64 protein-coding genes and 4 tRNA genes (1 of these 68 cut by a window edge) are annotated in these 54,648 nt (G+C 57.0%); 63 read left to right on the top strand and 5 right to left on the bottom strand.

What is annotated here, in order from left to right:
• The first annotated feature begins 92 nt into the window (after positions 1-92).
• From ACYVIA_RS11325 to ACYVIA_RS11340, 4 genes are all read left to right on the top strand, one after another.
• Positions 93-290 (top strand): DUF2905 domain-containing protein, encoded by a 198-nt coding sequence (locus ACYVIA_RS11325; RefSeq protein WP_460840820.1) that lies wholly within the window; start codon positions 93-95, stop codon positions 288-290.
• A 62-nt stretch (positions 291-352) separates the two neighbouring features.
• Positions 353-568 (top strand): DUF2905 domain-containing protein, encoded by a 216-nt coding sequence (locus ACYVIA_RS11330; protein ID WP_460840821.1) that lies wholly within the window; start codon positions 353-355, stop codon positions 566-568.
• Between the two features lie 25 nt (positions 569-593).
• The gene (locus ACYVIA_RS11335) at positions 594-2,018 is read left to right on the top strand and encodes a DHA2 family efflux MFS transporter permease subunit (protein WP_460840822.1); all 1,425 of its coding nucleotides are present in this window, start codon (positions 594-596) and stop codon (positions 2,016-2,018) included.
• Between the two features lie 80 nt (positions 2,019-2,098).
• Positions 2,099-3,724 (top strand): tetratricopeptide repeat protein, encoded by a 1,626-nt coding sequence (locus tag ACYVIA_RS11340; RefSeq protein WP_460840824.1) that lies wholly within the window; start codon positions 2,099-2,101, stop codon positions 3,722-3,724.
• Between the two features lie 16 nt (positions 3,725-3,740).
• On the opposite strand, the gene ACYVIA_RS11345 is transcribed toward ACYVIA_RS11340, so the two are convergent.
• Entirely contained in the window at positions 3,741-4,115 is a 375-nt protein-coding gene (locus ACYVIA_RS11345) for an ArsC/Spx/MgsR family protein (RefSeq protein ID WP_460840825.1), read from the bottom strand.
• A gap of 150 nt (positions 4,116-4,265) precedes the next feature.
• Here ACYVIA_RS11345 and ACYVIA_RS11350 point away from each other — a divergent pair, with 150 nt between their 5' ends.
• The 51 genes from ACYVIA_RS11350 to dsbD all read left to right on the top strand — a co-directional run bounded on the left by ACYVIA_RS11350 (position 4,266) and on the right by dsbD (position 43,166).
• Complete coding sequence (locus ACYVIA_RS11350; RefSeq protein ID WP_460840827.1) at positions 4,266-5,327, top strand: gamma-glutamyl-gamma-aminobutyrate hydrolase family protein; 1,062 nt, start codon at positions 4,266-4,268, stop codon at positions 5,325-5,327.
• Positions 5,328-5,466: 139 nt separating this feature from the next.
• A tRNA-Tyr gene (locus ACYVIA_RS11355) sits at positions 5,467-5,552 on the top strand.
• A gap of 41 nt (positions 5,553-5,593) precedes the next feature.
• Positions 5,594-5,667 (top strand) — tRNA-Gly (locus ACYVIA_RS11360).
• Between the two features lie 33 nt (positions 5,668-5,700).
• Positions 5,701-5,775: transfer RNA gene (locus ACYVIA_RS11365), tRNA-Thr, on the top strand.
• A gap of 76 nt (positions 5,776-5,851) precedes the next feature.
• Complete coding sequence (tuf, locus tag ACYVIA_RS11370; RefSeq protein ID WP_460840828.1) at positions 5,852-7,042, top strand: elongation factor Tu; 1,191 nt, start codon at positions 5,852-5,854, stop codon at positions 7,040-7,042.
• A gap of 79 nt (positions 7,043-7,121) precedes the next feature.
• Positions 7,122-7,197: transfer RNA gene (locus tag ACYVIA_RS11375), tRNA-Trp, on the top strand.
• Between the two features lie 33 nt (positions 7,198-7,230).
• Positions 7,231-7,614, top strand: a complete 384-nt coding sequence (gene secE, locus ACYVIA_RS11380) for a preprotein translocase subunit SecE (RefSeq protein ID WP_460840830.1) — start codon at positions 7,231-7,233, stop codon at positions 7,612-7,614.
• The gene (gene nusG, locus ACYVIA_RS11385; protein ID WP_460840832.1) at positions 7,614-8,189 is read left to right on the top strand and encodes a transcription termination/antitermination protein NusG; all 576 of its coding nucleotides are present in this window, start codon (positions 7,614-7,616) and stop codon (positions 8,187-8,189) included. Before secE ends, nusG begins: the two co-directional genes overlap by 1 nt.
• Before the next feature lie 149 nt (positions 8,190-8,338).
• The gene (gene rplK, locus ACYVIA_RS11390; protein ID WP_119740714.1) at positions 8,339-8,770 is read left to right on the top strand and encodes a 50S ribosomal protein L11; all 432 of its coding nucleotides are present in this window, start codon (positions 8,339-8,341) and stop codon (positions 8,768-8,770) included.
• Positions 8,770-9,465, top strand: coding sequence for a 50S ribosomal protein L1 (rplA, locus tag ACYVIA_RS11395; RefSeq protein ID WP_460840834.1), 696 nt, complete (start codon positions 8,770-8,772; stop codon positions 9,463-9,465). Before rplK ends, rplA begins: the two co-directional genes overlap by 1 nt.
• A gap of 289 nt (positions 9,466-9,754) precedes the next feature.
• Positions 9,755-10,258 (top strand): 50S ribosomal protein L10, encoded by a 504-nt coding sequence (gene rplJ / locus ACYVIA_RS11400; protein ID WP_460840836.1) that lies wholly within the window; start codon positions 9,755-9,757, stop codon positions 10,256-10,258.
• A 68-nt stretch (positions 10,259-10,326) separates the two neighbouring features.
• On the top strand, positions 10,327-10,704 hold the full coding sequence (rplL, locus tag ACYVIA_RS11405) for a 50S ribosomal protein L7/L12 (protein WP_460840838.1): 378 nt from the start codon (positions 10,327-10,329) through the stop codon (positions 10,702-10,704).
• Positions 10,705-11,007: 303 nt separating this feature from the next.
• Entirely contained in the window at positions 11,008-15,114 is a 4,107-nt protein-coding gene (gene rpoB / locus ACYVIA_RS11410; RefSeq protein WP_460840840.1) for a DNA-directed RNA polymerase subunit beta, read from the top strand.
• A 204-nt stretch (positions 15,115-15,318) separates the two neighbouring features.
• Entirely contained in the window at positions 15,319-19,560 is a 4,242-nt protein-coding gene (gene rpoC / locus ACYVIA_RS11415; RefSeq protein ID WP_460840842.1) for a DNA-directed RNA polymerase subunit beta', read from the top strand.
• 469 nt (positions 19,561-20,029) lie between these two features.
• Positions 20,030-20,413 carry a 30S ribosomal protein S12 gene (rpsL, locus tag ACYVIA_RS11420; RefSeq protein ID WP_460840843.1) on the top strand — a complete coding sequence of 128 codons (384 nt, stop codon included), beginning with the start codon at positions 20,030-20,032 and terminating at the stop codon, positions 20,411-20,413.
• 161 nt (positions 20,414-20,574) lie between these two features.
• Positions 20,575-21,045 carry a 30S ribosomal protein S7 gene (rpsG, locus tag ACYVIA_RS11425; protein WP_460840846.1) on the top strand — a complete coding sequence of 157 codons (471 nt, stop codon included), beginning with the start codon at positions 20,575-20,577 and terminating at the stop codon, positions 21,043-21,045.
• A gap of 124 nt (positions 21,046-21,169) precedes the next feature.
• Positions 21,170-23,272, top strand: coding sequence for an elongation factor G (fusA, locus tag ACYVIA_RS11430; protein WP_460840848.1), 2,103 nt, complete (start codon positions 21,170-21,172; stop codon positions 23,270-23,272).
• 96 nt (positions 23,273-23,368) lie between these two features.
• On the top strand, positions 23,369-24,559 hold the full coding sequence (tuf, locus tag ACYVIA_RS11435) for an elongation factor Tu (protein ID WP_460840828.1): 1,191 nt from the start codon (positions 23,369-23,371) through the stop codon (positions 24,557-24,559).
• 83 nt (positions 24,560-24,642) lie between these two features.
• Positions 24,643-24,954: a 30S ribosomal protein S10 gene (gene rpsJ / locus ACYVIA_RS11440; protein WP_089400500.1), complete on the top strand. Its 312-nt coding sequence runs from the start codon at positions 24,643-24,645 to the stop codon at positions 24,952-24,954.
• 168 nt (positions 24,955-25,122) lie between these two features.
• Positions 25,123-25,779 (top strand): 50S ribosomal protein L3, encoded by a 657-nt coding sequence (rplC, locus tag ACYVIA_RS11445; RefSeq protein WP_460840850.1) that lies wholly within the window; start codon positions 25,123-25,125, stop codon positions 25,777-25,779.
• A 3-nt stretch (positions 25,780-25,782) separates the two neighbouring features.
• The gene (gene rplD / locus ACYVIA_RS11450; protein ID WP_460840852.1) at positions 25,783-26,403 is read left to right on the top strand and encodes a 50S ribosomal protein L4; all 621 of its coding nucleotides are present in this window, start codon (positions 25,783-25,785) and stop codon (positions 26,401-26,403) included.
• Entirely contained in the window at positions 26,400-26,717 is a 318-nt protein-coding gene (gene rplW / locus ACYVIA_RS11455; protein WP_324104599.1) for a 50S ribosomal protein L23, read from the top strand. The genes rplD and rplW overlap by 4 nt, the downstream gene beginning before the upstream one ends.
• On the top strand, positions 26,717-27,544 hold the full coding sequence (gene rplB / locus ACYVIA_RS11460; RefSeq protein ID WP_460840854.1) for a 50S ribosomal protein L2: 828 nt from the start codon (positions 26,717-26,719) through the stop codon (positions 27,542-27,544). Before rplW ends, rplB begins: the two co-directional genes overlap by 1 nt.
• Before the next feature lie 10 nt (positions 27,545-27,554).
• A complete protein-coding gene (gene rpsS / locus ACYVIA_RS11465; RefSeq protein ID WP_088710709.1) occupies positions 27,555-27,830 on the top strand; it encodes a 30S ribosomal protein S19 in 276 nt (91 codons plus the stop codon).
• 8 nt (positions 27,831-27,838) lie between these two features.
• Positions 27,839-28,168, top strand: coding sequence for a 50S ribosomal protein L22 (gene rplV, locus ACYVIA_RS11470; protein WP_460840858.1), 330 nt, complete (start codon positions 27,839-27,841; stop codon positions 28,166-28,168).
• 9 nt (positions 28,169-28,177) lie between these two features.
• Complete coding sequence (gene rpsC, locus ACYVIA_RS11475; protein ID WP_460840859.1) at positions 28,178-29,014, top strand: 30S ribosomal protein S3; 837 nt, start codon at positions 28,178-28,180, stop codon at positions 29,012-29,014.
• Between the two features lie 2 nt (positions 29,015-29,016).
• Entirely contained in the window at positions 29,017-29,436 is a 420-nt protein-coding gene (gene rplP, locus ACYVIA_RS11480; protein ID WP_460840861.1) for a 50S ribosomal protein L16, read from the top strand.
• Between the two features lie 12 nt (positions 29,437-29,448).
• Entirely contained in the window at positions 29,449-29,640 is a 192-nt protein-coding gene (rpmC, locus tag ACYVIA_RS11485) for a 50S ribosomal protein L29 (RefSeq protein WP_460840863.1), read from the top strand.
• Complete coding sequence (gene rpsQ / locus ACYVIA_RS11490) at positions 29,640-29,912, top strand: 30S ribosomal protein S17 (protein WP_460840866.1); 273 nt, start codon at positions 29,640-29,642, stop codon at positions 29,910-29,912. Before rpmC ends, rpsQ begins: the two co-directional genes overlap by 1 nt.
• Positions 29,913-30,155: 243 nt before the next feature.
• Positions 30,156-30,524: a 50S ribosomal protein L14 gene (gene rplN / locus ACYVIA_RS11495; protein WP_460840868.1), complete on the top strand. Its 369-nt coding sequence runs from the start codon at positions 30,156-30,158 to the stop codon at positions 30,522-30,524.
• A gap of 9 nt (positions 30,525-30,533) precedes the next feature.
• A complete protein-coding gene (rplX, locus tag ACYVIA_RS11500) occupies positions 30,534-30,848 on the top strand; it encodes a 50S ribosomal protein L24 (protein ID WP_460840870.1) in 315 nt (104 codons plus the stop codon).
• A gap of 6 nt (positions 30,849-30,854) precedes the next feature.
• On the top strand, positions 30,855-31,394 hold the full coding sequence (gene rplE / locus ACYVIA_RS11505) for a 50S ribosomal protein L5 (RefSeq protein WP_460840872.1): 540 nt from the start codon (positions 30,855-30,857) through the stop codon (positions 31,392-31,394).
• A gap of 7 nt (positions 31,395-31,401) precedes the next feature.
• Positions 31,402-31,707: a 30S ribosomal protein S14 gene (rpsN, locus tag ACYVIA_RS11510; RefSeq protein WP_460840873.1), complete on the top strand. Its 306-nt coding sequence runs from the start codon at positions 31,402-31,404 to the stop codon at positions 31,705-31,707.
• Positions 31,708-31,721: 14 nt separating this feature from the next.
• Entirely contained in the window at positions 31,722-32,117 is a 396-nt protein-coding gene (gene rpsH, locus ACYVIA_RS11515) for a 30S ribosomal protein S8 (protein ID WP_460840875.1), read from the top strand.
• Positions 32,118-32,127: 10 nt separating this feature from the next.
• Positions 32,128-32,661 carry a 50S ribosomal protein L6 gene (rplF, locus tag ACYVIA_RS11520; RefSeq protein WP_460840878.1) on the top strand — a complete coding sequence of 178 codons (534 nt, stop codon included), beginning with the start codon at positions 32,128-32,130 and terminating at the stop codon, positions 32,659-32,661.
• Positions 32,662-32,673: 12 nt separating this feature from the next.
• Positions 32,674-33,036 carry a 50S ribosomal protein L18 gene (gene rplR / locus ACYVIA_RS11525; RefSeq protein WP_460840880.1) on the top strand — a complete coding sequence of 121 codons (363 nt, stop codon included), beginning with the start codon at positions 32,674-32,676 and terminating at the stop codon, positions 33,034-33,036.
• Between the two features lie 12 nt (positions 33,037-33,048).
• On the top strand, positions 33,049-33,570 hold the full coding sequence (gene rpsE / locus ACYVIA_RS11530; protein ID WP_460840882.1) for a 30S ribosomal protein S5: 522 nt from the start codon (positions 33,049-33,051) through the stop codon (positions 33,568-33,570).
• A gap of 10 nt (positions 33,571-33,580) precedes the next feature.
• Positions 33,581-33,760, top strand: coding sequence for a 50S ribosomal protein L30 (gene rpmD, locus ACYVIA_RS11535; protein WP_040039196.1), 180 nt, complete (start codon positions 33,581-33,583; stop codon positions 33,758-33,760).
• A gap of 27 nt (positions 33,761-33,787) precedes the next feature.
• On the top strand, positions 33,788-34,219 hold the full coding sequence (gene rplO / locus ACYVIA_RS11540) for a 50S ribosomal protein L15 (protein WP_460840885.1): 432 nt from the start codon (positions 33,788-33,790) through the stop codon (positions 34,217-34,219).
• Positions 34,220-34,244: 25 nt separating this feature from the next.
• On the top strand, positions 34,245-35,576 hold the full coding sequence (gene secY / locus ACYVIA_RS11545; RefSeq protein ID WP_460840887.1) for a preprotein translocase subunit SecY: 1,332 nt from the start codon (positions 34,245-34,247) through the stop codon (positions 35,574-35,576).
• Between the two features lie 26 nt (positions 35,577-35,602).
• Positions 35,603-35,821 carry a translation initiation factor IF-1 gene (gene infA, locus ACYVIA_RS11550; RefSeq protein ID WP_005663428.1) on the top strand — a complete coding sequence of 73 codons (219 nt, stop codon included), beginning with the start codon at positions 35,603-35,605 and terminating at the stop codon, positions 35,819-35,821.
• A 38-nt stretch (positions 35,822-35,859) separates the two neighbouring features.
• On the top strand, positions 35,860-35,973 hold the full coding sequence (gene rpmJ / locus ACYVIA_RS11555) for a 50S ribosomal protein L36 (RefSeq protein ID WP_460840889.1): 114 nt from the start codon (positions 35,860-35,862) through the stop codon (positions 35,971-35,973).
• A 27-nt stretch (positions 35,974-36,000) separates the two neighbouring features.
• Positions 36,001-36,366 (top strand): 30S ribosomal protein S13, encoded by a 366-nt coding sequence (gene rpsM / locus ACYVIA_RS11560; RefSeq protein ID WP_460840890.1) that lies wholly within the window; start codon positions 36,001-36,003, stop codon positions 36,364-36,366.
• Positions 36,367-36,408: 42 nt separating this feature from the next.
• Positions 36,409-36,813: a 30S ribosomal protein S11 gene (gene rpsK, locus ACYVIA_RS11565; protein ID WP_460840892.1), complete on the top strand. Its 405-nt coding sequence runs from the start codon at positions 36,409-36,411 to the stop codon at positions 36,811-36,813.
• Positions 36,814-36,973: 160 nt separating this feature from the next.
• Complete coding sequence (rpsD, locus tag ACYVIA_RS11570) at positions 36,974-37,597, top strand: 30S ribosomal protein S4 (protein WP_460840894.1); 624 nt, start codon at positions 36,974-36,976, stop codon at positions 37,595-37,597.
• Between the two features lie 101 nt (positions 37,598-37,698).
• Complete coding sequence (locus ACYVIA_RS11575; protein WP_460840895.1) at positions 37,699-38,676, top strand: DNA-directed RNA polymerase subunit alpha; 978 nt, start codon at positions 37,699-37,701, stop codon at positions 38,674-38,676.
• Between the two features lie 138 nt (positions 38,677-38,814).
• A complete protein-coding gene (gene rplQ, locus ACYVIA_RS11580; RefSeq protein ID WP_460840897.1) occupies positions 38,815-39,210 on the top strand; it encodes a 50S ribosomal protein L17 in 396 nt (131 codons plus the stop codon).
• Between the two features lie 116 nt (positions 39,211-39,326).
• Positions 39,327-40,259, top strand: a complete 933-nt coding sequence (locus ACYVIA_RS11585; RefSeq protein WP_460840899.1) for an ATP-binding cassette domain-containing protein — start codon at positions 39,327-39,329, stop codon at positions 40,257-40,259.
• Between the two features lies 1 nt (position 40,260).
• Entirely contained in the window at positions 40,261-41,046 is a 786-nt protein-coding gene (locus ACYVIA_RS11590) for an ABC transporter permease (protein WP_460840900.1), read from the top strand.
• A gap of 22 nt (positions 41,047-41,068) precedes the next feature.
• The gene (gene cutA, locus ACYVIA_RS11595) at positions 41,069-41,401 is read left to right on the top strand and encodes a divalent-cation tolerance protein CutA (RefSeq protein WP_460841081.1); all 333 of its coding nucleotides are present in this window, start codon (positions 41,069-41,071) and stop codon (positions 41,399-41,401) included.
• On the top strand, positions 41,394-43,166 hold the full coding sequence (dsbD, locus tag ACYVIA_RS11600) for a protein-disulfide reductase DsbD (protein WP_460840902.1): 1,773 nt from the start codon (positions 41,394-41,396) through the stop codon (positions 43,164-43,166). Before cutA ends, dsbD begins: the two co-directional genes overlap by 8 nt.
• A 94-nt stretch (positions 43,167-43,260) precedes the next feature.
• Here the strand turns inward: dsbD and ACYVIA_RS11605 are convergent, their stop codons facing one another.
• From ACYVIA_RS11605 to yihA, 3 genes are all read right to left on the bottom strand, one after another.
• Complete coding sequence (locus tag ACYVIA_RS11605) at positions 43,261-44,373, bottom strand: magnesium transporter CorA family protein (protein ID WP_460840904.1); 1,113 nt, start codon at positions 44,371-44,373, stop codon at positions 43,261-43,263.
• A 138-nt stretch (positions 44,374-44,511) separates the two neighbouring features.
• On the bottom strand, positions 44,512-45,525 hold the full coding sequence (gene hemB / locus ACYVIA_RS11610; protein ID WP_460840906.1) for a porphobilinogen synthase: 1,014 nt from the start codon (positions 45,523-45,525) through the stop codon (positions 44,512-44,514).
• A gap of 206 nt (positions 45,526-45,731) precedes the next feature.
• Positions 45,732-46,433: a ribosome biogenesis GTP-binding protein YihA/YsxC gene (gene yihA, locus ACYVIA_RS11615; RefSeq protein WP_460841083.1), complete on the bottom strand. Its 702-nt coding sequence runs from the start codon at positions 46,431-46,433 to the stop codon at positions 45,732-45,734.
• A 167-nt stretch (positions 46,434-46,600) separates the two neighbouring features.
• Between yihA and ACYVIA_RS11620 the strand changes: the two genes are divergently transcribed.
• The 8 genes from ACYVIA_RS11620 to ACYVIA_RS11655 all read left to right on the top strand — a co-directional run bounded on the left by ACYVIA_RS11620 (position 46,601) and on the right by ACYVIA_RS11655 (position 54,122).
• The gene (locus tag ACYVIA_RS11620) at positions 46,601-47,260 is read left to right on the top strand and encodes a c-type cytochrome (RefSeq protein ID WP_460840908.1); all 660 of its coding nucleotides are present in this window, start codon (positions 46,601-46,603) and stop codon (positions 47,258-47,260) included.
• A 69-nt stretch (positions 47,261-47,329) separates the two neighbouring features.
• On the top strand, positions 47,330-49,432 hold the full coding sequence (locus ACYVIA_RS11625; protein ID WP_460840910.1) for a cytochrome c biogenesis protein ResB: 2,103 nt from the start codon (positions 47,330-47,332) through the stop codon (positions 49,430-49,432).
• A 76-nt stretch (positions 49,433-49,508) separates the two neighbouring features.
• Positions 49,509-50,660: a c-type cytochrome biogenesis protein CcsB gene (gene ccsB, locus ACYVIA_RS11630; protein ID WP_460841084.1), complete on the top strand. Its 1,152-nt coding sequence runs from the start codon at positions 49,509-49,511 to the stop codon at positions 50,658-50,660.
• 97 nt (positions 50,661-50,757) lie between these two features.
• Entirely contained in the window at positions 50,758-51,141 is a 384-nt protein-coding gene (locus ACYVIA_RS11635; RefSeq protein WP_460840912.1) for a COG4315 family predicted lipoprotein, read from the top strand.
• Positions 51,142-51,156: 15 nt separating this feature from the next.
• Positions 51,157-51,660, top strand: a complete 504-nt coding sequence (locus tag ACYVIA_RS11640; RefSeq protein ID WP_460840914.1) for a sigma-70 family RNA polymerase sigma factor — start codon at positions 51,157-51,159, stop codon at positions 51,658-51,660.
• Position 51,661: 1 nt separating this feature from the next.
• Positions 51,662-52,429 (top strand): anti-sigma factor family protein, encoded by a 768-nt coding sequence (locus ACYVIA_RS11645; protein WP_460840916.1) that lies wholly within the window; start codon positions 51,662-51,664, stop codon positions 52,427-52,429.
• 65 nt (positions 52,430-52,494) lie between these two features.
• Positions 52,495-53,475, top strand: a complete 981-nt coding sequence (gene msrP / locus ACYVIA_RS11650; RefSeq protein ID WP_460840918.1) for a protein-methionine-sulfoxide reductase catalytic subunit MsrP — start codon at positions 52,495-52,497, stop codon at positions 53,473-53,475.
• Between the two features lie 5 nt (positions 53,476-53,480).
• Positions 53,481-54,122 carry a protein-methionine-sulfoxide reductase heme-binding subunit MsrQ gene (locus ACYVIA_RS11655; protein WP_460840919.1) on the top strand — a complete coding sequence of 214 codons (642 nt, stop codon included), beginning with the start codon at positions 53,481-53,483 and terminating at the stop codon, positions 54,120-54,122.
• Positions 54,123-54,144: 22 nt separating this feature from the next.
• On the opposite strand, the gene lysA is transcribed toward ACYVIA_RS11655, so the two are convergent.
• A protein-coding gene (lysA, locus tag ACYVIA_RS11660) for a diaminopimelate decarboxylase (protein WP_460840921.1) crosses the window boundary here: on the bottom strand, positions 54,145-54,648 show its end. The gene runs 780 nt beyond the window's last position; the window shows 504 of its 1,284 coding nt (coding positions 781-1,284); its start codon lies off the right edge, out of view — the gene reads right to left on this strand; the stop codon is at positions 54,145-54,147.

A 54,648-nucleotide genomic window follows, 5' to 3' on the forward strand; every position in this document is an offset into this window, starting at 1 on the left:
GTAACAAACGAACGTAACAAACGAACATAACAAACAGACGTAACGAACGAGCATAACTGACCAACACCGGAAAGACTTTTTCAAGGCAGCGCATGATACGTTGGGTCCTCACTATTTTTATTGCCCTCGTGGTTTTCTCGGCGGCGCTACCGTGGCTGGAGAAGCTGGGTGTCGGGCGCCTGCCCGGTGACGTGCGCTTCACGCTGTTCGGCAAGAAGTTTTTCCTGCCGTTTGCGTCGACCGTGCTTTTGTCGCTGATTGTCGTCGCCCTCGGCCGCCTGCTTCCATAAATCCGTCGATACATGCATCTGTTCCCGCCTTCCGATGCATGCCTGAACAACAAGAGGAATCCATGATCCGCTGGGTTGCCGTCATTTTCATCGGGTTGATCGTTTTCTTTCCCTTGCTGCCGTGGCTGGAGAAGCTTGGCGTCGGACGGCTTCCCGGTGATGTGCGTTTCAAGTTTCGCAATATCGTTTTCTGCCTGCCGTTCGGCTCGACAGTGGCTTGGTCCATATTGGCGCTTGCGATTGCGGAACTGGTGAGCTGGCTCGGTCCATTTCGCTGATCCTCCGTCAACCTGCATAGACAGCATGCATCCCACCCTTGAACAATTGCGCGAGCGTTACGGTGTCCGCTACAAGTGGCTGGTCCTGCTGACGGTCATGATCGGCACGATGGCGTCGATCATGGCGTCGACGATTGTCAACGTGGCAGTGCCCGACCTCAGCCGGCATTTCACGCTCGGGCAGGAACGTGCGCAGTGGGTGTCTGCGGGGTTCATGCTTGCGATGACGCTGTCAATGCTGACCACGCCGTGGTTGCTGCTTCGATTCGGCCTGCGGCAAACCTATACCGGCGCGATCCTGTTGCTGCTGGCCGGTGGCCTGATCGGCGGCTTTAGCGTCAACTATCCAATGCTGCTATCGATGCGCATTGTCGAGGGATTGGCCGCGGGCATTGTGCAGCCCATTCCCTCTATCGTCATATTGCGCGCCTTTCCCGCCCAGGAGCAGGGCAAGGCAATGGGCGTATTCGGGTTCGGCGTGGTGCTGGCCCCTGCAATCGGCCCCAGCATCGGCGGCTTTCTCGTCGAGCATTTCGGATGGCGCTCGATTTTCTTCGTTGTGGTGCCATTTTGCCTGGTGGTTCTGCTGATGATCCGTCGACTGCTGGCGGTCAATTCGCCGATGATGGGCGACGCCCGGTCACTGGACTGGAAAGGCCTGCTGCTTGCCGGCGTCGGGACGACGGCATTGCTGAACGGCCTGGTGCATTTGCATGATGGCTTTAGCCAGGCAGCGGGTATGCTGGTGCTCGGGCTGGTAGCGCTGGCCTCCTTTGTTCTTTATCAACTGCGCGCCCGGCATGGCCTGCTGAATATGGCACTGTTCCGTTATCGGCAATTCGCAATGGGAGCGCTGGTTGCCTTCATTTACGGGGCGGGGCTATTCGGTTCGACCTATCTGGTGCCTGTGTACATGCAGATGGCGTTGCACTACGCACCTTCACAGGCTGGACTTGTGCTGCTTCCGGCCGGCATTGTCCTTGCGGTGACGATCATCGTCGCGGGCAAACTGACGGACCGGATTGCTCCAAATATCCTTGTTTGCATCGGCTTGTCCCTGCTTGCCCTGTCGCTGGCGCTGATGGCGCTTGGATCGCTCGCATCGGGCTATGTCACCCTGGTGTCGATAACCATCCTCGGGCGCGTAGGGCTCGGATTCGTGCTGCCCGCACTCAGTCTCGGTGCAATGCGCGGCATTCCTTTCGACCTGATTGCGCAGGGCGCCAGCACAGTCAATTTCCTGCGCCAGCTGGGCGGAGCGATCGGCGTGAGTCTCGTCGGCATCGTGCTGGAGTGGCGGCTGGGCGCTCACTCCGGTGCTTCAGGTGCACAGGCAAATGCATTTAATGAAACCTTCCTGCTGGTCGCGCTCTTGTGCGCCTTGGCGGTGTTGGCCGCATGGCACATGAAAGAGCCGCAGCGCGACCCCGACGAGCCTGTTCGGCACTGAACCATGGCGTCCGGTTTGCATTTGGCCGCGACGGTGGTATGTTGGTGCGCAGATGCATGCCGATAACGGAGTACGGGCAAATGACTTCCCTTCGCAGCTTGACCGCCTTGATCGTGGATCCGCAGCCTGGCATGCGCTCCAACATGCACAACATGCTCAACCTGTGCGGCATCACCCGGATCGACCATGCCGTGAGTTCGGGTACGGCGATTCGTCCGCTGAAGAACCGCTCGTACGACCTTGTCCTGTGTGAGTATGAACTCGGCGAGGGACAGGATGGTCAACACCTGCTGGAGGACCTGCGCCACAACAAGCTCATTCCATTGTGGACGGTTTTCATCATCGTCACTGCTGAAGCCGCCTATGGGAAAGTCGTCGGTGCGGCGGAGCTGGCGCCCAATGACTACATCCTCAAGCCTTTTACTGCGGACGTGCTGCTCGACCGGATCGCGCGTGCGCTGGAGAAGCGAACCGCATTCCTTCCCGCCTATCACTTGATGGAGCATGGCGACCTGCAGGGTGCGATTGGCGTATGCAAGCTGGGTGAGGGCAAGCACCGCCAGTACGCTATCGACTTCATGCGGCTGCGCGCCGAACTGCACATGATCCTCGGCGAGGCTCGCCATGCGGAAGTGATTTACAAGGAGCTGCTGGCGACGAAGGCCGTTGCCTGGGCGAGGCTGGGACTGGCGAAGACGTTGTTCATGCAGCGCAAGTTCGGTGAGGCAGAAGTGCTGCTTGCGGCGCTCGTCGAGGAGAACAGCAGCTACATGGACGCCTACGACTGGCTGGCCAGGACGCATGAGGCAGCTGGTCGGGTCGAGCAGGCAAAGCAAGTGCTCGCCGTTGCATCGACCATTTCGCCGCATGCATTGCGTCGTCTGCGCCGGTTGGGTGATGTCGCCATGGAGAGCGGTGACCTTGATACGGCAGAGCGCTCCTTCCAGACCGTTGTCAGTAAATCCAGGTACTCCGAGTTCCGCGATCCGGAAGACCACGTGCGACTGGTCCGCAGCCTCGTCGGAAAGGGGGATACGCAACAGGCGTCAACCATCATCCGCGACTTGGAGAAATCCCTTGGCCAATCCGAGAAAATGCCCGCTTGCCGTGCGCTGGCCTCAGCCCTGTTGCATTCGGAGCTGGGCAATGCCGAGCAGGCGGCAAATGAACTGGGCGCCGCTGTTGCAGCATGTCGCGACGCCGACGGTATTTCGGATGCACTGAAAATGGAGCTGGCAAAGGCCTGCTTGCTCCATCGGATGGACGATGGTGCGTCCGAAGTCATGCGCGACGTGATGAGCAATGCCGCCGATGAAGAGGCGCTCGCCCGAGCGATGAATGTCTTCCTGCAGGCCGGCCGCACCGAATTGGCAGAATCTGTTGTCAGGGAGAGCCGCCGGCAGGTGGTCGAACTGGTATCGTCCGGTGCGGAGAAAGCGCGCCAGGGCGACTACAAGGGGGCGCTGGACTTGATGACGGCAGCGGCACGCAAGCTGCCGGACAATCCCCAGGTGGCCTTCAATGCCGCGCTTGCGGCGCTCAAGTACCTTGACCACCTGGGATGGGAGAGCAGACTGGGCGAACAGGCACGTGCGTATATCGATTCGGCAAGGCGTCTTGATCCTGACAATCCCAAACTGGTGCCGCTCGTCGAGCTGCATCAGTCATTGCTGAAACGGTACGGCATTGCGCATGGAGGCAGCTGATTGCGAAGAACGAACCTCAAGCAGACGGCAACAGCGAAGCCAGCCGCTCCGGCGGGCGTGCGATCATTGCTTTTCCGCGGTATTCGACAATCGGCCTCTGCAACAGCTTGGGATGATCCGCAACTGCGGCAAGAAGCGCTGCATCGTCTGCATCGGCGAGATTCAGATCCCCGAACTCCACCTCGTTGTCGCGCACCATTGCGCGCGCAGGAAGGTCGAGTTGCGCCTTTAAGGTGGATAGCTGTGCAAGTGACAGCGGCGTTTTTTGGTAATCGACGACGTGGAGTGTAAGCTCGTGTGTATTTGCAAACTGCTCCACCATCGCGAGCGCCTCGCGGGATTTGGAGCAGCGTGAATTATGATAAATCGTAATGGTGTTCGTCGATGTCATGTCAGCTTGGGGCAGTTAGCGTTGCGTCATTCCCGCGGCGTCAGCATGTTGGTTGAACTGTCTGCCGATCAAATGAGTCAGAATTAAAATGCCGTGTGAGCGGCGAACCCGCCGCCTCGATTAAAACACAAACTACAGCACAAACTAAACATGCCAGCCGTCAGACCGGGGATCGGCTGCATTTCGCGAGTAGTCCCGGCCGACAGCAAGACTCTCAATACGGACCCTATGGCCGACCAGAACGACTCCAAACCGCAACCTGCCGCACCCGCAGCTCAAACGCCTTCCTCTGCTCCCGACCAGAGCGGAAAAGTGAGTGCGCCTTACACACCGTCCGCCTACTTGCCGACGGCAGAAACACCCTGGGCTGCGGCGCGCCGGATAGTCTCGGCGCGCTTCAAGGCGGCATCGGACCGGCTGCTGCATCGCATAGCGCACCGCACCCTCAAGATCGGCGTCTCTGCAAGGATCTTCCACCCTGAAACCGGGGCGAAGGGACTTCGCAGCAAAACCCTTCAGTATCTGGAAGAGTCGATTGCGCAATGGGTGATGTCACGCGACGTCCTTGTCTTCATGATCCCCACTGTCAATAACAATGGAATTCTGCATCCTAGCAACATTCGGCTTCGTGACTACGCCAAGCATTTGGACGGCTTGGTGCTGCAGGGAGGAGCGGACGTGTCCCCGCAAACCTACTCCGAAGTGGCAACGCGCCCGGAATGGAGCGGTGATCGTGCCCGCGACATGTACGAGCTCGAGCTGCTGCATGAATTCGTCGAGGCCGGAAAGCCGGTTCTGGGCATTTGCCGTGGCTGCCAGCTCATCAATGTCGCCTTCGGCGGCTCGTTGTATCAGGACATTGCCTCAGACGTCCCGACGGCAATCGAGCACGTGACCGACCTCTACGACAGTCACTATCACGAGATTCATTTTCCCCCGGATTCGTCTCTAGCGACCATGTTCAGCGGCCGCCCGGCGGCGCTTGTCAATTCCATTCACCATCAGGCAGTCAAGGAGCTCGGTCGGGACTTGGCAGTGGAGGCCGTGTCGGGCAAGGACAACATCATCGAAGCGGTTCGTTACAAAAAGGCCAATTTCGTGATGGGGGTGCAATGGCATCCGGAATTTCATCGCCCCGGTGGCCCCGATCTGCTTGACTGTACGCCGATCCTTGACGGCTTCCTGCGAGCAGCGCGCGAGACCCGTCTGTAACCTGTTTGTGATTATTCGACCGCTTCGACAATGAAGTCGCAACTCCCAGAAATTTGCGGTCTGAAACAAAAAATTCCACGCAAAACCTTTTTACTGTTGACAAGCGAAGGGACCTCTACTATAGTTTGGGGTTCCCTGCGGAGGGGTGGCCGAGTGGTTAATGGCAGCAGACTGTAAATCTGCCCTCTTACGAGTACGCTGGTTCGAATCCAGCCCCCTCCACCAGCAGCGAAGCATGAAATTATGCGGTTGGGGTAACAATCCTTGCGGGTGTAGCTCAATGGTAGAGCAGAAGCCTTCCAAGCTTACGACGAGGGTTCGATTCCCTTCACCCGCTCCAGTTTTTGTTGGACGTAGCAAATACGGACAAAACGCCCTTGTAGCTCAGTGGTAGAGCACTCCCTTGGTAAGGGAGAGGCCACGTGTTCAATCCACGTCAAGGGCACCAGTTTTCTCGGTTCATCTATACGCAAGACGGTCGGGCGTGCGCCTAGACATTCTCATCAAATCGTTAGGAGTCTAAAATGGCAAAAGGCAAGTTTGAGCGGACCAAACCGCACGTGAATGTAGGCACGATTGGCCACGTTGATCATGGCAAGACCACGCTGACCGCGGCGATTGCGACCGTGCTGTCCGCCAAGTTCGGCGGCGAAGCAAAGAAATACGACGAGATTGACGCGGCACCGGAAGAGAAGGCGCGCGGCATTACGATCAACACCGCGCACGTCGAGTATGAGACCGCCAACCGCCACTATGCGCACGTTGACTGCCCCGGCCACGCTGACTACGTGAAGAACATGATCACCGGCGCAGCGCAGATGGACGGCGCGATCCTGGTGTGCTCCGCAGCCGACGGCCCGATGCCGCAAACCCGCGAGCACATCCTGCTGGCCCGCCAGGTCGGTGTGCCGTACATCATCGTGTTCCTGAACAAGTGCGACATGGTCGACGACGCCGAGCTGCTCGAGCTGGTCGAAATGGAAGTGCGCGAACTCCTGTCGAAGTACGAGTTCCCGGGCGACGACTTGCCGATCATTCGCGGCTCCGCCAAGCTGGCGCTCGAAGGCGACAAGGGCGACCTCGGCGAAGGCGCGATCATGAAGCTGGCTGAAGCGCTGGACACCTACATCCCGACGCCGGAACGTGCCATCGACGGCACCTTCCTGATGCCGGTGGAAGACGTATTCTCGATCTCCGGCCGCGGCACCGTGGTGACCGGTCGCGTCGAGCGCGGCATCATCAAGGTCGGCGAAGAAATCGAAATCGTCGGCATCCGTGACACCCAGAAGACCACCTGCACCGGCGTCGAAATGTTCCGCAAGCTGCTGGACCAGGGCCAGGCAGGCGACAACGTTGGCGTGCTGCTGCGCGGCACCAAGCGTGAAGACGTCGAGCGTGGTCAAGTGCTGGCCAAGCCGGGCTCGATCAAGCCGCACAAGCATTTCACCGGCGAGATCTACGTGCTGTCGAAAGACGAAGGTGGTCGTCACACCCCGTTCTTCAACAACTATCGTCCGCAGTTCTACTTCCGTACCACGGACGTGACCGGTGCAATCGAACTGCCGGCCGACAAGGAAATGGTGATGCCGGGTGACAACGTCTCGATCACGGTCAAGCTGATCAACCCGATCGCGATGGAAGAAGGTCTGCGCTTCGCAATCCGCGAAGGCGGCCGTACCGTTGGCGCCGGCGTCGTTGCCAAGATCATTGAGTAATAAAGGAATTGTTTTGCTGTGACTGACCGGTATCATTTGGCAGTCGCAGCATTCGCAATTCGCGCTAAGTTTTACGCGTAGGGGTATAGCTCAATTGGCAGAGCGTCGGTCTCCAAAACCGAAGGTTGGGGGTTCGATTCCCTCTGCCCCTGCCACCGAATCAGGTGCAGGGCACCGAAAGAAAACGTATGTCTAACCAGCCCGTAGAAACCGTCAGCACATCAAGCGACAAGGTCAAGGTCGCTTTTGCTATTTGTGCAGTGATTGCGGGTGTTGTCGGTTTTTATTTTCTATCGGACAAATCAACGATCGTACGCGCAGGCGCGCTGCTTGCAGGCTTGTTGGTGGCGATCGCTGCTGCATGGACGTCCGCGCCGGGTCGCGACTTTCTCGGATTTGCCAAGGAGTCCGTGCGCGAGGCTAAGAAGGTGGTCTGGCCTACACGGAAAGAGGCCATGCAAATCACGGCAGTGGTATTCGGATTTGTTCTGATCATGGCGATTTTCCTCTGGGGTACCGATAAATTGCTCGAGTTTGTGCTGTACGACTTGATCCTGGGCTGGAAAAAATAATGAGCGATAACATGCAAGATGGCGCAGCGCCCCAAGCGGGCGGAAAAAAGCGCTGGTACGTCGTGCACGCTTACTCCGGCATGGAGAAAAGTGTTCAACGCGCGTTGTTAGAGCGTATCGAGCGTGCTGGCATGCAGGATAAGTTCGGTCAAATCCTCGTGCCGACTGAAGAAGTAATCGAGGTCAAGAACGGTCAAAAATCGGTAACTGAACGGCGTTTCTTCCCGGGCTATGTCTTGGTTGAAATGGAAATGACCGATGAAACTTGGCACTTGGTGAAGAACACCAGCAAAGTGACTGGCTTTATTGGCGGGAAGTCAAACAAGCCGACTCCGATTCCGCCGCATGAAGTAGACAAGATCCTGCACCAAATGCAGGAAGGCGTCGAGAAACCGAGGCCGAAAGTGCTGTATGAAGTGGGCGAACTGGTCCGTATCAAAGATGGCCCCTTCACCGATTTCAACGGTAACGTTGAAGAAGTCAACTACGAGAAGTCGCGTGTACGCGTCTCGGTCACCATTTTCGGTCGCGCAACGCCGGTCGAGCTGGAATTTGGACAGGTCGAAAAGGTTTAGCCTGTCGCCTTCAAACACGATATTTAGCGCGGTTAGGGCGTCGCAAGCCTTAGGGTCTGCGGAATCTAGGCAGTAAGAAGAGGAGCCTCATTAGCCAGTCGAAAAAGCTGGCGAAAGGGCGCTACTACTCAATCAACGTAGGAGCCATCATGGCAAAGAAAATCATCGGTTTTATCAAGCTGCAAGTGCCGGCTGGTAAAGCAAACCCCTCCCCCCCAATTGGCCCGGCCCTCGGTCAGCGCGGCCTGAACATCATGGAATTCTGCAAGGCATTCAATGCCCAGACTCAAGGCGTTGAGCCGGGTCTGCCGATTCCCGTCGTGATCACCGCATTTGCCGACAAGTCCTTCACCTTTGTGATGAAGACGCCGCCGGCAACGATTCTGATCAAGAAGGCTGCTGGCATTCAAAAGGGTTCGTCCAAGCCGCATACCGACAAGGTCGGCAAGATTACGCGCAAGCAGGCGGAAGAAATCGCAACAACCAAGATGCCGGATCTCACGGCAGCTGACATGGATGCAGCCGTGCGTACGATTGCCGGTTCCGCTCGTTCCATGGGTATCACGGTGGAGGGTCTGTAATGGCTAAGCTATCCAAACGCGCACAAGCAATCAAAGCAAAAATTGACCGTACCAAGCTGTATCCGTTCGATCAAGCCGTCGCGCTCATCAAGGAATGTGCGACCGCCAAATTCAACGAGTCGATCGATGTATCCGTTCAACTCGGCGTCGACGCGAAGAAGTCTGACCAGGTAGTTCGCGGTTCCGTCGTTCTGCCGGCTGGTACCGGTAAGACTGTGCGAGTGGCTGTATTCGCTTCTGGTGATAAGGCCGAAGCTGCGAAGGCAGCCGGTGCCGATATCGTCGGTATGGAAGACCTCGCAGATCGTATCAAGGCTGGTGACATGCCCTTCGATATCGTCATCGCCTCGCCGGACACAATGCGTATCGTCGGTACGCTGGGCCAAATTCTCGGCCCACGCGGCATGATGCCGAACCCGAAGGTTGGCACTGTTACTCCCGACGTGGCGACCGCAGTCAAGAACGCCAAAGCTGGTCAGGTTCAGTACCGTACCGACAAGGCAGGCATTATTCACGCCACGATCGGCCGCAAGTCCTTTGCCGACGCTGACCTGAAGACCAACTTGATGGCTCTGATCGACGCTCTGAACAAGGCAAAGCCGGCAACGAGCAAGGGTGTGTACCTGCGCAAGGTTGCGATCTCGTCGACGATGGGCGCAGGCGTCCGCGTTGATCACGCAAGCCTGGCTGCTTAATGTAGTGAATCAAGTCCCCGGGCGCTTGTAGCGCGCGGGGCAAATCTTTGGGCTGGTTCCCATTCGGTCGTTTTGAATCGGAACCAGATTGTCAAAGACCGTTGGGCCAAGTGCATGCAGGATGTGCGCAAGGTTAAACACCGGTGGCGCAAGCACCGGCACCCAACGCAGATGGTGAACCCGAACAGTTTTTGTAGTCTCAACGCTAATTCGTTAGCACTGAACTCCTGAACTTCGGACGCCGTGTTCGAACCGATGCGTGGAATTTCCTACGCATCAACTTTGGAGGTTGATCTTGAGTCTCAATCTGAATGACAAGAAGGCCGTCGTCGCCGAAGTCTCCGCAAAGGTAGCAACTGCGCAGACGATCGTCGTGGCCGAATACCGTGGCATCCAGGTTGGTCACTTGACGCAACTGCGCGCAAAAGCGCGTGCCCAAGGCGTGTACATGCGCGTGTTGAAAAATACGCTGGCTCGTCGCGCTGTTGAAGGTACGCCGTTTGCTGGCCTCGCCTCCGAAATGACCGGCCCGTTGATCTACTCGATCTCCGAGGACGCCGTTGCAGCAGCCAAAGTCGTTCACGACTTTGCTAAAGGCAACGACAAGCTGGTTGTTAAGGCAGGTAACTACGCAGGTAAGCCGCTCGACAAAGCAGGCGTTGCCGCGTTGGCCAGCATTCCGAGCCGCGAAGTCCTCATCTCCCAACTCTTGGGCGTGATGCAGGCTCCGGTCTCTGGCTTTGCACGTGCGCTGGCTGCTCTGGCAGCCAAGAAAGAAACCGAAGGCGCATAAACGCCTTCCGTATCTTTAGCGTCAGTACCGATTAGATGTAAATACCGAATTAAATTTAGGAGTTTCAAATGGCAATTAGCAAAGACGATATCCTTGAAGCCGTAGGTCAAATGTCCGTGATGGATCTGAATGACCTGGTCAAGGCTTTTGAAGAGAAGTTTGGTGTTTCGGCAGCTGCTATGGCAGTTGCTGGCCCGGCAGGCGGCGGCGCCGCCGCTCCGGCAGCCGAAGAGCAGACCGAATTCACGGTCATCCTGTCCGAGGTCGGCGCGAACAAGGTTGGCGTGATTAAGGCTGTTCGTGAAATCACCGGCCTGGGTCTGAAGGAAGCCAAGGACCTGGTCGACGGTGCACCGAAGCCTGTCAAAGAAGGTGTCGCCAAGGCTGATGCAGAAGCAGCCAAGAAGAAGCTGGAAGAAGCTGGCGCGAAAGCCGAACTCAAGTAATTTCGGCTTGCCGGGGCGAACTAAAGATCGCCGGAGTCAAAGCTCGGAACCTTCTCGCAAGAGTGGGTTCGGCTTTGGCTCCTTTGTCGTTTTCGTGTTTTGACGAGTCCTTATCTATATCAAGCTACAGGGCCCGGAAGCAAAAACGAAACAAGACGGAAGAGGTAACCAGCAGTATTGTGGTTTGTAGTCTAGTCAAGCCTGAAGGGCAGAGACTTGAGGTTTCGCAGATGGCATCAGGCGGGTCCTGAAACCGTAGCGAACCCTGAATTCTCCATCCTTCCTGTCACTCACGGAGTGTCCATGCACTACTCATTTACTGAGAAGAAGCGTATTCGTAAGTCGTTCGCGAAGCGCGCTAACGTTCACAACGTTCCGTTCCTGCTGGCGACGCAGCTCGAGTCGTACACGAGCTTCCTGCAAGCGGATAAGGCTCCATCGCAACGCAAGAATGAAGGTCTGCAGTCCGCCTTCACATCAATTTTCCCAATCGTATCCCACAATGGATTCGCACGGCTAGAGTTTCTGTCGTATGTGTTGGGCGACCCGCCGTTCGACGTGAAAGAGTGCCAACAGCGCGGCTTGACCTTCGCTTCGCCGTTGCGCGCGAAGGTGCGACTGGTCATCCTGGACAAGGAATCCCCGACCAAGCCGGTTGTCAAGGAAATGAAGGAGCAGGAAGTCTATATGGGCGAACTGCCGCTCATGACCACCAATGGCTCTTTCGTAATCAACGGTACCGAGCGCGTCATCGTCTCGCAGCTGCATCGCTCTCCGGGTGTGTTCTTCGAACACGACCGCGGCAAGACCCATTCGTCTGGCAAGTTGCTCTTCTCCGCACGGATCATTCCGTACCGCGGCTCGTGGCTCGATTTCGAATTCGACCCGAAGGACATTCTGTTCTTCCGCGTCGACCGTCGTCGCAAGATGCCGGTAACGATCCTGCTTAAGGCCATTGGCATGACGCCGGAGCAGATCCTGGCGAACTTCTTCGTGTTCGACAACTTCACGCTGCGTGCCGAAGGCGGCGAAATGGAATTCGTTGCAGAGCGTCTGCGCGGCGAAGTTGCGCGTTTCGACATTACGGACAAGTCCGGCAAGGTCATCGTGGCGAAGGACAAGCGCATCAATGCCAAGCATGTCCGCGAGATCGACGCTGCTGGTATCAAGCACATCTCCGTGCCGGAAGACTACCTTCTCGGCCGCGTGCTTGCGAAGAACATCGTGGATGCGGATACGGGCGAAGTCATTGCGAGCGCAAATGACGAACTGACCGAAGACACGCTAGCACGCCTGCGCGAGGCCGGTGTCAGCGACATCCAGACCTTGTACACAAACGATCTGGATCAGGGTGCGTACATCTCGCAAACGCTGCGCATGGACGATACCGCAGACCAGATGGCCGCGCGTGTCGCGATTTATCGCATGATGCGCCCTGGCGAGCCGCCGACCGAAGACTCCGTCGAGGCGCTGTTCAACGGCCTGTTCTACAGCGAAGAGCGTTACGACCTGTCGGCAGTTGGTCGCATGAAGTTCAACCGCCGTATCGGGCGTGATGAGCTGACCGGCGCAATGACCTTGTCCAACGAAGACATTCTCGCAGTCATCAAGATTCTCGTTGAGCTGCGTAACGGCCGCGGCGAAGTCGACGACATCGATCACCTCGGTAACCGTCGTGTGCGTTGTGTCGGCGAACTGGCAGAAAACCAGTTCCGCGCAGGCCTCGTCCGCGTTGAACGCGCAGTGAAGGAGCGTCTGGGCCAGGCAGAAGCAGATAACCTGATGCCGCACGACCTGATCAACTCCAAGCCGATTTCGGCTGCGATCCGCGAGTTCTTCGGTTCATCGCAGTTGTCGCAGTTCATGGACCAGACCAACCCGCTGTCGGAAATCACCCACAAGCGCCGTGTTTCAGCGCTTGGCCCGGGCGGTCTGACTCGTGAGCGCGCAGGCTTCGAGGTGCGCGACGTGCATCCGACCCACTACGGCCGTGTATGCCCGATCGAGACGCCGGAAGGTCCGAACATCGGTCTGATCAACTCGCTGGCGCTGTATGCTCGCCTGAACGAATATGGCTTCCTCGAGACGCCGTACCGCAAGGTAGACGGTAGCAAGGTCACGAACCAGATCGACTACCTGTCCGCGATCGAAGAGGGCCGCTACGTGATCGCCCAGGCGAACGCGACCATCGACAAGGAAGGCAAGCTGTCCGATGAACTGGTGTCCGCACGTCAGGCTGGCGAAACGATTCTGGTGTCTCCGGAACGCGTCCAGTACATGGACGTGGCGCCGGGCCAGGTTGTGTCGGTTGCTGCTTCGTTGATTCCGTTCCTCGAGCACGACGACGCGAACCGCGCATTGATGGGCGCGAACATGCAACGTCAGGCCGTTCCCTGCTTGCGTCCCGAGAAGGCATTCGTCGGTACTGGTATCGAGCGCACCGTAGCAGTCGACTCCGGCACTACAGTGCAGGCACTGCGTGGCGGTGTGGTTGACTACGTCGACGCCGGTCGTATCGTGATTCGAGTGAACGATGATGAAGCCGCTGCCGGTGAAGTCGGTGTGGACATCTACAACCTGATCAAGTACACCCGCTCGAACCAGAACACGAACATCAACCAGCGTCCAATCGTGAAGGTTGGCGACCGTGTTGCCAAGCATGACGTGATCGCCGACGGTGCGTCGACGGATCTCGGCGAGCTCGCCCTCGGTCAGAACATGCTGGTGGCGTTCATGCCGTGGAACGGCTACAACTTCGAGGACTCGATCCTGATCTCGGAACGCGTGGTTGCAGACGACCGCTACACCTCGATCCATATCGAAGAGCTGTCCGTCGTTGCCCGTGACACCAAGCTCGGCGCGGAAGAAATCACGCGCGATATCTCGAACCTGGCAGAAAACCAGCTCGCTCGTCTGGACGAGTCCGGCATTGTGTACATCGGCGCCGAAGTCGAAGCTGGCGACGTGCTGGTCGGTAAGGTGACCCCGAAGGGGGAAACCCAGCTGACGCCGGAAGAAAAGCTGCTGCGTGCGATTTTCGGTGAGAAGGCATCCGACGTGAAGGATACGTCGCTGCGCGTACCATCCGGTATGGTCGGCACCGTGATCGACGTGCAGGTGTTCACTCGCGAAGGTATCCCTCGCGACAAGCGTGCACAGCAGATCATCGATGATGAGCTTAAGCGCTATCGTCTCGACCTGAACGACCAGCTGCGTATCGTGGAAGGCGATGCATTCCAGCGTCTGGAGAAGATGCTGATCGGTAAAGTCGTCAATGGCGGTCCGAAGAAGCTGGCCAAGGGTGCGAAGATCACCAAGGAATACCTGGATGATCTGGACAAGTACCACTGGTTCGATATTCGTCCGGCAGAAGACGACGTCGCCGCTGCATTGGAGGCGATTAAGGAATCGATCGCCGAGAAACGTCACCAGTTCGATCTCGCGTTCGAAGAGAAGCGCAAGAAGCTGACGCAAGGCGATGAACTGCCGCCTGGCGTGCAGAAGATGGTCAAGGTCTACCTCGCCGTGAAGCGCCGCCTGCAGCCCGGCGACAAGATGGCAGGTCGCCACGGTAACAAGGGTGTGGTTTCCCGTATCGTCCCGGTGGAAGATATGCCGTACATGGCAGACGGTACGCCGGCTGACATCGTGCTGAACCCGTTGGGCGTTCCGTCCCGTATGAACGTCGGTCAGGTGCTGGAAGTGCACTTGGGCTGGGCCTCCAAGGGCCTGGGCCTGCGTATCGGTGAAATGCTGCAGCAACAGGCCAAAGCTGCCGAGCTGCGCAAGTTCCTGACGACGATTTACAACGAGTCCGGCAAGTCGGAAGACCTCGACAACTTTACAGACGACGAGATTCTGCAGCTGGCGGCCAACCTGAAGCACGGCGTGCCGTTTGCGACGCCGGTATTCGACGGTGCGCATGAGGACGAAATCCGTCGCATGCTCGACCTCGCATATCCGGACGATATCGCTAGGAAGCTCGGCATGACCCCGTCGAAGAACCAGGTCACTATGTATGATGGCCGTACAGGCGAAGCCTTCGAGCGCACTGTTACGGTCGGCTACATGCACGTGCTGAAACTGCACCACCTGGTCGACGACAAGATGCACGCCCGTTCGACTGGTCCGTACTCGCTCGTTACCCAGCAGCCGCTGGGCGGCAAGGCGCAATTCGGTGGCCAGCGTTTCGGCGAGATGGAAGTCTGGGCGCTGGAAGCCTACGGCGCGTCCTACGTGCTGCAGGAAATGCTTACCGTCAAGTCGGACGACGTTACCGGCCGTACCAAGGTCTACGAGAACCTGGTCAAGGGCGATCACGTCATCGACGCCGGCATGCCGGAATCCTTCAACGTTCTGGTGAAGGAAATCCGCTCGCTGGGTATCGACATCGACCTCGAGAGGGACTAACGAAGGAAATCCCCGCCGGTGATATACGCCGGCGGGCGAAAAGTATCCGGTAGCGTGGGAATGCGGTAATCGTTCCCGGTATCGTCGGAACTCACACCACGAGCTGGTGCAGGGCTCTCCCGGCGGTGCGAACAGGGTGTAGGCGACTCGCCGATTTCACGCCACGCTGCCAAGCGTCATTCACGCCACACTGGAGTGATAGAAATGAAAGCACTGCTCGATCTATTCAAGCAAGTTCAGCAAAGCGAACAATTCGATGCGATCAAGATTGGTCTCGCATCGCCCGAGAAGATCCGTTCCTGGTCTTACGGTGAAGTCAAGAAGCCGGAAACGATCAACTACCGTACCTTCAAACCGGAGCGCGACGGTCTGTTCTGCGCCAAGATCTTTGGCCCGATCAAGGATTACGAGTGCTTGTGCGGCAAGTACAAGCGCCTGAAGCACCGCGGCGTCATCTGCGAAAAATGCGGCGTTGAAGTCACGCTGGCCAAGGTGCGCCGCGAGCGCATGGGCCACATCGAACTGGCCTCGCCGACCGCACACATCTGGTTCCTGAAATCGCTGCCGTCGCGTCTGGGCATGGTGCTCGACATGACACTGCGCGATATCGAACGCGTGCTGTACTTCGAAGCCTACGTCGTGACCGATCCCGGTATGACGCCGCTCAAGAAGTGCCAGATCATGTCGGAAGACGACTACGCCGCCAAGTACGAGGAGTACGGCGACGACTTCACCGCATTCATGGGCGCCGAAGGCATCCGTGAACTGCTCCGTTCGATCGACATCGACCGGGAAGTGGAGCAGCTCCGCCAGGAACTGAAGGATTCGAAGTCCGAAGCGAAGATCAAGAAGTACGCCAAGCGCCTGAAAGTGCTTGAGGCATTCCAGCGTTCCGGCATCAAGCCCGACTGGATGATCATGGAGGTGCTGCCGGTGCTGCCGCCGGAACTGCGTCCTCTGGTACCGCTGGATGGTGGCCGTTTCGCGACCTCCGACCTGAACGATCTGTATCGTCGCGTCATCAACCGTAACAACCGCCTGAAGCGCCTGATGGAACTGCGCGCACCGGAAATCATTACGCGCAACGAGAAGCGCATGCTGCAGGAAGCCGTCGACTCGCTGCTCGACAACGGCCGCCGCGGCAAGGCGATGACTGGTGCGAACAAGCGTCCGCTGAAGTCGCTGGCTGAAATGATCAAGGGTAAGGGCGGCCGCTTCCGTCAGAACCTGCTCGGTAAGCGCGTCGACTACTCCGGCCGTTCGGTTATCGTGGTTGGTCCTCAGCTCAAGCTTCACCAGTGCGGTCTGCCGAAGCTGATGGCGCTCGAACTGTTCAAGCCGTTCATCTTCAACAAGCTGGAACTGATGGGTCTCGCAACCACCATCAAGGCCGCGAAGAAGCTGGTCGAGATTCAAGAGCCGGTCGTATGGGACATCTTGGAAGAAGTCATCCGCGAACATCCGGTCATGCTAAACCGTGCGCCGACCCTGCACCGTCTCGGCATTCAGGCGTTCGAGCCGGTACTGATCGAAGGCAAGGCAATCCAGCTGCATCCGCTCGTCTGCGCGGCGTTCAACGCCGACTTCGACGGCGACCAGATGGCTGTCCACGTTCCGTTGTCGATCGAAGCACAAATGGAAGCGCGCACGCTGATGCTGGCCTCCAACAACGTGCTGTTCCCGTCCAACGGCGAACCGTCGATCGTGCCGTCGCAGGATATCGTTCTCGGCCTGTACTACGCGACCCGTGAAAAGATCAACGGCAAGGGCGAAGGCATGATGTTCCCGGACGTCGCGGAAGTCATCCGTGCTTACGACAACAAGGAAGTCGAGCTCACTACCCGTATCACGGTACGTATTACCGAGTACCCGAAGGATGCGGCAACTGGCGAGTTCGTTAAGACCGTCAAGCGTTACGAGACCACCGTCGGCCGTGCGATCCTGTCGGAGATCCTGCCGAAGGGCCTGCCCTTCACCGTGCTCAATCGCGCGTTGAAGAAGAAGGAAATCTCGAAGCTGATCAATACGTCGTTCCGCAAGTGCGGCCTGCGTGCAACTGTCGTCTTCGCTGACCAGTTGATGCAGTCTGGCTTCCGCCTCGCAACCCGCGCCGGTATTTCGATCTGCGTGGACGACATGCTAGTGCCGCCACAGAAGCACACCATCATTGCCCAGGCAGAGCACGAAGTGAAGCAGATCGAGCAGCAGTACGCGTCCGGTCTCGTCACTGCAGGTGAGCGCTACAACAAGGTGGTGGACATCTGGGGCAAGGCCGGTGACGAAGTCGGCAAGGCCATGATGGAGCAGCTCAAGGTTGAGGACGTCACCAAGCGCGACGGCAGCAAGGGTACGCAGGAATCGTTCAACGCCATTTACATGATGGCCGACTCCGGTGCGCGCGGTTCTGCAGCACAGATCCGTCAGCTGGCCGGTATGCGCGGCCTGATGGCGAAGCCGGACGGCTCGATTATCGAGACGCCGATTACCGCGAACTTCCGCGAAGGCCTGAACGTTCTGCAGTACTTCATCTCGACCCACGGTGCACGTAAGGGTCTGGCTGATACCGCGCTGAAGACCGCGAACTCCGGTTACCTGACCCGTCGTCTGGTCGACGTGACCCAGGACCTGGTCGTCACTGAAGACGATTGCGGTACCTCCAACGGCGCATCGATGAAGGCGCTGGTGGAAGGTGGTGAAGTCATCGAGGCGCTGCGCGACCGTATCCTTGGCCGCGTTGCGGCAACCGACGTCGTCAATCCGGAAGATCAAGCGACTCTCTACGAGGCCGGTACACTGCTGGACGAAGATGCCGTCGAAGAGATCGAGCGTCTCGGTATCGACGAAGTGAAGGTTCGTACGCCGCTGACTTGCGACACCCGCTACGGCCTGTGCGCCAAGTGCTACGGCCGTGACCTCGGACGCGGCATGCTGGTCAACGCCGGTGAGGCAGTCGGTGTGGTCGCAGCACAGTCGATCGGTGAGCCGGGTACCCAGCTGACGATGCGTACCTTCCACATCGGTGGTGCGGCATCGCGTGCAGCGGTTGCCTCCTCCGTGGAAGCCAAGTCGAACGGCACGGTACGCTTCACAGCGACGATGCGCTACGTCACCAACGGCAAGGGCGAGCAGATCGTCATTTCTCGTTCTGGTGAAGTGCTGATCACCGATGATCTCGGCCGTGAGCGCGAGCGCCACAAGGTTCCGTACGGCGCGACGCTGCTGGTCAAGGACGGCCTGGCAATCAAGGCCGGCACGGCACTGGCAACGTGGGATCCGCTGACTCGTCCGATCATCACCGAGTACTCCGGTACCGTGAAGTTCGAGAACGTCGAGGAAGGTGTGACCGTTGCCAAGCAGATCGACGAAGTGACCGGTCTCGCAACATTGGTGGTAATCGACGCGAAACGTCGCGGCCCCAGCACCAAGCTGGTCCGTCCGCAGGTCAAACTGCTGAACGAAAAGGGCGAGGAAGTGAAGATCGCCGGCACCGAGCACGCAGTGACGATCGGCTTCCAGGTCGGCGCGCTGATTACGGTGAAAGATGGACAGCAGGTATCCGTGGGTGAAGTGCTTGCACGTATCCCGACCGAATCGCAGAAGACCCGTGACATTACCGGTGGTCTGCCGCGTGTGGCTGAGCTGTTCGAAGCACGTTCGCCGAAGGATGCCGGCATGCTGGCGGAAGTCACCGGTACGGTTGCGTTTGGTAAGGAAACCAAGGGCAAGCAGCGCCTGGAAATCACCGATATGGAGGGCAACAAGCACGAATTCCTGATTACCAAGGACAAGCAAGTGCTGGTGCACGACGGGCAAGTGGTGAACAAGGGTGAGATGATCGTGGACGGCCCGGCCGATCCGCAGGACATCCTGCGCCTCTTGGGTATCGAGGCACTGGCACGTTACATCGTCGACGAAGTTCAGGACGTGTACCGTTTGCAGGGTGTGAAGATCAACGACAAGCACATCGAAGTGATCGTGCGTCAGATGCTGCGCCGCGTTCAGGTCGTCGATGCAGGCGATACGTCCTACATCCCGGGCGAGCAGGTGGAGCGCTCCGAGCTGCTGGACGAGAACGATCGTGTCATCGCCGAAGGCAAGCGTCCTGCAACCTACGAGAACGTGTTGCTGGGTATTACCAAGGCATCCCTGTCGACCGACTCCTTCATCTCTGCGGCATCGTTCCAGGAAACGACTCGTGTCCTCACCGAAGCCGCGATCATGGGCAAGAAGGATGGACTGCGCGGTCTGAAGGAGAACGTCATCGTTGGTCGTCTGATCCCCGCGGGTACCGGCTTGGCTTATCACCGTGCCCGTAAGGAAAAGGAAACCTGGGAAGCTGAGGAACGCAATGCGCTGTTGCAAGCTGAGGAATCAGCTCGTGCGGCTACGGCTGAACCGGCAACCACGGCAGGAAGCGATGAAACACCGGAGGGCGGCGAAGCCTGATCGATGTGGGGCTAAAGGAAACGGCATCGGAGGAAGCTCCGGTGCCGTTTTTCTTTCTTGCTACGTCTCGTAGGAGACGTAGCAAACTCACCCACACGCAGAGACGGATGGCTTACCCGTAGAAGCAATCGCCGACGATTTTGAGAAGGACTGACCGGTCCCACCGCACAGCCGGGCCTCCACGACTGACTGTGTTGGTCCGCCAAAGTGCCATTTGCCAACGCCATAACATAAAAACCCCTTCGTGTGTTGACGCCTTCAATCTATGGGGATATACTCGCGAGTTCTCGATTTTAGGCTTGCATGGCCTAGGCGTTCTTTGGTCTGTAACTCCCGCCTCTTGTAACGCTCGCCTCCGCCTCTAATCGAAGCGCATCCTCGCGTAGAAAGCTTTTTCCCCTCGGTTCCGGGCAATCGATTTCGGAACTGTATTTTTATTAACGCTGTATTTTTGTTGGATTAAAGACCGATGCCAACCATCAACCAACTTATTCGCAACCCGCGGACCTCCGCGGCTGTGAAAAGCAAGTCGCCGGCGCTGGAAAACAGCCCGCAAAAGCGTGGTGTTTGTACCCGCGTGTACACCACGACTCCGAAGAAGCCGAACTCCGCGCTTCGTAAGGTCGCCAAAGTTCGCCTTACCAACGGTTTCGAAGTCATTTCGTACATTGGCGGTGAGGGGCACAACCTGCAAGAGCATAGCGTCGTTCTGATTCGCGGCGGCCGTGTGAAGGACTTGCCGGGTGTGCGTTATCACATGGTTCGTGGTGCCCTGGATACCCAAGGCGTCAAGGATCGTAAGCAGGCTCGCTCCAAGTACGGCGCGAAGCGCGCAAAGGCAGCCAAGAAGTAATTGAGTTTTCCGCAAGGCGCTAACGCGCCCGGTGCTTCACCGCGCGGAATGTGAGTCGGCCCCGAATGGGTCGAGTAAGTGGATGGTTAAGATGGCCGTCCGCGAGCGAGCGGCAAAAACACTCAGTGCTGCAGCTCAACTGAAGAGTGAAAGGAATAGAAATGCCACGTCGTCGTGAAGTCCCCAAACGGGAAATTCTGCCGGATCCGAAATTCGGCAATGTTGAAGTAGCGAAGTTCGTCAACGTCCTGATGCTGTCCGGTAAAAAATCGGTCGCCGAGAACATCATCTATGGCGCGTTTGACCATATCAAGCAAAAGTCCGGCAAGGATCCGTTGGAAGTTTTCACTGCTGCCATCAACAACTGCAAGCCGATGGTCGAAGTGAAGTCCCGCCGCGTCGGTGGTGCCAACTACCAGGTGCCTGTGGAAGTTCGCCCGGTTCGCCGCATGGCTCTCTCCATGCGTTGGCTGCGTGAAGCTGCGAACAAGCGCAGCGAAAAATCAATGCCGCAGCGCCTTGGCGGTGAACTGATGGAGGCTGCTGAAGGCCGTGGCGGTGCGATGAAGAAGCGTGATGAAGTTCACCGCATGGCAGAAGCCAACAAGGCGTTCTCCCACTTCCGTTTCTAATAGTAGTTTGAATAGTTGCTTTCGCACCGTCGAAGGCTAAGCAATGTAAATCGGTCAAAACCGGGCGCATCACTTGTAAAAAGTTGCGCTCGGTTTTCGACCATTAAAAGACTTAGGATTGAATATGGCTCGCAAGACCCCCATCGAGCGCTACCGCAATATCGGTATTTCCGCTCATATCGACGCCGGTAAGACAACGACTACCGAACGTATCCTGTTCTACACCGGCGTTAACCACAAGTTGGGCGAGGTGCATGACGGCGCAGCGACCATGGACTGGATGGAGCAGGAGCAAGAGCGCGGCATCACCATCACCTCCGCAGCGACGACTTGCTTCTGGAAGGGCATGGCAAGCAACTTCCCCGAGCATCGCATCAACATTATTGACACCCCTGGCCACGTGGACTTCACCATTGAGGTGGAGCGCTCGATGCGTGTTCTGGACGGTGCGTGCATGGTGTACTGCGCAGTGGGTGGCGTGCAGCCGCAATCCGAAACCGTTTGGCGCCAGGCTAACAAATACGGCGTTCCGCGTCTGGCCTTCGTTAACAAGATGGACCGTACCGGCGCGAACTTCTTCAAGGTGTACGAGCAAATGCGCGCTCGTCTGAAGGCAAACCCGATTCCGATCCAGGTACCGATCGGTGCAGAAGATACCTTCGAAGGCGTCGTTGACCTCGTCAAGATGAAAGCGATCTACTGGGACGACGCTTCCCAAGGCATGAAGTTCGAGTACCGCGATATTCCGGAAAACCTCAAGGCAAGCGCTGCTGAGTGGCGCGAGAAGATGGTTGAGGCAGCCGCCGAAGCCAACGAAGAGCTGATGAATAAGTATCTTGAGGAAGGCGACCTGCCGGAAGCTGACGTCAAGAAGGCACTTCGTCTCCGTACCATCGCTGGTGAGATCGTGCCGATGATGTGCGGAACCGCATTCAAGAACAAGGGTGTCCAGGCAATGCTTGACGCCGTTATTGAGTATCTCCCGGCGCCGACTGACATTCCGCCGGTTGAGGGTACCGACGAGAACGAACAGCCTGCAATCCGCAAGGCGGATGACAGCGAGAAGTTCTCTGCGCTTGCATTCAAGATCATGACTGATCCATTCGTAGGCCAACTGATCTTCTTCCGCGTCTATTCTGGCGTCGTGAACTCCGGCGACACCGTGTACAACCCGGTGAAGGGCAAAAAGGAGCGTATCGGTCGTCTGCTGCAGATGCACGCAAATCAGCGTGAAGAGATCAAGGAAGTGCGTGCAGGCGACATCGCTGCGGCAGTGGGTCTGAAAGAGGCAACGACGGGCGAAACCCTGTGCGATCCGGATTCCGTTATCACGCTCGAGCGCATGGTATTCCCGGAGCCGGTGATTTCGCAGGCTGTTGAGCCGAAGACCAAGGCTGACCAGGAAAAGATGGGTATCGCGCTCAATCGTCTGTCGCAAGAAGATCCGTCGTTCCGGGTGCGGACAGACGAAGAATCGGGCCAAACCATTATTTCCGGTATGGGCGAGCTGCACTTGGAAATTATCGTTGACCGTATGAAGCGTGAGTTCAACGTCGAGGCTACCGTCGGTAAGCCGCAAGTGGCCTATCGCGAAACGATCCGCAAAACTTGTGAAGAGATCGAAGGCAAATTTGTCAAGCAGTCCGGCGGTCGCGGTCAGTATGGCCACGTTGTCCTGAAGATTGAGCCGCAGGAGCCGGGTAAGGGCTTTGAGTTCGTCGACGCGATCAAGGGCGGCGTTGTGCCGCGCGAATATATTCCGGCTGTCGAGAAGGGTGTCATCGACACGTTGCCCGCGGGTGTTCTGGCAGGCTTCCCGGTGGTAGACGTTAAAGTGACGCTGTTCTTCGGTTCGTACCACGACGTGGACTCGAATGAAAACGCATTCCGCATGGCCGCTTCGATGGCGTTCAAGGATGGTTGCCGCAAGGCCAGCCCGGTCCTGCTCGAGCCAATGATGGCCGTCGAAGTGGAAACGCCGGAAGAGAAGATGGGTGACGTGATGGGCGACCTGTCTTCACGACGCGGCATGATCCAGGGTATGGACGACATCGCTGGCGGCGGGAAGATCATCCGTGCGGAAGTGCCTCTGTCGGAGATGTTCGGCTACGCAACGACGTTGCGTTCGCTGACCCAAGGGCGAGCAACTTATACGATGGAATTCAAGCACTATGCCGAGGCGCCAAAGAACGTCACCGAAGCAGTTGTTAGTGCAAAAAGCAAGTAAGTAACACCGGCTTCCGACTACTGCAATTAACACGCATGGTCGGAAGTTTGGAACCCCAAAAACACTTAATATTCGTTCTTTTGAAGGAAACCTAAAATGGCAAAAGGCAAGTTTGAGCGGACCAAACCGCACGTGAATGTAGGCACGATTGGCCACGTTGATCATGGCAAGACCACGCTGACCGCGGCGATTGCGACCGTGCTGTCCGCCAAGTTCGGCGGCGAAGCAAAGAAATACGACGAGATTGACGCGGCACCGGAAGAGAAGGCGCGCGGCATTACGATCAACACCGCGCACGTCGAGTACGAGACGGCCAACCGCCACTATGCGCACGTTGACTGCCCCGGCCACGCTGACTACGTGAAGAACATGATCACCGGCGCAGCGCAGATGGACGGCGCGATCCTGGTGTGCTCCGCAGCCGACGGCCCGATGCCGCAAACCCGCGAGCACATCCTGCTGGCCCGCCAGGTCGGTGTGCCGTACATCATCGTGTTCCTGAACAAGTGCGACATGGTCGACGACGCCGAGCTGCTCGAGCTGGTCGAAATGGAAGTGCGCGAACTCCTGTCGAAGTACGAGTTCCCGGGCGACGACTTGCCGATCATTCGCGGCTCCGCCAAGCTGGCGCTCGAAGGTGACAAGGGCGACCTCGGCGAAGGCGCGATCATGAAGCTGGCTGAAGCGCTGGACACCTACATTCCGACGCCGGAACGTGCCATCGACGGCACCTTCCTGATGCCGGTGGAAGACGTATTCTCGATCTCCGGCCGCGGCACCGTGGTGACCGGTCGCGTCGAGCGCGGCATCATCAAGGTCGGCGAAGAAATCGAAATCGTCGGCATCCGTGACACCCAGAAGACCACCTGCACCGGCGTCGAAATGTTCCGCAAGCTGCTGGACCAGGGCCAGGCAGGCGACAACGTTGGCGTGCTGCTGCGCGGCACCAAGCGTGAAGACGTCGAGCGTGGTCAAGTGCTGGCCAAGCCGGGCTCGATCAAGCCGCACAAGCATTTCACCGGCGAGATCTACGTGCTGTCGAAAGACGAAGGTGGTCGTCACACCCCGTTCTTCAACAACTATCGTCCGCAGTTCTACTTCCGTACCACGGACGTGACCGGTGCAATCGAACTGCCGGCCGACAAGGAAATGGTGATGCCGGGTGACAACGTCTCGATCACGGTCAAGCTGATCAACCCGATCGCGATGGAAGAAGGTCTGCGCTTCGCAATCCGCGAAGGCGGCCGTACCGTTGGCGCCGGCGTCGTCGCGAAGATCATTGAATAATTCGGTTGCCGGATTTATCCACGCTCTTTGATTAAACACTGCCGCGAGCCAACGCTCGCGGCTCGCTCTTTTAAGGAACTGACATGCAAAACCAAAAAATCCGCATTCGCCTGAAGGCGTTCGACTATCGCCTGATTGACCAGTCGGCGCTCGAAATCGTTGATACCGCGAAGCGCACCGGCGCCGTCGTCAAAGGACCGGTGCCTTTGCCGACTCGTATCCAGCGTTTCGACGTGCTCCGCTCTCCGCACGTTAACAAGACATCGCGCGATCAGTTCGAAATTCGCACGCACCAGCGCCTGATGGATATTGTCGACCCGACTGACAAGACAGTCGACGCATTGATGAAGTTGGACCTCCCAGCTGGCGTGGACGTCGAAATCAAACTGCAGTAATTGTTATAGCGACTCACATACCACAATTGCGGGAACAAGTAAGTTGTGGAATGAAAAAAAGCACGTTATAATAATCGGCTTCGGTATTGGCACGATGAAGTCGTGCCAATACGTTTTGGTAGTACAAACATCAGCCCCGCCCAATCGTAGGCGGGAATGGAGAAAACAATGAGCCTAGGCCTTGTTGGTCGCAAGGTTGGTATGATGCGCATCTTCACGGATGACGGGGATACGATTCCTGTTACCGTGCTGGACGTGTCGAACAACCGTGTGACGCAAATCAAAACCGACGAAACTGACGGCTATGCCGCAGTTCAAGTCACCTTCGGTCAGCGCCGTGCTTCCCGCGTTAATAAAGCGGCAGCCGGTCACCTTGCGAAAGCGGGTGTTGAGGCTGGCACCGTTCTCAAAGAATTCCGCATTGATTCCGCAAAAGCAGTCGAGCTGAAGGCGGGTGATGCAATTGCTGTCACCATGTTTGAAGCTGGTCAGAAGGTGGACGTGCAGGGCGTCTCTATCGGTAAGGGTTATGCCGGTACGATCAAGCGCTACAACTTCGGTTCCGGTCGCGCTACCCACGGCAACTCCCGTTCGCATAACGTGCCGGGTTCGATCGGTATGGCGCAAGATCCGGGGCGTGTTTTCCCGGGTAAGCGAATGACCGGTCATATGGGTGATGTCGTGACTACGGTGCAGAACCTGGAAATCGCGCGCGTCGACGCTGATCGTCAGTTGATTCTGGTTAAGGGTGCAGTTCCTGGCGCCAAGAACGGTCAGGTGATCGTTCGCCCCGCTGTTAAAGTCAAAGCAAAGAAGGGAGCCTAATCGATGGAACTCAAGCTCCTGAATGACCAGGGTCAAGCTGCTTCGAACGTCGCTGCACCGGACACCATTTTCGGTCGTGACTACAATGAGGCACTGATTCATCAAGTGGTCGTAGCCTATCAGGCGAACGCACGTAGCGGCAATCGCAAGCAAAAAGATCGTGAGGAAGTTAGTCACACGACTAAAAAGCCATGGCGCCAAAAAGGCACTGGTCGTGCTCGCGCCGGTATGTCGTCGTCGCCGTTGTGGCGTGGTGGTGGTCGCATCTTCCCGAATACGCCGGACGAAAACTTCTCGCATAAAGTCAATAAAAAGATGTATCGCGCAGGTGTCTGCTCGATCCTCTCCCAGTTGGCTCGTGAAGGTCGTTTGTCGGTTGTCGAGAATATGTCGGTCGACGCGCCGAAGACCAAGTTGCTGGCGCAAAAGCTCAAGGGCATGGGACTTGATTCCGTGCTGGTCATTACCGACAACGTCGATGAAAACCTGCTGCTCGCTTCGCGCAATCTGCCGAACGTGCTGGTCGTCGAGCCGCGCCATGCTGATCCGGTGTCTTTGGTGTTCTATAAGAAAGTGCTGATCACCAAGCCGGCGTTGGCCAAGATTGAGGAGATGCTGGCATGAACGCGATCGTCAAGCATAGCGAAGAACGTCTGATGAAGGTGTTGTTGGCTCCAGTTATTTCGGAGAAGGCCACTTTTGTTGCAGAAAAGAATGAGCAAGTTGTTTTCCGCGTTGCGCCGGATGCGACTAAGCCGGAGATCAAGGCGGCCGTCGAGCTGCTCTTCAAGGTCCAGGTAGAGTCGGTTCAAGTGGTAAATCGTCAAGGCAAGCAAAAGCGTGCGGGTCGTTTTACTGGCCGCCGCAATCACACTCGCCAAGCGTACGTTTGCCTGAAACCGGGCCAGGAAATCAACTTCACGGAGGAGGCTAAATAATGGCACTCGTGAAAATGAAACCGACGTCGGCTGGTCGCCGCGGAATGGTGAAGGTCGTTAATCCCGATCTGTACAAAGGCCGTCCGTTTGCCGCCCTCATCGAAAAGAAATCCAAAACCGCTGGTCGTAACAACAACGGTCACATCACGACCCGCCACATCGGTGGTGGTCACAAGCAACACTATCGTGTCGTTGATTTCCGCCGTAACAAGGATGGCATCCCCGCGAAAGTCGAACGTCTCGAATACGACCCGAACCGTAGCGCGCATATCGCCTTGCTGTGCTATGCGGATGGTGAGCGTCGCTACATTATTGCTCCGAAAGGCGTGACCGTCGGTGACCAGTTGATGAACGGCGCAGAGGCCCCGATCAAGGCTGGCAATTGCCTCCCGATCCGGAATATTCCGGTCGGCACGACGATGCACTGCGTGGAAATGTTGCCTGGTAAGGGTGCGCAGATGGCGCGTACCGCCGGCGCAGGTGTGGTCCTGATGGCGCGCGAAGGAACCTATGCGCAGGTCCGTCTTCGCTCCGGCGAGGTGCGTCGCGTTCACATCGAGTGCCGCGCCACTGTTGGCGAAGTGGGCAACGGTGAGCACAACCTACGCAAGATCGGCAAGGCTGGTGCGACACGCTGGCGCGGTATCCGCCCGACGGTTCGCGGTGTGGTAATGAACCCGATCGATCACCCGCACGGTGGTGGTGAGGGGCGTACGTCCGCAGGTCGTCATCCGGTTTCACCGTGGGGCCAGCAGACCAAGGGCAAGAAGACGCGTAGCAACAAGCGCACGACTTCTATGATCGTCTCGCGCCGCGGCAAGAAATAAGGGGTAACACATGACACGTTCATTGAAAAAAGGGCCGTTCTGTGACGCCCACCTGATCAAGAAGGTCGAGGCCGCTCAGGCGTCGAAAGATAAGAAGCCGATCAAGACTTGGTCGCGCCGTTCGACGATCATGCCGGACTTCATTGGTCTGACGATTGCTGTGCATAACGGCAAGCAGCACGTGCCGGTCTATGTGTCTGAGAACATGGTTGGTCACAAGCTCGGTGAATTTGCGCTGACCCGGACGTTCAAGGGGCACGCCGCTGACAAGAAGGCTAAGAAATAAGGTCCGATATGGAAACTAAAGCTACCCTCCGTGGCGCGCGCCTGTCGGCCCAAAAAGGCCGCCTGGTCGCCGATCTGATCCGCGGTAAAAAAGTTGATCAAGCGTTGAACATCTTGGCCTTTAGCCCGAAGAAGGGGGCGGTCATCATCAAGCAGGTTCTGGAATCCGCAATTGCGAACGCAGAACACAATGATGGTGCCGACATCGACGAGCTGAAGGTGAAGACGATCTATGTCGAAAAAGGTACGGTCATGAAGCGCTTCATCGCGCGCGCCAAAGGGCGTGGTGATCGTTTCACGAAGCAAACCTGTCACATCTACGTGACTGTCGGTAACTAAGGAGTCACGATGGGACAGAAAATTCATCCGACCGGCTTCCGTCTTTCGGTTACTCGTAACTGGGGTTCTCGTTGGTATGCGGGCAATAGTAATTTTGCCACGATGCTCAATGAAGATCTCGACGTTCGTGCATACCTTAAAAAGAAGCTGAAGAACGCATCCGTGGGTCGCGTCGTGATCGAGCGTCCGGCAAAGAACGCTCGCATTACGATTTTCAGCTCGCGTCCTGGCGTTGTTATTGGCAAGAAGGGCGAGGACATCGAAGTCTTGAAGGCCGATCTCACCAAGCTGATGGGCGTTCCGGTTCATGTCAATATCGAAGAGATCCGCAAGCCGGAAGTTGACGCGCAATTGATCGCCGATTCGATCGCTCAGCAACTCGAAAAGCGCATCATGTTCCGTCGCGCCATGAAGCGCGCGATGCAGAACGCGATGCGTCTCGGCGCACAAGGCATCAAGATCATGTCATCTGGCCGTCTCAACGGCATCGAAATCGCTCGTAAGGAATGGTACCGCGAAGGTCGTGTTCCACTTCATACCCTGCGTGCCGATATTGACTATGGATTTGGTGAGGCGGAAACAACCTACGGCATCATCGGTATCAAGGTTTGGGTCTACAAAGGCGATCGTCTTGCTAGTGGTGAGGCTCCGACCATAGAAGCCCCGGTTGATGAGGACAGGAAGCGGCGAGGTCCGCGTCGTGATGACGGAAAACCTGGTGGACGTCCGCGCGCCAAAAAGGCTGAGGGTGCTGAAGGCGCCTCAGCGACCACTCCAGCTGCCAAGCGCGTTCGTGCCCCGAAGAAGGCCGATGGCGCCGCACCAGCTGAGAAAGCAGGAGAATAATCATGCTGCAACCCGCACGCAGAAAATATCGTAAAGAGCAAAAGGGCCGCAACAAGGGCATATCGCATGAGCGCGGTACCGCTGTCTCGTTTGGTGAGTTTGGGCTAAAGGCAGTTGGCCGCGGCCGCATCACCGCACGTCAGATCGAAGCTGCGCGTCGTGCGATGACCCGCCATATCAAACGCGGTGGCCGTATCTGGATCCGCATTTTCCCGGACAAGCCGATTTCGCAGAAGCCTGCTGAAGTCCGTATGGGTAACGGTAAGGGCAATCCCGAGTACTACGTGGCGGAAATTCAGCCCGGTAAGGTGCTCTATGAAATGGACGGCGTCGACGAGTCTCTGGCGCGCGAAGCATTCCGCTTGGCCGCCGCCAAGTTGCCGCTCGCAACCACGTTCGTTCTTCGTCAAGTCGGCCAATAAGAGGAGTGAAACATGAAAGCATCTGAACTCCGTGGCAAGGATCAGGCGGCTCTGCAGAAGGAGCTGAACGAACTGCTTAAGGCGCAGTTCAGCCTGCGCATGCAGATCGCAACGCAGCAACTGAACAATACCGCTCAACTCAAGAAGGTGCGTCGCGACATCGCACGCGTCAAAACGGTCATGAATCAGAAGGACGCCAAGTAATGAACGATCAAGTAAAACAGTCGCTCAAGCGCACGCTGATTGGTAAGGTCGTCTCGGACAAGATGGACAAGACCGTGACCGTTCTCGTAGAGCGTCGCGTAAAGCACCCTCTCTATGGCAAGATTGTCGTGCGCTCGAACAAATATCACGCGCATGATGAAAACAACCAGGCGAAGGAAGGTGATACCGTCGAAATTCAGGAAGGCCGCCCGATCTCCAAGACGAAAGCATGGTCTGTGACTCGCGTGGTCCAGGTTGCGCAAATCGTCTAAATAGTTGTTGCAAGCCCGGTATTTTGCTGTCATAATTCCGGGCTTGGCTCTTGCTAAAGTGTTTCGGCGGGAGCGAGTTGCGGCACCCTGCAGTTCGACAAATCAGCAGTTGTACTACGCTGCAGTAGTTTTTGTAACCGTCCACCTAATCGGCACGACTACGTAAGGTTGTGCTGGCGGGACCAAGACTGACCGCAAGCCCGCGTGGGCGGATAAGCGGATTAAGTTGGGAAAGAGAATACTATGATTCAAACTGAAAGCCGGCTCGAGGTAGCCGACAACACAGGTGCGCGTGAAGTTATGTGCATTAAGGTGCTTGGTGGTTCCAAGCGTCGTTATGCCAGTATTGGTGACGTGATCAAGGTCACTGTCAAGGCCGCGGCTCCGCGTGGACGCGTTAAGAAGGGCGAGATCTATAACGCCGTTGTCGTGCGCACCGCAAAAGGCGTGCGTCGTCAGGATGGCTCGCTGGTCAAATTCGATGGCAATGCGGCGGTGTTGCTGAATAACAAGCTCGAGCCGATCGGCACCCGTATTTTTGGGCCGGTGACGCGCGAGCTGCGCTCGGAGCGGTTCATGAAGATCGTCTCGTTGGCGCCTGAAGTTCTGTAAGGAGTCGTCATGGATAAGGTTCGCAAAAACGACGAAGTGATCGTCCTGACTGGTAAAGATAAAGGCAAGCGTGGTGTTGTGAAGCAGCGCGTGGATGCCAACTACGTTGTGGTCGAGGGTGTTGGTGTCGCCAAAAAGGCTGTTCGCCCCAACCCGATGACTGGTACTACTGGTGGCATCGTCGATAAGCTGATGCCGATTCATGTGTCCAACGTTGCATTATTTAATGCGACGACGGGCAAGGCAGATAGCGTCGCCTTTAAGACTGTGGATGGCAAAAAAGTCCGAGTTTATAAGTCGAACGGTGAAGTCGTTAAGGTGTAAGACATCATGGCCCGTCTCCAACATTTTTACAAAGATAAAGTCGTCGCTGACTTGACCAGCAAGTTCGGGTACAAATCAGTGATGGAAGTGCCTCGCCTGACGAAGATCACGCTGAATATGGGTCTCTCGGAAGCGGTGGCCGATAAGAAGGTGATCGAGCACGCTGTCGGCGATCTGACGAAGATCGCAGGTCAGAAGCCGGTCGTTACCAAGGCTCGCAAGGCGATCGCTGGTTTTAAGATTCGCGAAGGTTACCCGATCGGGTGTATGGTGACCCTCCGCGGTGCTCGGATGTATGAATTCCTGGATCGTTTGATCACCGTGGCCTTGCCGCGTGTTCGTGATTTTCGTGGTGTGTCCGGTCGCTCATTTGATGGTCGTGGTAACTACAACATCGGCGTGAAAGAGCAGATTATTTTCCCCGAGATCGAGTACGACAAAATCGATGCGCTACGTGGCATGAACATCAGCATTACCACGACAGCGAAGACCGACGATGAAGCGAAGGCGCTTCTCGCCGCATTTAAATTCCCGTTCAGAAACTGAGGCTGCCATGGCAAAACTGGCACTGATTAACCGTGAACAAAAGCGCGCCGAACTGGTAAAGAAGTATGCAGGCAAGCGCGCCGAGTTGAAGGCAATCATCGACGATCAATCGAAATCGGAAGAAGAGCGCTATGAGGCGCGCCTGAAGTTGCAGGCTTTGCCGCGCAATGCTAATCCGACGCGTCAACGCAACCGCTGCGCTATGACCGGTCGTCCGCGCGGCACATTCCGTAAATTCGGTTTGGCCCGTATCAAGCTCCGTGAAATCGCCATGCGCGGCGAGATTCCGGGTATGACCAAAGCTAGCTGGTAATAGGAGAATAAGCGATGAGTATGAGCGATCCTATCGCCGATATGCTGACACGTATTCGCAATGCACAAGGCGTGCAGAAGTCGACGGTTGCAATGCCGTCTTCTAAAGTCAAGGTGGCAATTGCGAATGTTCTGAAAGACGAAGGCTATATCGAAGACTTCGCCGTTTCCCAAGCTGAAGGTAAAGCGGAGTTGAAGATTGGTCTGAAATATTACGCAGGCCGCCCTGTCATTGAGCGTCTTGAGCGCGTGTCCCGTCCTGGTCTCCGGATTTACAAAGGCAAGGATGAGATTCCGCAAGTGATGAACGGCCTCGGTGTAGCGATTGTGTCGACGCCGAAGGGTGTGATGACAGACCGCAAAGCGCGCGCAACCGGTGTCGGTGGCGAAGTTATTTGCTACGTGGCCTAAGGAGTGCAAGATGTCTCGTGTAGGTAAAATGCCGATTGCACTGCCGACGGGCGCGGAAGCGACCATTTCTGCAGAGCAAATCACTGTTAAAGGCCCGCTGGGCACACTGAGTCAGAGTCTCAATGGATTGGTAAGGATCGAGAACGAAAACGGCACGCTGAAGTTTTCGCCGGCAAACGACAGCCGCGAAGCCAATGCAATGTCCGGTACGTTGCGTGCCCTGGTCAACAACATGGTTACGGGCGTGACTAAGGGCTTCGAGAAGAAGCTTTCGCTGGTTGGCGTGGGCTTCCGTGCCCAGGCGCAAGGCGACAAGCTGAACCTCTCTCTCGGCTTCTCCCATCCGGTTGTCCACCAGATGCCTGCAGGCGTTAAGTGTGAAACTCCTTCTCAGACTGAAATTCTGATCAAGGGTGTGGACAAGCAGAAGGTCGGTCAGACCGCCGCCGAAGTTCGCGCGTACCGCAGTCCTGAGCCGTATAAGGGCAAGGGCGTCCGCTATGTGGACGAAGTGGTGACGCTCAAAGAAACCAAGAAGAAGTAATAGGGGTTGACGATGGACAAGAAAGAATCACGTCTGCGCCGTGCGCGCCAAACCCGCGCGAAGATCGCAGAGTTGAAAGTAAATCGCTTGGCCGTGCATCGCACTAACCTGCACATTTACGCGAACATCATTGGTCCGGACGCGCGTGTGTTGGCATCTGCATCTACGCTCGAAGCAGAAGTGCGCCAAGAGTTGGCAGGAAAACCTGGCAAGGGCGGCAACGCTGCTGCTGCTGCTTTGATCGGTAAGCGCGTAGCGGAGAAGGCCTTGAAGGCGGGAATCTCGGAAGTGGCCTTTGACCGCTCCGGTTTCCGTTACCACGGCCGAGTCAAGGCAGTGGCGGAAGCGGCTCGCGAAGCCGGTCTGAAGTTCTAAGGAAGAATCGTCATGGCAAAAATGCAAGCAAAGACGCAGCAAGGCGAAGAGCGCGACGACGGTATGCGCGAGAAAATGATCGCGGTGAACCGAGTGACCAAAGTGGTCAAGGGTGGCCGCATCATGGGTTTCGCAGCGCTGACAGTCGTCGGTGACGGCGACGGACGCATCGGTATGGGTAAAGGCAAGTCGAAGGAAGTGCCTGTTGCTGTTCAAAAGGCGATGGAAGAGGCGCGCCGCAAGATGGTTAAAGTGTCCCTCAAGAACGGCACCTTGCAGCACACTGTCACCGGGAAACATGGTGCTTCGACCGTCATGATTTCGCCGGCGAAGGACGGTACTGGCGTTATCGCAGGCGGTCCGATGCGCGCGATCTTCGAAGTAATGGGTGTTACCAACGTTGTCGCAAAGTCCTACGGCTCGACGAATCCGTACAACATGGTACGTGCCACGTTGAACGGCCTCGCCAGCATGAGCACGCCGTCGGAAGTCGCAGCGAAGCGCGGTAAGTCTGTTGAAGAAATTCTCGGCTAAGGTGATCCGAATGGCAAACACAATTAAAGTGAAACTGGTCAAGGGGCTGATCGGCACACGCCAGGACCACCGCGCAACGGTTCGCGGCCTCGGCCTGCGTCGCGTGAATTCTGTGTCGGAGTTGCAAGATACTCCGGCAGTGCGCGGCATGATCAACAAGGTTTCGTATCTCGTTAAAGTGGTGTCGTAAGCGTAAAGCTTGCGTACGGAGCAAATCATGGAATTGAATAACATCCAACCGGCAGAAGGTGCCAAGCACGCGAAGCGCCGAGTCGGTCGTGGCATCGGCTCTGGCCTTGGCAAAACGGCAGGACGTGGCCATAAGGGCCAAAAGTCCCGTTCGGGCGGCTTCCATAAGGTCGGTTTCGAAGGCGGTCAAATGCCGCTGCAGCGCCGTCTGCCAAAGCGCGGATTCAAGTCGCTTGCTACTCCTTACAAGGCAGAGGTTCGTCTTGGTGACCTCGAGAAGCTTCCCGTGGCTGAGATCGACATGCTGGCATTGAAGCAAGCAGGCTTGGTATCCGAGTTGGCACGCGTCGTTCGTGTCATCAAGGCCGGAGAAATCAGCAAGAAGGTCACCGTCAAAGGTTTGATCGCCACAAAGGGCGCAAAAGCCGCTATTGAAGCAGCGGGTGGCTCGGTTGCGTAAGCAACCGATTTTGTCGGAGCGATAATTGGCGACAACTTCCCAACTCGCTAAAAGCGCTGCAAGCGGTTTCCCTTGGGGACGCCTCTGGTTTCTGCTTGCGGCTTTAGTCGTTTATCGTATCGGCGCGCATATTCCGGTTCCCGGGATAGATCCAAGTCAACTGGCGGAGCTGTTCAAGCAAAACCAGGGCGGGATCCTAGGCATGTTTAACATGTTCTCCGGCGGTGCGCTTTCACGCTTTACGATTTTCGCGCTGGGGATCATGCCGTATATTTCGGCATCGATCATCATGCAGTTGATGTCGATAGTTTCGCCTCAGCTGGAAGCGTTGAAGAAGGAAGGTGAAGCCGGACGGCGGAAGATTACGCAGTACACCCGTTACGGCACGCTTGTTCTGGCGACATTCCAAGCCCTTGGTATTGCAGTCGCTCTCGAAAGCCAAGCTGGATTGGTGATTGATCCTGGTGTCGCATTCCGCTTTACGACCGTTGTAACGCTTGTCACCGGAACCATGTTCCTGATGTGGCTCGGTGAACAGATCACGGAGCGCGGCCTGGGTAATGGTATCTCAATCATTATCTTCGCTGGTATCGCAGCAGGACTTCCAAGCGCGGTTGGTGGATTGTTTGAACTTGTCCGCACCGGTTCGATGAACGCGCTGTCGGCAATTCTGATTTGCGTTATCGTCGCTGCCGTAACGTTCTTGGTCGTCTTTATCGAGCGCGGGCAGCGCAAGATCTTGGTGAATTATGCAAAGCGCCAAGTGGGAAACAAAATCTACGGTGGACAGAGTAGCCATCTGCCGTTGAAGCTGAATATGGCCGGTGTGATTCCGCCAATCTTTGCTTCGTCGATTATTCTGTTTCCAGCGACGATCACGAGCTGGTTCACGTCTGGTGATGCAACTAACGGATTCATTCGGTTTTTGAAGGATCTTGCTGCATCGCTGGCGCCTGGTGAGCCGATTCATGCGCTGTTGTACGCCGTGGCGATCGTATTCTTCTGCTTCTTCTATACTGCGCTGGTGTTTAACAGCAAAGAGACGGCGGAGAATCTGAAGAAGAGCGGTGCGTTTGTTCCCGGTATTCGACCAGGTGACCAGACGGCGCGCTACATCGACAAAATTCTGATGCGTTTGACGTTGGTCGGTGCGGTGTACATCACGCTGGTGTGTTTGCTGCCAGAGTTTTTGATCGCACGCTGGAAAGTGCCGTTCTACTTTGGTGGTACCTCCTTGTTGATTATTGTCGTGGTGACGATGGACTTCATGGCGCAAGTACAGAATTACGTGATGTCGCAGCAGTATGAGTCGCTGCTTCGTAAGGCGAATTTCAAGGGCGGCATCCCGATGCGATAAAGCGCCCAGAAGAACGAGCGAAACGAATGGCAAAAGACGACGTAATTCAAATGCAGGGCGAGATTCTTGAGAATCTCCCGAATGCGACATTTCGAGTCAAGTTGGAAAACGGGCATGTGGTCCTGGGACACATCTCGGGAAAGATGCGGATGAACTATATTCGTATCCTTCCTGGCGACAAGGTAACGGTGGAACTGACGCCATATGATTTGAGCCGGGCACGCATCGTGTTCCGTACAAAGTAAGTTACAAGTAACCAAGAGCTGAAAGAAAGAGGGCAAAAATGAAAGTGCTCGCATCAGTTAAGCGGATCTGCCGCAACTGTAAGATCATCAAGCGCAAAGGCGTTGTTCGCGTTATCTGCAGCGAACCGCGTCATAAGCAGCGCCAAGGTTAATTAACGTTATTGATCGAGGAATAACGAATGGCACGTATCGCAGGGGTGAACATCCCCAATCACCAACACACCGTTATCGGCCTGACCGCCATTTATGGTATTGGCCGTCCGCGCGCACAGGAAATATGCGAACAGACCGGTGTTCCGACCACGAAAAAGGTCAAGGATCTCGACGATAACGAACTGGAAAAGCTGCGCGATGCAATCGGCAAGTTCGTCGTCGAGGGCGACCTGCGCCGCGAAGTGTCGATGAGCATCAAGCGATTGATGGACCTCGGCTGCTATCGCGGGTTGCGTCACCGTAAGGGCTTGCCTTGCCGCGGTCAGCGTACGCGTACTAACGCGCGCACCCGTAAAGGACCGCGTAAGGCCGCTCAGTCGCTGAAGAAATAATCGAGCACAGTTTGACTCGTAGTCGGATTCAAGGAAATTAATATGGCAAAAGCCCCGAATAACGCCGCAGCTGCACGTGCGCGTAAGAAAGTTAAAAAGAACGTTGCTGAAGGCGTAGCGCATATCCACGCGTCGTTCAACAACACCATTATTACGATCACTGACCGCCAAGGAAACGCACTGTCGTGGGCGACCTCTGGTGGCGCGGGCTTCAAGGGTTCGCGCAAGTCGACTCCGTTTGCAGCGCAGGTTGCTGCTGAAGCGGCAGGTAAAGTCGCGATTGAGTACGGCGTGAAGAACCTCGAGGTTCGCATCAAGGGGCCGGGCCCGGGCCGCGAATCGGCTGTCCGCGCACTGAACAATCTTGGTATCAAGATCACCCAGATTCAAGACGTGACACCGGTTCCGCATAACGGCTGCCGTCCGCCGAAGCGCCGACGTATTTAAGTCCTGATTGTAGTTTTAACAGTAAGCGACCCGCCATAAACACTTGGCGGGTTTTGTTCTTAAGCCCACCGTCCGATTGAAGCTGAGTCGGACTAGCGCCTGGAAGATCGAATATATTCAGCGGTCTTGTCGGGGCGTCATTCAATAAAAGGAAATTAACGTGGCACGTTATATTGGACCGAAAGCAAAACTCTCCCGCCGTGAAGGCACAGACCTTTTCCTGAAGAGCGCCCGCCGCTCCCTGGATTCCAAGTGCAAGCTTGATTCAAAGCCGGGTCAACATGGTCGCACTTCCGGCGCACGTACCTCCGACTATGGTAACCAGCTGCGTGAGAAGCAGAAGGTGAAGCGTATCTACGGCATCCTCGAGCGTCAGTTCCGCCGCTATTTTGCTGAAGCGGACCGCCGCAAGGGCAACACTGGTGAAAACCTGTTGAAGCTGCTCGAATCGCGTCTCGATAACGTCGCATATCGGATGGGCTTCGGCTCAACCCGCGCCGAGGCACGTCAGCTTGTGAGTCACAAGGCGTTCACGGTGAATGGCTCGGTTGTGAACATCGCGTCGTATCAGGTCAAGGCAGGCGATGTCGTAGCAGTCCGCGAAAAGGCCAAGAAGCAGGCGCGTATCATTGAAGCGCTGTCGCTCGCAGAGCAAAGCGGTATGCCGTCTTGGGTGTCTGTAGATGCGAAGAAGATGGAAGGTACCTTCAAGTCGATGCCGGACCGTTCCGAAATCGCTAACGACGTCAACGAATCGCTGATCGTCGAATTGTATTCCCGCTAATCCGGATTCCCCGTCCGCCTCATCCTCGATGAGGCGGATTTCTTTGTAATGCCATCAGCCTTATCGGTGTAACGAGCCGAGGGTATTGAAAAGGACATTTCATGCAAAACAGTCTGTTGAAGCCCCGCATTATCGAAGTTGAGGCACTCGGTGCCGGTCACGCTAAAGTGGTGATGGAGCCGTTTGAACGCGGCTATGGTCACACCCTCGGTAATGCCCTGCGTCGTGTGCTGCTGTCGTCGATGGTTGGTTATGCACCGACTGAAGTGACGATTGCCGGCGTGGTTCACGAGTATTCATCCCTTGACGGCGTTCAGGAAGACGTGGTTGACATGCTGCTGAACCTGAAGGGCGTCGTGTTCAAGCTCCACAACCGTGATGAAGTCACACTGACGCTAAAGAAGGAAGGCGAAGGTGCGGTTCTGGCATCCGATATTGACTTGCCGCACGACGTCGAGCTGGTCAATCCGGACCATGTGATCGCACATCTGACCGCCGGCGGCAAGCTGGACATGCAGATCAAGGTTGAGAAAGGCCGCGGATACGTTCCGGGCAACGTGCGCCGCCTGTCCGAGGACGCGAACAAGACGATCGGCCGTATCATTCTCGATGCGTCGTTCTCCCCTGTTCGTCGTGTTTCTTATGCTGTTGAGTCTGCACGCGTGGAGCAGCGTACTGACTTGGACAAGCTGGTGATGAACATCGAAACTAATGGTGTGATTTCGCCAGAGGAAGCGATTCGCCAATCCGCACGTGTTCTGGTCGACCAGTTGAACGTGTTTGCTGCACTCGAAGGCACTGAAGCTGCCGCCGAGGCGCCTTCCCGCGCGCCTTCGGTGGACCCGATCCTGCTGCGTCCGGTCGACGATCTGGAATTGACTGTTCGCTCCGCAAACTGCCTGAAGGCCGAGAATATTTACTACATCGGCGATCTGATCCAGCGTAGCGAGAACGAACTGCTCAAGACGCCGAACCTGGGCCGCAAGTCGCTCAATGAGATCAAGGAAGTTCTCGCATCCCGTGGGCTGACTCTTGGCATGAAACTCGAAAACTGGCCGCCTGCTGGTCTGGAGAAATAAATCAATCAGGAGCGGTTATAATGCCGCTCCTGATTGTTGAGGCAGTAACGTAACAACGAGTGTTACCGGCCCGCGTCGCGCTGATGCGTGAACGATAGAAGAGCTGGACCTAAAACTGATAATTGAAAGGAAATTACTATGCGCCACCGTCATGGCCTTCGCAAACTGAACCGTACTTCGTCGCACCGCCTCGCAATGCTGCGCAACATGACTGTTTCGCTGCTGCGTCACGAAGCAATCAAGACCACGCTGCCGAAGGCAAAAGAATTGCGCCGTGTCGTTGAGCCGATCCTTACGCTCGGCAAGACCGATAGCTTGGCAAACAAGCGTCTGGCATTCAGCCGCCTGCGCGATCGCGAAATTGTTGTCAAGCTGTTCGCCGAGCTGGGCCCACGTTACGCAAACCGAAATGGTGGCTATCTGCGAATCCTGAAAATGGGTTTCCGCCAAGGCGACAATGCGCCGATGGCTTTCGTTGAACTGGTTGACCGTCCGGAAATCAGCGACGAAGCTGAAGTGGCGACCGCCGAGTAATTTGGTCGTTGTCATCGAGCACATCAAAAAAAGCCAGGCGATGCCTGGCTTTTTTGTTTTCGATGCGCTTCTTGCTTTTTCGAGCGTGATCGCACATTTGGGAGATAACTTGCCGCATGAATGAATACGACATTTTGTCAGTCGTCGGCCTCCGTAAGTCCTACGGCAAGGGGGCGAGGCGTACGGTTGTGGTGGATGGATTGTCGTTCAGCCTGCGACGCGGGGAGTGTTATGGGCTCCTTGGCCCCAACGGGGCGGGCAAGACGACGACGCTGAGACTCTGTCTGGGTCTGACCGCACCCGATGACGGGCAGATTACGCTCGTCGGACAGTCGGTCCCCGCGAATGCTCGAGCGGCGCGCCTGCGCGTCGGCGTTGTTCCACAAGCAGATAATCTGGACCCCGACTTCACAGTAGTTGAGAACCTGTTGGTTTTCGGTCGCTACTTTGGTATGCGAGATCATGAGATCGAGGCAAGGATTCCGGCTTTACTGGAGTTTGCCAGTTTGTCTGCGAAGAAAGACGCTCGAATCGGCGAGCTTTCCGGTGGCATGAAGCGAAGGCTGACCCTCGCACGTGCGCTGGTCAACGATCCGGATCTGATTTTCATGGACGAGCCGACGACCGGTCTCGATCCACAAGCCCGCCATTTGATCTGGGATCGGCTCAAGACGCTGCTTGGCCAAGGGAAGACGATTGTCCTGACCACGCACTTCATGGACGAGGCAGAGCGCTTGTGTGATCGGCTGGCCGTAATCGATCACGGCAAAATGATTGCTGAGGGGACGCCACGCGATCTCATCAGGCAACATATTGAAGCCGAGGTGGTCGAAGTCTATGGTGACGAAGCGCTCGGTTGGGGGCACGAGGAGGGAAGGTCGCGGTCAGTCCGGATGGAAATCAGTGGGGAGACGGTGTTCTGTTACACGAATGATGCGGGCCCTCTGCTCGGAACCCTTCAGGGCCGCCATGGAGTCCGCTACCTGCATCGTCCGGCGAATCTCGAGGATCTGTTTCTCAAGTTGACCGGCCGGGAAATGAGGGACTGATATGCGTGCTGCAACTTACGCGCTCCCGGTTTTCTCGTTGCGCTTCTTTCCCATCTGGCGGCGCAATTTCCTCGTCTGGAAAAAGCTGGCTGGAGCCAGCATTCTAGGAAACATCGCAGAACCGCTCATTACGCTGATCGCGTTTGGTTATGGACTTGGGAGCCTGTTGCCGAGTGTAGAGGGGATGCCGTACATCGAATTCCTCGCCTCGGGCTCCATCTGCATGTCGATCATGATGGCAGCATCGTTCGAAGCCCTTTACTCCGCCTTCTCGCGGATGCACGTCCAGAAGACCTGGGATGCGTTGCTGAATGCACCGCTCGATCTGGACGACGTCGTCTTTGCCGAGATGCTGTGGGCGGCAACGAAGTCACTGTTCTCGGGACTGGCGATCTTGCTGGTCATTTTCACGCTCGGGATCGGTTTGCAGCCGCATACCGTTATGGTGCCAGCGATTCTGTTTCTGATCGGTATGACCTTTGCGTCTCTCGGCCTGATTATTAACGCCTTGGCACGCGGGTACGACTTTTTTACCTATTACTTCACGCTGGTATTGACGCCGATGATTTTCCTGTCGGGCGTGTATTATCCGACGACGCAGTTGCCAGCTTGGCTGCAGTCAGTTGCGCAAACTCTGCCGTTAAGTGCCGCGGTCAACTTGGTCCGACCGCTGTTGCTGGGCTCGTGGCCACCAGAGTTCTTCAAGAATATTGCCGTTTTGGCGGGCTATTGCATTGCCGGTTTCTACATTGCGACGGTGCTAACGCGTCGTCGGCTCTTAGAATAATCGTTGTCTTAAGGAACTAATGATGGATCAGACGCTCATCGTCTTGGTGAATGTACCGGATGAACTTACCGCACACAGCATGGCTCGCGCCCTTGTCGAGGCGCGCGTCGCGGCATGCGTAAATGTGTTGCCGGGAGTACGATCTGTCTATCGTTGGCAAGGAGCGATCGAGGAAGCATCCGAAGTAACGATTCTGATCAAGACAACGCAGGCGCGTTACGCCGAGCTCGAAAATGCAGTGAAGGCGGCGCATCCATACGATGTGCCGGAACTTATTGCGCTGCCGATCGTTGCAGGTTTACCGGCGTATCTGGCTTGGGTTGCCACGGAAACGAAAAAGGAAGTCGATGTTTAAGGTATTCAAACAACAACAAGCTGGTTTCCTGGCCAGGCACCTGATGCTTGCAGTACTCACGTTTCTTGTCTTACTGGCCGGCGGACCAGTCCGTGCCGACGAAGAATTCCTCGCTCCCGAGGCTGCTTTCAAGTTTTCGGCGCGCATGCTGGATGCCAAGACGGCTGAAATCACGTACACGATCGCCGACGGCTACTATATGTATCGCGAACCTTTCGCCTTCAAGGCCGATGGCGCGACGCTCGGCGCGCCGGTGGTCCCGAAAGGCAAAGTGAAGTTCGACGACACCTTCCAGAAGGACGTCGAGACGTTCCGGAAGGCGGTCGTCATCACGATCCCGGTCGAGGCGGGTAGTGAATTTACATTGACGTCGACCGGGCAGGGCTGTGCCGACAAGGGACTGTGTTATCCGCCAATGGAGTCACGCGTGAGGTTGTCGCCAGCGACGGGCATGATGACTACGTCGGCCAATGCCGGCGCGCGCGAGGATGTGGCGGGCGATTCCGAAATGAGTCGGATCGAGGCTTCCCTCAAGAGTGGCGAGCTGTTGGCGATCCTGCCGCTGTTTCTGTTGATGGGCCTGGGACTGTCGCTTACGCCCTGCGTGCTGCCAATGGTGCCGATCCTGTCCTCCATCATCGTCGGGGAGGGACACAAAGTCAGCCGTGGGCGTGGTTTCGCGCTTTCTGCAGCGTATTCGCTTGGTATGGCACTCGTCTACACGGCGCTTGGCATTGCTGCCGGACTGGCGGGCGAAGGCTTGGCAGCGGCATTGCAGAATCCTTGGGTGCTCGGTTCGTTTGCCCTATTGATGACCGTCCTGTCGCTGTCGATGTTCGGTGTTTATCAATTGCAGGTTCCCGCTTCGGTACAGGCGCGTCTGGCCCAGGTGTCCGGGCGTCAGGCCCCCGGCAAAATGGCCGGTGTATTTTCGATGGGCGCGATTTCTGCGCTGATCGTTGGACCGTGTGTGGCAGCACCGCTTGCTGGCGCCTTGCTTTTCATTAGCCAGACTCGTGATGTCCTGATCGGCGGCGCTGCGTTGTTCGCGATGGCCGTTGGCATGAGTGTGCCATTGCTGCTGGTCGGCATATCCGCTGGCGCACTGTTGCCGCGTGCCGGTGCATGGATGGAGTCGGTGAAGTATTTCTTCGGCGTACTGATGCTGGGGATGGCGATATGGATCGTCACGCCGGTGATTCCCGGCTGGGTACCGATGGTCGGATGGGCTGCCCTGGGCATCGTCTATGGCGGATACCTGCTGTGGTCCAAGCAGAAACGCTGGATTGCGAAGTCGGTCGGTGTTGTCTTTGCTGCTTTCGGACTGCTGCAACTTGCCGGTGTTGTCACCGGCGGTCGCGATCCGCTGGAACCCTTGACGCACTTGGGCGCAAGCACGCACAAGGTTGAATTCCAGCGGGTGAAATCGATTGGTGAGCTGGATGCCGCAATCGCTCAATCGAAGGGAAAGACCGTCATGCTCGACTTCTATGCGGATTGGTGCGTGTCATGCAAGGAAATGGAAAAGCTGACATTCACCGATTCGCGCGTGCAGGGTTACTTCAAGGACATGGTTCTGCTGCAGGCAGACGTCACAGCGAATAATGACGATGACAAGGCGCTGCTCAAGCGCTTCAAGCTGTTCGGTCCGCCGGGGATTATCTTTTTCGACAAGGAAGGACGCGAGATCCAAGGCGGCCGCGTGATCGGGTACCAGGATGCGGCCAAGTTCACGCGGGCATTGGAGCTGGCGACCAGTTTCTGATTGCTCTGAGCTGCCGTGGCGCCGATGGCATTCTATGCTGCACGGCCAAAGCGATGTCATTAAAAGAGCACTCGTTACGACGAGCGCTCTTCCCTTATGGTTCCTCGTTGTTCACCGCCTTGTCGGCCAGATAGTGCTTGCGCCGGAAGAGTAAGAGCAGAACAACGACAATCATCACCATCGCCCCAATCACGATCCAGAATCCGGACTCGTCGCGCAATAGTGGGATCTCTGCGAAGTTCATGCCGAAAATTCCGGTGATCAGCGTTAGCGGCATGAACAGGGCGGTAATCACAGTCAGCGTCCGCATGATCTCGCTAGTGCGGTGAGCCATCGCTGAAAAATGGATCTGCACGGCGGACTCAATCGTCGACTCCAGTCGCTGCGCATGGTTCAGCACGCGGGTGATGTGTTCCATCACATCGTTGACCCGGACAAGAAGCAGGTCAATCGTGCGCCGGTTATCACCGGAATCCTGATTGTCGACGAGATAGTCACGCAGTTCCTGCATTGCATCGCGCTGGCCTTCGCACAGATGGTCCAGCTTACGTAGTTCAATGCGAGCGTCCAGCAGGGCATTCCAGTCGTTGAACGGGCTGCGCGGGTTGAGCAGTGCGCGCTGCCAACGGTCGATCTGACTCGTTAGCGGCTGACGCAGCGCCAGATATTGATCCACCATCGCATTCAGCAGTCGCAGCATGAGCTCTTCCGGCGAAGATGGCGGTCGCCCTGTGTAGCCGCTGCCGTCACGTTTGCCGCGCCCCTCGAGCAGCCGGTTTCGCGTCGATTCGATGGTGCGGCTGTTCGGTGCGTGTACCGTCACCAGAGCACGGTCCATGAGCAGGAAGGTGACTTGCTTTGTGGCTAGCTTCGTCAGGGCGGGAGGGATCTTGCGCTTTTTTTGCGCAGTCTCTGACTGTTCCGAGTCGCCATTGCTTCCATCGAGAGCAAGCTTGCGGAAAACCACCATTGCATAATCCTGCGTCGAATCGAAGTAGGACGGGTGGGCCCGGTTGATGGCGTCGGACAGGTGTGGGTCGTAGACGAGAACACCGGTGGCGCGGTGCACGGCGTCCCGCCATGCGATGGGGTCGGTTTCGACTTCCTCGTGTGTCGCGTCCAGCCACACAAAGCCGTCGGCGGGATTCTCAGTAGGCTGCTCTGATACCTGCCTGACGAAGTTGCCGGTAATGTGGAAAATATCCATGGAGCCTGTTTCAAGTCATGATTGCTGCGCAATCGTAACAGGCGGAAGCCGCATTGACACCGGATGGTAAGGTGATGCAGCGATGAAGACACCGGGCGACCGCCAATTGGCCACCCGGTGTCGCCGAAGAGAAGGAAATCAGCCCAGCTTCAGGCGACGCGCGATATCGCGGGCAAAATAAGTCAGCACACCGTCTGCGCCGGCGCGCTTGAAGGACAACATCGCTTCCATCATCGTCTTGTCGTGGTCAAGCCAGCCTTGCTGCGCAGCTGCCTTGATCATCGCGTATTCACCGCTGACCTGATAGGCAAAGGTCGGTACCTTGAACTCGTCTTTCACCCGGCGAACAATGTCCAGATACGGCATGCCAGGTTTGACCATGACCATGTCAGCGCCTTCGGCAAGGTCCAGAGCGACTTCGCGCAGTGCTTCATCGCTGTTGGCGGGGTCCATCTGATAGGTGGCTTTGTTGCCTTTTCCGAGGTTGGCCGCGGAACCGACGGCATCGCGGAACGGGCCGTAGAACGCCGACGCATACTTGGCCGAATAGGCCATGATGCGTGTGTGGATGAACTTGCGCGACTCCAGTGCAGTACGGATGGCGCCGACGCGACCGTCCATCATGTCCGACGGAGCGACGATATCGACGCCGGCTTCAGCCTGTGCCAGCGCCTGCTTTACCAGGATCGCGCTGGTTTCGTCGTTCAGGACGTAGCCTTCTGCATCGATGACACCGTCCTGGCCGTGGCTCGTATAGGGGTCAAGCGCAACATCAGTCAGGATCCCGAGCTCCGGGAAGCGCTGTTTCAGCTCTCGCACCGCACGCGGCACGAGGCCGTCCGGATTGATTGCTTCAATGCCGTCCGGTGTCTTCAGCGAGGCGTTAATTACGGGAAAGAGTGCCATCACCGGGATGCCAAGTGCAACACATTCCTCCGCCACCGGAAGCAACAGGTCAATGGAGAGGCGTTCCACACCGGGCATGGAGGCGACTTTCTCGCGCTGATTCTTACCATCCAGAATGAAAACGGGGTAAATCAGGTCCGCAGGAGTGAGCACATGCTCACGCACCATTGCGCGTGAAAAAGCGTCCTTGCGCATCCGGCGCATACGTACGGCTGGGAAATGATTGGCTGGAAGAGAATGTGACATGGCGGTATCGGGTGAAATAGACGCAGTTGAATAAAGTTTGTATAAATCCGTGAAACTTTTCTGAAGTTGGCCCCTCTTAGCAATAGGTGATCATTCACCTCCCGCTTCTCCTCCCTGAGCGGGGCCTATCGTGGCATTAGCGATAAGGCGTTACTGCCCTGGAGATCTTCCCCTTTCTCCAGGGTTTTTTTTGTCCGCAACTTCCTTCACTGATCGGTGCCGTTATCATTCTGGGGCGCCGCCTCATCGGTCAAACCCAGCAGATCCAGGATCCGTTGGTTTGCTTCCTCAATGCCCGTCCGCTTCAACGCCGAAAAAAGTTGGACAGTAAAAGGGAACGCCTGACCTTGCTCATCAACATAACTGCTCAATACGGTACGCGCAAGGCGCAATGCATTGGTCGATTCGTTGCGGTTGAGCTTGTCTGCCTTGGTCAGCAGGCAATGCACCGGTTTTCCGGTCGGTGCAAACCACTCCAGCATCTGGCGATCGAGGTCGGTGAACGGACGGCGCGAATCCATGATGAGCACCAGGGCAGCGAGCTGTTCACGCTTCTGGATATACGTGCCAAGCAACTCGTTCCAGTGATGCTTGGCTTCGCCGGGTACTTCGGCAAAGCCATAGCCGGGCAGGTCCACCAGCATGGCACGGATTTCCTCGACCTTGGTCGGGTCCTTGCGGTGCTGGCCGACGTGCGCGCCACCGATGGAGAAATAATTGATGTGTTGCGTACGGCCCGGCGTCTTTGACGCAAATGCCAGCTTCTTCTGGTTGCACAGGATATTGATCGCCGTCGACTTGCCGGCATTGGAGCGCCCGGCAAACGCGATTTCAGGGACTTGCGTCTTTGGCAAATCACGGAGGTGGTTCACCGTGGTGAAGAAACGGGCTTGCCAAAGTAGGGACATAGAAGGGCCAGAAAATGCAGCAAAGGGGCGAAAATGCCGGAAAGCTATTGTACAATAAGAGGTTATGTGTTGTTGCGCTGCAAAAGCTTCACGAAAGCGCCGTGACACAGATACATAGACCGCCGCAACCGGCAAGAATTTTAATATCAAGTCATCAGGGTGTTTGAATGAACCGTGCGTTTTTACCGTTTGTGAAGTCCTTGTTCGTCACGATGCTGGCGGTCTCTTCCATCGCTTCTGCGGCAGAACAGAAAGCCGCTCCGAAAGTCGACCCCGCCAAAGGCGAGGCACTGTACAACAGTGGCGATGCCGCACGCGGCGTGATTGCCTGTGTAGGTTGCCACGGTGCCGCCGGCAATTCGACCATACCGCAAAATCCGAAACTCTCCGGCCAGCACGCTGCCTACGTCGTCAAGCAACTCGCTGACTTCAAGACCCCGCAGCGCAACAACCCGGTCATGAGCGGCATTGCAAACGGCCTTAATGAAGAAGACATGAAGAATGTCGCTGCTTATCTCGAAAACCAGGCTCCGCAACCGGGTGCAGCCAAGAACAAGGACACCATCGAACTCGGCAAGAAAATTTACCGTGCCGGTATCGCAGAAAAGAACGTGCCGGCATGTGCAGGCTGCCATGGTGCCAGCGGCGCAGGTATCCCGGCCCAGTATGCGCGTCTGGCTGGCCAGCATCAGGACTACACGGTTGCACAGCTGACCGCATTCCGCCAAGGTGGCCGTACCAACAGCGTGCAGATGACGACCATTGCCAAGCGCATGCTCGATAGCGAAATTCAGGCGGTGTCCGACTACATCGCTGGCCTGAAATAATCGGGTCGAAGTAAAACAAGATGGAGGGGGTGGCAGATGCCACCCCTTTTGCTTTTGAAGAGCAGACACATGAACGTTAGTACTTCCGGTTTGCAAGTGAATACCCGGCGCCGCTGGCTGGCCGAGGTGATCGAACTGATTTCCTCCATGCGCTTTGCCATCAGTCTGCTGACGGTGATCGCAATTGCATCGGTCATTGGCACGGTGCTCAAGCAGAATGAACCGATGCCGAATTACGTGAACCAGTTCGGCCCCTTCTGGTTCGAGGTGTTCGACAAGCTTGGCCTGTTTTCAGTGTATTCGGCGTGGTGGTTCCTGCTCATCATGGGCTTCCTCGTTGTGTCGACGACCTTGTGCATCGTGCGCAATACGCCAAAGATGCTGAGGGACATGCGCAGCTGGCGCGAGAACGTGCGCGAGCAGGCGCTGCGCAATTTCCATCACAAACTGGAATGGAGCAGCAATACGTCGCTGGAAGCAACAACACAACTGCTCGTGCGCCGGGTCGTGGATGGCGGTTACAAGCTCAAGGTTGTCGACAAGGGCAATGGCCGCCTGATTGCGGCCAAGCGTGGCTCGGCCAACAAGTGGGGCTATATCCTCGCCCACAGTGCAATTGTCATCATTTGTATCGGCGGCTTGCTCGATTCCGATTTGCCGATCCGCTTCCAGCTGTGGTTCAGTGACAAGGAACCGTTTACCGGCAGCGGCGTGATTGCCGATATTCCAGCAAAACATCGTCTTGGCGCCGGCAATCCGACCTTCAGGGGCAATACCTTCCTTCCAGAAGGAGCGACGAGCAGCTCTGCAGTCCTGCCTCAGCGAGGCGGCATACTGGTGCAGGAGCTGCCGTTCTCCATTCAGTTGAAGCAGTTCACCATTGAACATTACTCGACTGGCATGCCGAAACTGTTCGCGAGCGATGTCGTGGTGCGTGACGGTGAAACCGGCAAGACCTTTGAGGCAACGATCAAGGTCAACCAGCCGCTGGTGTACAAGGGGATTGCGATCTATCAGTCGAGCTTTGACGATGGCGGCAGCAAGCTCAAGCTCACTGCTTATCCCATGACCGGTGCGCAGAAGGCGGTTTTTTCGCTTGGCGGTGAAGTAGGTGCCTCGACGCCGTTGGGCAGCAACAGCGAGTACATCGTGGAATGGACCGGCTTCCGTCCGTTCAATGTCGAGAACATGGCCGAGAGCGGGCAGGACGTGCGCGCAGTCGATCCGGGCAAAAGCTTCAACGAGAAATTCACTTCCGGACTCGACAGGCACCTTGGCTCCGCCGCGAAGAATCGGAACAACAAGGACCTGAGGAACGTCGGCCCCAGCGTGCAATACAAGTTGCGAGACAAGACGGGACAGGCGCGCGAATATCATAACTATATGCAGCCAGTACTGCTGGACGGCACGATGGTGTTCCTGAGCGGGATGAGGAATTCGCCGAACGAAGATTTTCGTTACCTGCGCATTCCGGCTGACGACAATGGCACGGTGCAGGAATGGATGCGTCTGCGAGCAGCCTTGTCCGACGCAGACTTGCGCAGCCAGGCTGCAAGTCGTTTTGCGCGGCAGGCAATGCCAGATGCGCGTGCAGGCGCAGCACCCCTGCGCGACCAGTTGCAGCAGTCGGCACTTCGCGGCCTGGAAGTGTTTGCCGGCGATGGAAAAAACGCAGGCTACGTCGCCGTAGCGGCATTCCTGGAGAAGGTGCCGGCGGCAGAACAGGAAAAGGCTGCCGACATCTTCATGAAGATCCTGAATGGCACCCTATGGGAGTTGTGGCAAGCGGCACGCGAAAAAGACGGCTTGCCAGCGATGGCAGCAGATGAGAAGCACATGCGTTTCCTGCAACTTGCGACGAATGCCCTGTCGGATGCGTCTCACTATGGTGCGCCGGTATATCTGCAACTCAATGAATTCCAGGAGATCAAAGCTTCTGTGCTGCAGGTCACGCGTTCGCCCGGCAAGAGCATCGTGTATCTCGGCTGTCTGTTCCTGACGCTCGGTGTTTTCGCCATGTTCTATATTCGCGAGCGCCGCATGTGGATTTGGCTCAAGCCGGACGGTGAAGGGCGGACGCATGCGTTGATGGCGTTGAGCACGCAACGAAAGACACTCGACTTCGAAAAGGAGTTCGAGGTGCTGAAAGAGCAGTTGCAGAAACCGGCATAATGGACAAGGGCGCATCTCGCCCTGGAATTTGGATGCGATGCCGACCGGGTGCGTCGGCAAAGTATGGAGAAAGATGATGGAACTGTTGCAATCCCAAACGTATTCCGCGCCGCCCGGCTACTTCCGGCGCCTGAGCATGATCGACTGGGCCTACGCTGCGGCGCTCGTCGCCGGTGCGCTGTTTGCGCTGAACCGATTCGGCGCGTACATGGACGTCTATGAAAAGGGGATCCTGCTCCTATCGGCGCCGACCTTTGCCTGGCTGGGCTGGCAATGGAGGCAGGTACGCTGGCTCATGGCGCTGCTCGCCATTCTGGCGCTGGCTTCGATTGCGCTCTACGGCGGGACGCTGGAATCCGCCAACAGCAAGTTCTTCCTGAAATACGCACTGTCGAGCCAATCGGCCATCCTTTGGATGAGCACGCTGTTCTTCCTGTCGACCTTGTTCTATTGGGGCGGCCTGATTACACGCTCGGAGTTCGGCGGTGCAGTTGGCAACAAGCTGACGTGGGCGGCGGTGGTCCTCGGCTTTACCGGCATGCTGGTGCGCTGGTACGAATCCTATCTCGTCGGCACCGACGTCGGGCACATTCCGATTTCCAACCTGTATGAAGTCTTCATCCTGTTCAGCCTGATCACGGCATTGTTTTATCTCTACTATGAAGAGCATTACGCGACGCGCCAGATTGGACCTTTCGTGATGCTGGTGATTTCGGCCGCCGTGGGTTTCCTGCTCTGGTACACGATCAGTCGCGAGGCGCAGGAGATCCAGCCGCTGGTGCCGGCCTTGCAGAGCTGGTGGATGAAGATCCACGTTCCGGCCAACTTTATCGGTTATGGCACGTTTGCGCTGGCCGCGATGGTGGCCTTTGCTTACCTGCTCAAGTCCCACGGGTTTCTCGAGGATCGATTGCCGGCATTGGAGTTGCTGGATGACGTGATGTACAAGGCCATTGCGGTCGGTTTTGCATTTTTCACGATTGCGACCATCCTCGGCGCCTTGTGGGCGGCAGAGGCGTGGGGCGGTTACTGGTCCTGGGATCCGAAGGAAACCTGGGCGCTGATCGTCTGGCTGAACTATGCGGCATGGCTGCACATGCGTCTGATGAAGGGCCTGCGCGGCCGTGTTTCTGCATGGTGGGCACTCGTCGGGCTGCTCGTCACGACATTCGCGTTCCTCGGTGTCAATATGTTCCTGTCTGGTTTGCATTCCTACGGTGAACTTTAAAATTTCTCGCGCCGTGATGGAATAAAGTGCCCGGTTCGGCTGTTTACCTGTCGTGCAAAGCATCGCACGCTTGATCAACCAGCCTAGCGAGGACTGTATGGATATTCGATTCTCATTCGCGGCGCCACTCCTGGCCACTTTACTTGTCGGCACCAGCGGGATTGCACTGGCCCAGATGCCGGCCAAGGTGACAGATGGTGTGTTGACCAACGCCTCCGGCATGACCTTGTATACCTTCGACAAGGACAGCTCCGGGAGCGGGAAAAGCGCCTGCAACGGCGCGTGTGCCGCCAACTGGCCGCCATTGTTGGTCAAGGATGGCGCGCAGGCCAGCGGCGACTACAGCATCGTTACGCGCGACGACGGTGCCAAGCAGTGGGCGTACAAGGGCAAGCCGCTGTACCTGTGGGTGAAGGACAAGAAGCCGGGCGACAAAACTGGCGACGGCGTCAATAACGTCTGGCATATCACCACTCCGTAAAAAGTTGTTCCGTCCATGGCCGACTTCGCCGATGAGCTGGCACTGCAGATTCCGCGGCTGCGGCGTTATGCACGCGCTCTGACACACGATGCGGCGTGGGCGGATGATCTTGTGCAGGACACGCTGGAAAGAGCGCTGCAGAGGCGCTGGATGTTTCGGTTCGGCACAAATGTTACGGCGTGGCTGCTCACCATGCTGTACCGCCTCTACCTGAATGAGGCGCCACGCCGCAGGATTATGGCCGTTCCGCTGGAGGATGTTGCCGAACCGATGGCACCGGACGACCCGGCGCAACAGATCGATATTCATCGTGCGCTGGCTCGTCTGAGCCCGGAGCATCGCGCCGTGATCGTCCTGGTCGGACTCGAACAATTGAGTTACCAGGAAGTTGCCGAAGTCCTAAATGTGCCGATTGGTACGGTCATGTCTCGGCTGGCCCGCGCGCGCGAGCAGATGCGAAAGTTGCTCTCGGAACAGCCAGTCGCGGCGGGCATATCTCCTTTAACTCGGGTCAAGTGACATGTCCAGTTCTCCAATCACCGAGATTGACCTGCACGCCCATGTAGACGGGCAGCTTGACCCCGCACGCCGCGCAGAGGTGGAAGCCTATCTGGCTGCGCACCCGGAAGCGGCCGCACAGGTGCAGGCATGGCGTACACAGAATCAGCTGCTGCATGCGGCATACGACAAGGTCATGAATGAGCCCGTGCCATTGCGTCTGAGTACCGCCGTACGGCCGCGGCGCTGGCCACGCAGTATGGCGGCAGCAGTTGCCTGGTTGAGTTGCGGTCTTGCCGCAGGATGGTTTTCTCACGCCATGCTGCAGCAACAACCTTCCGCACCCGTCGTATTCGCGGAAAGGGCTTTGGCAGCGCATGTCATATTTGCTGCCGAACAACGGCACCCGGTCGAAGTGCCTGCACAGCAGGAAGCTCATCTCGTCGCCTGGCTGTCCAAGCGATTGAGCGCACCGATCCGCGCACCGATTCTGCTGGAGCAAGGATTCTCTCTGCTCGGTGGGCGGTTGCTGCCCGGTGAGACCGCATCAGGAAATACATCGCCGCTGGCACAGCTGATGTACGAATCGACGAACGGCGAACGGCTGACGCTCACCGTACGGCATGCTGCCCACGCCCGGTCCGAAACGGGATTCGAGGTTTTGGAGCAGAATGGTGTGAGTGTGTTTTATTGGATTGACCGCGATTATGGCTATGCCTTGTCTGGCGGCATCGACAAGGCCCGGCTGCTGGAAGTTGCGCGTGCAGTCAATACGCAGCTTCGGCGCTAAACGCATGAGGCAGTGCGTGTGCTGAATGGGGCGTGCACTGTTTCTTCACATTTCATGGAGCAGCTATGTTGATCAAGCGTAATCCGAACGGGATCGACATTCCATTCGGTTCTGAAATCACTCCGCGCGCGATATTCGAATCGCGCCGCACCTTCATCAAGCAGCTTGCGCTCGGATCCATCGCCGGCGGCGCGCTGAGCGAGATGCTGCTGCGAGAGGCGTTCGCACAGGCGCCCGGAAGGCAAAAACTGGCGGCAAAAACAAACCAGGCGTTTGTCGTCATGGACAAGCCGACCGCGTACAAGGACGCGACCACCTACAACAATTTCTACGAATTCGGCACCGAGAAGTCCGACCCGGCCGAGTTTTCCGGCGTCATGCGTACTCGCCCCTGGACAGTCACGGTCGAGGGTGAGGTGAAGAAGCCGATGACACTCGACATCGACTCCTTGCTGAAGCTGGCGCCACTGGAAGAGCGAGTCTATCGCTTGCGCTGTGTGGAGGGCTGGTCGATGGTGATTCCGTGGATCGGCTATTCATTTGCTGAGCTGATCCGAAAGGTTGAGCCGAACGGCAATGCGAAGTATGTCGAATTTATTTCACTGGCCGACAAACAGCAGATGCGCGGCTTGCGCAGCCCGGTGCTTGAATGGCCCTACGTGGAAGGGCTGAGGCTTGACGAGGCGAACCATCCCCTGACCCTGCTCACTGTCGGCATGTACGGCGAGGTGCTGCCCAACCAGAACGGCGCGCCGGTGCGCATCGTGGTGCCATGGAAGTACGGATTCAAGTCTGCGAAGTCGATCGTGAAAATCCGCTTCACGCGTGACCAGCCGCGCACAGCATGGAACGTCTCGGCGCCGCAGGAGTACGGTTTCTATTCGAACGTCAACCCGAATGTCGACCACCCGCGCTGGTCGCAGGGGACTGAACGCCGGATCGGTGAAGACGGGTTCTTCACGCGGAAGCGCAAGACGCTCATGTTCAATGGCTACAGTGATGTCGCGTCACTGTACACCGGCATGGATCTGAAAAAGTTCTATTGAGTATCATGTTCAATCCCACACCGCGCCAGCTCGCGCTGTTCAAGGGCGCCGTGTTCCTTGCGGCGCTCGTCCCGTTCTGCCGGCTCGTGTTGTTTGCGTTTACCGACAGGCTGGGCGCCAATCCGATCGAGTTCATCACGCGCAATACCGGTGACTGGACACTGTACTTCCTGTGCATGACATTGGCAGTCACACCCCTGCGCCGACTAAGCGGATGGAACTGGCTCATCAGGTTACGGCGCATGCTGGGCTTGTTCGCATTCTTCTACGCGACCCTGCACTTCACTACCTTTCTTTGGTTCGACCACTTCTTCGACCTGGACGAAATGCTGAAGGACGTGGTGAAGCGCCCGTTCATTACGGTGGGATTCACCGCTTTCCTGTTACTGGTGCCATTGGCGGTGACGAGCACGAACGGCATGGTGCGCCGCCTTGGCGGCAAGCGCTGGCAGTTGCTGCATCGGCTGATCTACGTGATTGCTCCGTTGGGCATCCTGCATTTCTGGTGGATGAAGGCAGGGAAGAATGACTTTGCGCAGCCTATCCTGTTCGGCACCATTGTCGGCGTGTTGCTGCTGCTGCGCCTCTATTGGAATGTGGTGCTGCCCAGAATGCAAAAGCGCCGGACGAAGCCGGCGCCAGTGTGAATGCATGGGGGGCTGCGTAATATCAGGGCAGCACAGATTCAAGAGCGAACAGATCGCTCGGCGCTTCACGGCGGCGGATCAGGTGCACCTTGTCGCCGTCCACCATGACTTCGGCAGCACGGCCACGCGAGTTGTAGTTCGATGACATCGTCATGCCATAAGCGCCGGCCGACATGATCGCCAGCAAGTCGCCTTGTTCGATGGCGAGCGTGCGCTCGCGTGCCAGCCAGTCGCCAGATTCGCATACCGGGCCGACCACGTCGTAGGTCTTGGCCGGCGTTGCACGTTGCACCACGGGTTGAACGCCGTGCCAGGCTTCATACATGGCAGGACGCATCAGGTCGTTCATTGCCGCATTGACGATCGCGAAGTTCTTTGCCGCGCCGTGCTTCAGGAACTCGACTTCCGTCAGCAAGATGCCGGCATTGCCGACGATGGAGCGACCCGGCTCGAACATCACCTGGATCAGAGCGCCCTTGTGATTGAGCAAGCGCCATTTGTCAATCTTGGCAAACAGGCGCGTCAG

It is taken from the genome of Noviherbaspirillum agri (assembly GCF_054780595.1).

Bases quoted from the DNA above. Each gene is read 5' to 3' on its own strand.
- rpoB (WP_460840840.1), top strand. From the start codon at position 11,008: ATGCACTACTCATTTACTGAGAAGAAGCGTATTCGTAAGTCGTTCGCG.
- ACYVIA_RS11640 (WP_460840914.1), top strand. From the start codon at position 51,157: ATGGCCGACTTCGCCGATGAGCTGGCACTGCAGATTCCGCGGCTGCGG.
- rplK (WP_119740714.1), top strand. From the start codon at position 8,339: ATGGCAAAGAAAATCATCGGTTTTATCAAGCTGCAAGTGCCGGCTGGT.
- dsbD (WP_460840902.1), top strand. From the start codon at position 41,394: ATGTTTAAGGTATTCAAACAACAACAAGCTGGTTTCCTGGCCAGGCAC.
- rpsE (WP_460840882.1), top strand. From the start codon at position 33,049: ATGGCAAAAATGCAAGCAAAGACGCAGCAAGGCGAAGAGCGCGACGAC.
- rpsL (WP_460840843.1), top strand. From the start codon at position 20,030: ATGCCAACCATCAACCAACTTATTCGCAACCCGCGGACCTCCGCGGCT.
- rpsN (WP_460840873.1), top strand. From the start codon at position 31,402: ATGGCAAAACTGGCACTGATTAACCGTGAACAAAAGCGCGCCGAACTG.
- rpoC (WP_460840842.1), top strand. From the start codon at position 15,319: ATGAAAGCACTGCTCGATCTATTCAAGCAAGTTCAGCAAAGCGAACAA.
- rpsJ (WP_089400500.1), top strand. From the start codon at position 24,643: ATGCAAAACCAAAAAATCCGCATTCGCCTGAAGGCGTTCGACTATCGC.
- ACYVIA_RS11645 (WP_460840916.1), top strand. From the start codon at position 51,662: ATGTCCAGTTCTCCAATCACCGAGATTGACCTGCACGCCCATGTAGAC.
- cutA (WP_460841081.1), top strand. From the start codon at position 41,069: ATGGATCAGACGCTCATCGTCTTGGTGAATGTACCGGATGAACTTACC.
- msrP (WP_460840918.1), top strand. From the start codon at position 52,495: ATGTTGATCAAGCGTAATCCGAACGGGATCGACATTCCATTCGGTTCT.
- ACYVIA_RS11335 (WP_460840822.1), top strand. From the start codon at position 594: ATGCATCCCACCCTTGAACAATTGCGCGAGCGTTACGGTGTCCGCTAC.
- nusG (WP_460840832.1), top strand. From the start codon at position 7,614: ATGAGCGATAACATGCAAGATGGCGCAGCGCCCCAAGCGGGCGGAAAA.
- rpsQ (WP_460840866.1), top strand. From the start codon at position 29,640: ATGAACGATCAAGTAAAACAGTCGCTCAAGCGCACGCTGATTGGTAAG.
- rplW (WP_324104599.1), top strand. From the start codon at position 26,400: ATGAACGCGATCGTCAAGCATAGCGAAGAACGTCTGATGAAGGTGTTG.
- rpmC (WP_460840863.1), top strand. From the start codon at position 29,449: ATGAAAGCATCTGAACTCCGTGGCAAGGATCAGGCGGCTCTGCAGAAG.
- rpsC (WP_460840859.1), top strand. From the start codon at position 28,178: ATGGGACAGAAAATTCATCCGACCGGCTTCCGTCTTTCGGTTACTCGT.
- rplR (WP_460840880.1), top strand. From the start codon at position 32,674: ATGGACAAGAAAGAATCACGTCTGCGCCGTGCGCGCCAAACCCGCGCG.
- ACYVIA_RS11325 (WP_460840820.1), top strand. From the start codon at position 93: ATGATACGTTGGGTCCTCACTATTTTTATTGCCCTCGTGGTTTTCTCG.
- tuf (WP_460840828.1), top strand. From the start codon at position 23,369: ATGGCAAAAGGCAAGTTTGAGCGGACCAAACCGCACGTGAATGTAGGC.
- ACYVIA_RS11340 (WP_460840824.1), top strand. From the start codon at position 2,099: ATGACTTCCCTTCGCAGCTTGACCGCCTTGATCGTGGATCCGCAGCCT.
- fusA (WP_460840848.1), top strand. From the start codon at position 21,170: ATGGCTCGCAAGACCCCCATCGAGCGCTACCGCAATATCGGTATTTCC.
- rplE (WP_460840872.1), top strand. From the start codon at position 30,855: ATGGCCCGTCTCCAACATTTTTACAAAGATAAAGTCGTCGCTGACTTG.
- hemB (WP_460840906.1), bottom strand. From the start codon at position 45,525: ATGTCACATTCTCTTCCAGCCAATCATTTCCCAGCCGTACGTATGCGC.
- rplC (WP_460840850.1), top strand. From the start codon at position 25,123: ATGAGCCTAGGCCTTGTTGGTCGCAAGGTTGGTATGATGCGCATCTTC.
- rpsS (WP_088710709.1), top strand. From the start codon at position 27,555: ATGACACGTTCATTGAAAAAAGGGCCGTTCTGTGACGCCCACCTGATC.
- ACYVIA_RS11585 (WP_460840899.1), top strand. From the start codon at position 39,327: ATGAATGAATACGACATTTTGTCAGTCGTCGGCCTCCGTAAGTCCTAC.
- ACYVIA_RS11350 (WP_460840827.1), top strand. From the start codon at position 4,266: ATGCCAGCCGTCAGACCGGGGATCGGCTGCATTTCGCGAGTAGTCCCG.
- rplN (WP_460840868.1), top strand. From the start codon at position 30,156: ATGATTCAAACTGAAAGCCGGCTCGAGGTAGCCGACAACACAGGTGCG.
- rplD (WP_460840852.1), top strand. From the start codon at position 25,783: ATGGAACTCAAGCTCCTGAATGACCAGGGTCAAGCTGCTTCGAACGTC.
- rpmD (WP_040039196.1), top strand. From the start codon at position 33,581: ATGGCAAACACAATTAAAGTGAAACTGGTCAAGGGGCTGATCGGCACA.
- tuf (WP_460840828.1), top strand. From the start codon at position 5,852: ATGGCAAAAGGCAAGTTTGAGCGGACCAAACCGCACGTGAATGTAGGC.
- rpsM (WP_460840890.1), top strand. From the start codon at position 36,001: ATGGCACGTATCGCAGGGGTGAACATCCCCAATCACCAACACACCGTT.
- rpsG (WP_460840846.1), top strand. From the start codon at position 20,575: ATGCCACGTCGTCGTGAAGTCCCCAAACGGGAAATTCTGCCGGATCCG.
- rplX (WP_460840870.1), top strand. From the start codon at position 30,534: ATGGATAAGGTTCGCAAAAACGACGAAGTGATCGTCCTGACTGGTAAA.
- rplF (WP_460840878.1), top strand. From the start codon at position 32,128: ATGTCTCGTGTAGGTAAAATGCCGATTGCACTGCCGACGGGCGCGGAA.
- ccsB (WP_460841084.1), top strand. From the start codon at position 49,509: ATGGAACTGTTGCAATCCCAAACGTATTCCGCGCCGCCCGGCTACTTC.
- rplO (WP_460840885.1), top strand. From the start codon at position 33,788: ATGGAATTGAATAACATCCAACCGGCAGAAGGTGCCAAGCACGCGAAG.
- rplV (WP_460840858.1), top strand. From the start codon at position 27,839: ATGGAAACTAAAGCTACCCTCCGTGGCGCGCGCCTGTCGGCCCAAAAA.
- yihA (WP_460841083.1), bottom strand. From the start codon at position 46,433: ATGTCCCTACTTTGGCAAGCCCGTTTCTTCACCACGGTGAACCACCTC.
- ACYVIA_RS11620 (WP_460840908.1), top strand. From the start codon at position 46,601: ATGAACCGTGCGTTTTTACCGTTTGTGAAGTCCTTGTTCGTCACGATG.
- rplB (WP_460840854.1), top strand. From the start codon at position 26,717: ATGGCACTCGTGAAAATGAAACCGACGTCGGCTGGTCGCCGCGGAATG.
- rplA (WP_460840834.1), top strand. From the start codon at position 8,770: ATGGCTAAGCTATCCAAACGCGCACAAGCAATCAAAGCAAAAATTGAC.
- ACYVIA_RS11590 (WP_460840900.1), top strand. From the start codon at position 40,261: ATGCGTGCTGCAACTTACGCGCTCCCGGTTTTCTCGTTGCGCTTCTTT.
- ACYVIA_RS11330 (WP_460840821.1), top strand. From the start codon at position 353: ATGATCCGCTGGGTTGCCGTCATTTTCATCGGGTTGATCGTTTTCTTT.
- secE (WP_460840830.1), top strand. From the start codon at position 7,231: ATGTCTAACCAGCCCGTAGAAACCGTCAGCACATCAAGCGACAAGGTC.
- ACYVIA_RS11625 (WP_460840910.1), top strand. From the start codon at position 47,330: ATGAACGTTAGTACTTCCGGTTTGCAAGTGAATACCCGGCGCCGCTGG.
- ACYVIA_RS11655 (WP_460840919.1), top strand. From the start codon at position 53,481: ATGTTCAATCCCACACCGCGCCAGCTCGCGCTGTTCAAGGGCGCCGTG.
- ACYVIA_RS11575 (WP_460840895.1), top strand. From the start codon at position 37,699: ATGCAAAACAGTCTGTTGAAGCCCCGCATTATCGAAGTTGAGGCACTC.
- ACYVIA_RS11345 (WP_460840825.1), bottom strand. From the start codon at position 4,115: ATGACATCGACGAACACCATTACGATTTATCATAATTCACGCTGCTCC.
- rplQ (WP_460840897.1), top strand. From the start codon at position 38,815: ATGCGCCACCGTCATGGCCTTCGCAAACTGAACCGTACTTCGTCGCAC.
- infA (WP_005663428.1), top strand. From the start codon at position 35,603: ATGGCAAAAGACGACGTAATTCAAATGCAGGGCGAGATTCTTGAGAAT.
- rplL (WP_460840838.1), top strand. From the start codon at position 10,327: ATGGCAATTAGCAAAGACGATATCCTTGAAGCCGTAGGTCAAATGTCC.
- rpsH (WP_460840875.1), top strand. From the start codon at position 31,722: ATGAGTATGAGCGATCCTATCGCCGATATGCTGACACGTATTCGCAAT.
- rplP (WP_460840861.1), top strand. From the start codon at position 29,017: ATGCTGCAACCCGCACGCAGAAAATATCGTAAAGAGCAAAAGGGCCGC.
- ACYVIA_RS11605 (WP_460840904.1), bottom strand. From the start codon at position 44,373: ATGGATATTTTCCACATTACCGGCAACTTCGTCAGGCAGGTATCAGAG.
- rpsK (WP_460840892.1), top strand. From the start codon at position 36,409: ATGGCAAAAGCCCCGAATAACGCCGCAGCTGCACGTGCGCGTAAGAAA.
- rpmJ (WP_460840889.1), top strand. From the start codon at position 35,860: ATGAAAGTGCTCGCATCAGTTAAGCGGATCTGCCGCAACTGTAAGATC.
- ACYVIA_RS11635 (WP_460840912.1), top strand. From the start codon at position 50,758: ATGGATATTCGATTCTCATTCGCGGCGCCACTCCTGGCCACTTTACTT.